The organism is Micromonospora sp. WMMD730, from assembly GCF_049178955.1.
GTDB lineage: Bacteria > Actinomycetota > Actinomycetes > Mycobacteriales > Micromonosporaceae > Micromonospora > Micromonospora wenchangensis.
Map to the genome: position 1 here is coordinate 5,554,137 of NZ_JBMHML010000002.1, position 57,076 is coordinate 5,611,212.

Below are 57,076 nucleotides of genomic sequence, written 5' to 3' on the forward strand. Positions count from 1 at the left end.
CTGGGCGGCGGACGCCCCGACCGGCCCGGGAGCCGGGTTCGTGGTGCAGCGCGCGGTGGACCCGGCGTTCGGACAGGAGGTGGCCAGCTTCACCGTCACCGGCCGCAGCTTCACCAACACCGGCCTGGCCCGGGGGGTCACCTACCACTACCGGGTCCGCGCGTTCAACGTGGTCGGCAGTTCACCGTGGACCGGCCCGCTGCCGGTCCACACACCCGACTGAGGCCCGGTCCGGCCGTGGGCAGCCCGGCGGCAGGCCGGACCGGCCGGCCGCGCGGGCGCTCAGCGGGTGGGGGTGCGCTGGGGTTCGCCCACGGCACGCAGCTCGGCCAGGGCGGAGGCGACACCGTGCAGCAGGTCCGTGGCCTCCATCAGCCGGGCGGCGGACGGGTCCGCGACGACCTCCGGGTGGGCGTCCTCGGCGACGTAGCCGGCTGCGGCGGCGACCAGGCCCTCGTAGGCGGTCACCCCGGCGACCAGCTGGTCGAGCAGGGCCCGGTGGGCCTCGGCGAGCCGGGGCCGGGCCTCGGGCGGGGCGAGCCGCAGGGCGCGTTCCACCCCGGCCGTACGGTCGGCCAGGTCGCGCAGCGAGCGGTCGGCGGCGGCGGCCTCCAGCACGGCCGGCTCGGCCGGGCCGGTCAGCCGGGGCGCGATCCCGGCCAGGGTGAGCGCGGCCCGGTCCAGCCGGGCCCACGAATCAGCGGCGGAGGTGCCGCGCAGCGCGAACCGGGAGCGGAACCGACGGGCCTCGGCCAGCACGCCGGGGCCCACCGGGAGGCGTTCGACGGCGGCGACCAGCCGGGCCCGGGAACGGGCGGCGGCCTCGGCCGGATCGAGGGCGGGGGGCACCGGGCGGGCCGCGAACGCCCGCAGGTCGATCCAGCGCCAGGCGGCCAGCGCAACGGCGCTGCCCGCGGCGCCGGCCCAGGCCGCGTCGGGCAGCCCCAGCCCGGCGTACGGGGTCAGCACCGCCGCCGCGCCGGTCAGCCCACCGGCCAGGACGCTCCACCGGCGGGCGGAGCGCCGCAGCCGGCCCAGTCGACGGAAGTGTCGCGTTCGCTCGTCGGCCACCCGTACCTCCTCGTGCCGGCGGTCAGCCGGCGGTGGTGTCCCCCACGCCGCGGTCGCGGCTCATGCTGGCCCGGATCTCGTCCAGCCGGGCGGCGGCGGCCGGGTCGGCCGTCGGGGCGGCCGGCTGGGCCTGCTGCTGCGCCGACTGCTGCTCCTGCCGGCTGCCGAGCTGTTCGCCGGCCATGCTGGCCCGGATCTGATCCAGCCGGGACGACCCGGCGCTGTCCAGCGCCGACTTCTGGATCTCCAGCATCCGCCCCTCGACGGAGTTGCCGGCCAGCTCGGCGCGGCCCATCGCGTTGGCGTAGCGGCGCTCGATGCGGTCCCGCACCTCGTCCAGCGAGGGGGTGTTGGCCGGTGCGGTCATCGACGACATCGACTCCAGCGACCGGGCCACGCTCTCCTGCATCTTGGCCTGTTCGAGCTGGCTGAGCAGCTTGGTGCGCTCGGCGAGCTTCTGCTGGAGGATCATCGAATTGTTCTCGACCGCGCGGCGGGCCTGGGCGGCGGCCCCGAGCGCCTGGTCGTGCAGGGTCTTGAGGTCCTCGGTGGCCTGCTCGGCGGAGACGAGCTGGGTGGCGAGCACCTGGGCGGACTGCTCGTAGCGGCCGGCCTCGACCTCGTCGCCCTTGGCGCGGGCCTGGTCGGCGAGGACCAGCGCCTGCCGGGCGTTGCCCTGGAGCCGCTCGACCTCGGTCATCTGCCGGGAGAGCTTCATCTCCAGCTGCCGCTGGTTGCCGATCACCGCCGCCGCCTGCTGGACCAACGCCTGGTGCTGACGCTGCGCGTCCTCGATGGCCTGCTGGATCTGCACCTTCGGATCGGCGTGCTCGTCGATCTTGGCACCGAACAGCGCCATCAGGTACTTCCAGCCCTTGACGAACGGGTTCGCCATCTCCGCGGTATCCCCTCAGTAGCGTCGCTGCGCCTCGGCCACAGCGGGGCCGGACGGGCCGCCCGACGCGCCCCCCATCGTCGCAGCCCGACGCCAGCAGGGCCGTTCGTGCCGTGGGGAGTGCTCCGGCGGCCTGCGATCAAGACTACGCGGCGTCGGCCAGCCCGGCCACGGGACGGACGGCGGGTCAGGCGGCGCAGACCACGTCGCGGTCGCTCGGGCGGACCCGGGCGCTGCGCAGGGTGGCCTTGAGGGGGGAATCCTGGCGGACCGAGACGGCGACCGCACCGTCGGTGGTCACCTGGCGCACGCCCCGACCGGTGGCCTTGCGCACCCCGGCGGCGGGACCGGCGGCGGCCGGCTCGTCCTGCACCGGCATGAGCACGCCCGGCAACTGTTCGGCGAGCGCCACGGTGTCGCTCACCTCGCGCAGCAACTCGGACAGGCGGGCGCCGAGCGCGTCGCAGATGGCGGCGAGCAGCTCGCTGGAGGGTTCCTTCTGGCCGCGCTCGATCTCGGAGAGGTAACCGAGGCTCACGTTGGCGGCGGTGGAGACCTCGCGCAGGGTGCGGTGCTGACCCTGGCGGCGCGCCCGAAGTGCGTCACCGATCACCCGGCGTAGCAGGACCATCGCACCTCCCCCTGACGGGATTTCACGCTCCGGGCGGATGGCCGCCCGCGCCGGACGCGGTGGACCGCGCCGCCGCCGACGCCGTACGCCGGAGCCTTCCCGCAACCGTACCCGTTGGTCGGCCCGGCGACATCCCACCCCGCCTGTCGGATCTGGACAACGCCGGTCACCGCCGGCCCGCGCCGGCCGGCGGCACCCCCGCCGCCGGCCCGGGGCGCGGACCCGGCCCCGGCTCCGGGAAGGCCCGGTGGATACGCGTCGCGAGCAGGCGTAACGCCTCGATCACCGCCGCCGCGCGGATGTGGTCCCGGCCCCCGTCGAGGTCGAGCCGGCGGACCACCGGGCCGCCCGGCCCGGCCACCGCGACATAGACCAGACCGACCGGCCTGCCGTCCTGCGGCTCGGGACCGGCCACCCCGGTGGTGGCCAGCCCCCAGTCGGCGGCGCAGCGCCGCCGGCCCCCCTCGGCCAGGGCGATGGCCACGTCCGGATCGACCGGCCCGCGTTCGGCCAGCAGCTCCTCGGGTACGTCGGCCAGCCGCGCCTTGAGTTCCGTGGCGTAGGTCACCAACCCGCCCCGGTAGACGGCGCTCACCCCGGCGATCTCCACGATCGCGGCGGCCAGCAGCCCGCCGGTCAGGGACTCGACGGTGGCCAGGGTCTGCTGCCGCTCGTGCAGGCTGTGCACCACGCCCGCCGCCGGGCTGCCTGCGGGTCGCTCGTGCTGCGTATCGGTCCCCATGCCGTCCTCCTTCCCCGAGGTCACCCTGCTACTCATCCCGGTCCGACCGATCGTCGGGTCCGCTGTCGCCCCGCCGGTGCGGCGGGCGCCCCGGGCCGGACAGCTCCCGCCCCGCCGGTGCCGGCGGGTGCCCCGGGCCGGTACCGGTGGGTCCGCTCCCGCCCCGCCGGGGTCAGCCGGTGAGGCCGGCGTCCCGGGCGAGCAGGGCGGCCTGGACCCGGTCGGCGACCCCGAGCTTGGCGAAGACGGCCGAGAGCTGGTTGCGGACCGTCTTCTCACTGAGCCCGAAGTGGCGGGCGATCCGGGCGTTGGTGTCGCCGCCGGCCAACCTGCGCAGGATGTCCCGCTCGCGCGGGGTGAGCCGGTCGAACGGGGGCGGCAGCTCGACCGGCTGGCGGCGCAGGCTGGTCAGCACCTGCGGGCCGACCCGGGGACCGAGGACCAGTCCGCCGCCCGCCACCGTCCGTAGCGCGTCGACGATCACGTCCGGGTCGGTGTCCTTGAGCACGTAGCCCCGGGCACCGGCCCGCAGCGCCCGGCCGACCACGTCCTCGTCGTCGGTCATGGTCACCATCAGCACCCGGGTCTCCGGTCGGCCCTGGACGATCCGCCGGGTCGCCTCCACGCCGTCGCCGTCCGGCAGCGCCACGTCCATCGCGACCACCCCGACGGGTTCGGTCGACGCGATGCCGACCGCCTCGGCACAGGTGGCGGCCTCCAGCACGCCGTCGACCCAGGGCTCGCCCTCCAGCATCGTCCGCAGGCCCCGGCGGACCACCGGGTGGTCGTCCACGATCAGCACCCGCACCGCCCCGCCACGGGCCCCCTCTGCCGTCACTGCCCTCCCCCTCCCGCAGCACCGTCCGCCACCCAGGAGCCCTCGGTGATCAAGAGGTTCGCGTCATCCTCCGGGCGGATTCTGACGCAAACCTCTTGATCACCGGAAGCGGGCGGGGCGGGGGCGGAGGTGGGCGGGGCGGGAGACGGTGGGGTGGGTGGTAGGGGCAGGCGGACCCGGATCAAGGTGCCGTGCGGGTCCCGGTCGACGATGTCGCTGCCGCCGCCCAGCTCGGCGGCCCGTTCCCGGATCGAGTCCAGGCCGACACCGCCGGGTCGGCGGGCGACGATGCCCGTACCGTCGTCGGACACCTCCACGACCAGCGCCCGGCCCCGGCGCACCACCACGTCGCAGCAGGTCGCCCCGGCGTGCCGGGCCGTGTTGGCGAGCGCCTCGCCGACGATCCGGTACGCCGCCACCTCCACCGCCGCCGGCAGCCCGTGCAGCGGGTCCGCCACGCTCAGCCGCACGGTGAGAGTCGGACCGTCGAAGCGCTGGCACTCGGCGCGCAGCGCCGACTCCAACCCCCGGTCCAGGGCCGCCGGGCGGAGCTGGTCGACCAGTTGGCGTACCTCGCCGGTGCAGGTGAGCAGGTCGTCGGCGAGCCCGTCGAGGATGCGGGCCAGCCGGGCCTGGTCGACGGCGGCGAGCTTACGGGCCGCGCGTACCTGCATCGACATGCCGGCCAGGGTCGGGCCGAGCCCGTCGTGCAGGTCCCGGCGCAGCCGGCGGCGCTCCTCCTCCCGGGCGGTGACCAGGCGTTCCCGGGAGTCGCGCAGGTCGCGGATCAGCCGGGCGGTAGCGGCGGCCACCGAGGCGTGCAGCGCGACGTCACTGAGCAGCCGCCGCTCCACCGGGGTGAACCGGGTGCCGGGTGCCCGGCGGGCCACCACCAGCCGCCCCACCCGCTCCCCGTGGGTCACCATGTCGAAGCGTTCCAGCTCGGTGGTGGCCCGGCCGTGCGCGGCGTGCACCCGGGCGGGCCGCCCGTCGTCGGGCTCCCCGCCGAGTTCCACCGCCACGTACGGCACCTGGAGCGAGCGGGCGATGGTGCCGGTCAGCAGCGGCAGCACCGCCTCCGGCTGGACCGTCCGCTCCAGCAGGTCACCGAGGCGGGCCAGCACCGCGTACGGCTCGTCGCGGTCGCCGTAGAGCAGCCGGTTCACCCCGCGCTGCACCCGCCGCCGCAGCGGTTCGAAGGTCACCGCGATCAGGCCGGTGGCCACCAGCGAGGCGTTCGAGGTGTCCCCGCGCAGCACCAGATCCCGCAGCAGGGCGACCACCCCGACGAACGCGGCGATCACCAGCAGGCTCATCACCAGCCAGACCAGGGTCCGGTTGATCACCTGTTCCAGGCCGTAGAGCCGGTAGCGGAGCACCGCCACCGTCATCGCGGCCGGGATCGCGATCACCATCAGCACCCACGCGCCGGAGAGGTTGAGCCAGTCCAGCAGGAAGCCGAGCAGGAACAGCACGCCGGCGGCCAGCAGGCAGGCGAGCTGCTGGCGGGCCTCGCCGACGGCCCGCCGAAAGCGTCGGACGAGCCCCACCAGCACGGCGGCCACCAGCAGCAACTGCACCCCGACGGTCACCAGGGCGACCCGGACCAGCAGCCGCGCGGTCGGGTCGGCGGCCGTCGTCGCGGACAGCAGCAGGCCCCGGGGGTCGCTGGTCGCGGCCACCGCCAGCGCCGCGGCCGCCACCGCCGTGGTGACCACCAGCCCGACCGCGACCGGCCGGAATCCCCGGCCCGGCAGCCGGCCGTCCGGGAAGACCAGCAGGGCCAGGAAGATCAGCCCGTACGGCGGCCACCAGAGCCACTGCCCCAGCCAGGCCAGCGGGGTGACCGCGGGCCAGCTCAACGCCAGCACCGCCGTCCCGGCGACGAGTCCGGCGGCCAGCATCAGCCGGCCCACCGGGTGACCGGGCAGCCCGGCGAGCACCAGCGCGCCGAGGGCGGTGAACGCGACCGCGATCGTGCCGGTCAGCGCCGCCGACCCGAGCGCCGCCGGTTGCGGGTACCACCACTGCCCGGCCAGGACGAGCCCGGCGACGACCAGGCCCGCCCCGGCCAGGACCCGGCGGGACGGGGACAGTGCGGCGATCGGCGACGGCACGGCAGGCCCTCCCGGGGTTGGTCGTCGGTGGTGGGATCGGGTGGGTCAGTCGGCCCAGCCGGCGGCGTGCATCGCGTTGTGCAGCCAGTTGCCGGTGTCGTGTTCGAGGTGTTCCGGCAGGGCGCCGATGATCTCGGACAGGTCCGGGTCGTCGAGGCGGGGCAGCTCGGACAGCGCCCGCTCCAGCGAGATGCGGGACCGGGCGAGCACGTCGGGATGGTCGTGGATGTACTGCGTCACGTGCGCGATCACCGCGGTCAGCCGCTGCCGGACGACGTCGGGCACCGCCGGGCCGGTGCCGGCCTGCAACGCCTCCAGCCGCCAGTCGGCGGAGAAGACCGGGTGCAGCCGTCGGCCGGTGACGTCGAAGAACTCGACCGCCCCGGCGAGCTTCTCGCCGTGGTCGGCGGTCGACAGCAGGTCGGCCAGGTTCTGGTACACGTGGCAGAACGTGTCGTTGGTGGCGATCAACAGGATCCGTCGGTCGTCGCCGGCGTTCGGCATCATGCTCACTCCTCGGGTGCCGTGCGCGGACGGGCGGGGCCGTCCCCCGGCACCCGTCCGCCGCAGCGTAGGTGGTCGACCGTCCACAGTGGCACCGCTGGGCGGACCGGCGGGGTGGACGGTCGCGCCATCGTCACCCGCCGGCTGTCCCGCCGACCCGGGTCGGATGTCCCGGCCCGGCGGGACCGATCGGACGGCGACCCCGGCCGGCGACCCGGGGGAAGCGCGGCCCGCAGGCGGGGGAAGGGCCCCGGACCCGCGACGCGGGGGAAGGGCCCCGGCCGGCCCGGCGGGCGGGGGAAGGGTCCCACCCGCTCGGGCCGACGGGGCCCTCCCGGTCGACGCGCGGTCAGCCCGCCGGGTGCACGCTCACCGTGGTCGCGCGGGTCATGTCGGTCGCTGCGGTCACCTCCGGCAGCCCCTCGGTGTGCCCGCCGGAACGCACCCGGGACGACCAGTGGTCGTAGCGCTGGCCGAGCTGCCCGACCCGGACGAACGCCGCGCTGGCCAGGCAGGCGCTCAGCGGGTCACGCGGCTTGTCCGGCACGCTGGCCTGGACGCAGCCGGCACCGTACTGGCCCTGGTCCCGCAGCGGGTCGAAGCCCGACCGCTCCCCGTCGCACGGGTTCCAGTCGAACGTCTGGACGCAGTCGGCGTAGTTCTCCACCGCCTGCGTCATCGCGTTGCGCAGGTGCTGGTGTGCCGACTGGTCGCCGTCGCTGCGCGGACGGGTGTAGTCGGCGGGCAACCCCTGGCCGCCGAAGAGCAGGCCGGCGAGGCTGTCGTCGAGTTCCAGCGCGGTCCCCCAGCCCAGTTCGGTGTACGCCTGCAACAGCCGCAGCGCGTCGGAGACCGCCTTGCCCTTCTGCCAGAGCACCCGGGACACCTCCCAGGTGTCGCTGCTCGGCGGGTTCGGCCCGGTGCCGGCCCGCATCACCCGGTAGAAGTACTTCTGCCGGCCGGACAGCATCGCGGCGGCCTTGCTGCGGGCGGACGTCGCCTGGGTGGCGACGACCGGGATCGCCGCCGACTCGAACGCCGGCTTGTACGTCCCCGCCCACCGGTCGGTGAGGTACTTGTTCTCGTCGTAGCAGTAGCCCTGCGGGATGGGGGAACGGACGTCCCACGAGCAGAACGTGCCGATGGGGAACACGCGGGTGGCGGTCTGCACCTCCTGCCAGTCCCCGCCGGCCCACTTCACCCGCGACCGCAGGGTGATCTGGAGGTCGCCGGTGGTGGTCTGGAACCGGGGTCCCTCGTGCTCCTCGACGTTGACGAAGTTCGCGTCGTAGCAGGTGGAGAACTCCGGGGCGTGTCCCGGCGGCATGGCGTGGCGGGCCAGGTGGAACGCGTTGGGCAGGTTGCTCCGGCGTACCGTCGACGGGATCGGCCGGCCGACCCGGGTCGGGCCGCACCCGCCGATCGACTCGGTCTCGGAAATCCGGTTCGCCGCCGGGAGTTCCTGGTCCGGGCTGCCCCACATGTCGTGCACCGGCAGGGTGTCGCTGCCGTTCCAGACCACCGCCTTGCGGACGTTCTCCACCTGGGCGTTCCAGCCGGCGACCGCGGTGCGGTAGTCGGCCATCAGCGCGGTGAACAACGGGTTGGTGCCGCCGTCGGCGGTCGGCTGGCTGAACTGCCGGACCCGTTCGTTGATGGTCCGCCCGGTCTCGGCGACGGCGTCGCCCCGCCCGGCGGCCACCTGGGCGGCGAACTGCGGGTTCTCCAGTTGCAGGATGTTGTAGACCCGGGCGGCGGTGGACCAGGCGGCGGCGTTGGCGACCGGGCCGACCGTCCAGGTGCCGCCGACCCGGTTACGCGCCCACTGGCCGAGGTAGTTGATCGAGCCGGCGGGCAGGTGGGTGTCGAGCACGCTGACCGGGTCGGCGAGGCTGGTGCCGGCCGGCGCGGTGAAGGTGCCCTCGTCGGAGGCGTTGACGGTGGCGAAGGTGAAGGTCGGCGACTCGGCCTTCGGGAAGTAGGTGCCCAGGTAGTCCGGGATCGGCTGCCCGGTGATCTCCTTGTGGTGCACGTACGTGGTGATCACCGAGTTGAGCTGGCTCTTGGCGATGTTCTCCAGGGCCACGTGGGTGGCGAGCGCCATCGAGTCGACCTTGCGTTCGATGGTCTGCAACTGGGTGGCGATCCGGCCCAGGTTGGCGCGTACCTCGTCGAGTCCCTTGGTGAGGGCGTCGAGCTGGGCGACCAGCCCGGCGTACATCTCCTTGAGCGCCGACTCGATCCGGTCGAACCGCTTGTCGATCCCCTTGGCCAGCCGGTCGATCTGCTGGCGCAGCTTGCCGATCTCCGCCTGGATCGCGGCGTTCGGGTCGCCGCCCCCGGCGAACAGGCCGATCAGGCTCACCGCCGCGCCGAGCAGGTTGCCGGTCAGCACGGCCGTGCCCATCGCCGTGGCGGCCATGGTCAGCCCCTGCCCGAGCACCGTCGTCACGTACGTGTTGATCGCGGTCACCGAGGTCACCACGGCCTTGCCGATGGTCTCCAGCTGCTTGCCGAACTTCTTGTCGACGAAGCCGACCAGGGTGGACAGCACCGTGACGGTGGACCCGAGACCCTCGAAGATCTTGCGGTTGGACTCGGTCTTCGCCTTCTCCGCGTCGATGACCGCCTGGCTCGGCTTCGGGTCCTGGTTGAGCGGGTACGTGTTGGCGTAGCTGACCACCTCGGTGATCCGGTTGTTGCCGTCGGTGTCGAGCACCTTCAGCGTCGCGTACGCCCGCTCCTGCACCAGCGCCTTGAAGGCGGTCGCGTCACCGCGGACGTCGCGGATCGCGGACAGCGGCACGTAGTAGCCGAGGGTGCCGGTGTTGCCGTCGGCGCGCGGCTCGTGGATCCGCGCGGCCAGCAACCCGTCGACCGGGGTACGCACCCCGGTGCCGGTGCGCCCGGCGAACGCGCTGTCCCAGCCGGTGGCCAGCGCGTCGTCGGTGGCGGCCCGGCGGTGCAGCTCCCGCCAGGTGTCCTGGGTCAGGTCCCGGGAGCGGGCGTTCCACGCCGCGTCCTGGTAGCCGCCCCGGACCAGGTTCAGCGCGTCCGGCACCACGTTCGCGCCCTCCGCGCCGACCGTGCTGGTCAGGAACGCCCGCACCGCCGGGCCGGTGGTCACCGCGCCGCTGGACCCGGCGAGCCGGGCCAGCACCGCCATCGCCACGGCGAACCGGGACCGGTCCTCGGCCCGCGCGTCGCTGACCGCCGCGTCGGCGACCGCCCGGGTGGTGGCCACGTGCCCGGCCACCTGCGTCGCGTCGGCACCCGGCTGGGCGCTACGCCAGTCCAGCAGCTCGGCGGTGAGCAGGGCGTCCTTCAACCCGGCCGCCCCGGCGTCGCGGAGCTGCACCACCGCCCCGAACAGCGCCCCGTGCACCGCCTGCTCGTCGAACGGCACCGGGTCGGCGGCCCGGGCCGGACTCTGGTGCATGGTGACCGCCAGCACCGCTGTCAGGCCGGCCGCCCACAGCCGGCGGCTGCGCCACCCGCCGCCCGGGGACCGCCCCCGGGTGTGTCTCGTCGCTGTCCCCACCGCTGCTCCTCCCGCCACCGGGCGCAACCCCGCCCGCCGTCACCGGGCGTCGACCCGGCCGGGCCGACGCCGCACCGGCCGCAGGGGTCGGTGCGGTGACGACTCTGCGGGGCGGGACGTCCCGACCGGCAGGGACAGCCGTCCCGCCGCACCGGGATTCCGGTGCGGCGGTTCAGCGGAGGCGGTGCGGGCCGGTCAGGGCCGGGGGCGGCGCAGGCGCAGGGCCTGGGCGACGTAGTCGAAGCCGGTGACCACGGTGACCAGCACGGCGGCGGCCATGATCCACGGCCCGACGGCGGCGAGGGCCGCCGGCATCGGCCACAGGTACCAGGCGATGGCCAGGATCTGCAACGCCGTCTTGAGCTTGCCGCCCCGGCTGGCGGCGATCACGCCGTGCCGGATCACCCAGAACCGCAGGCCGGTGATGCCCAGCTCACGGACGAGGATCAGCACCGTCACCCACCAGGGCAGCCGGTCGTAGACGGACAGCAGCACCAGGGCGGCGCCGGTGAGCGCCTTGTCGGCGATCGGGTCGGCCACCTTGCCCACCGAGGTGACCAGGCCGAAGCGGCGGGCGATCCAGCCGTCCACCAGGTCGGTCATCGAGGCGAACGCGAAGATCAGGCAGGCGGCGATCCGCCACCCGGTGTGGGTCATGCCGGAGGCGACCACCGACGCGGCGAAGACCGGCACCAGCACCAGCCGCAGCAGGGTCAGGCCGTTGGCCGCGTTGAGCACCGGCACCCGGGCCACCGGCGGCGCGGACTCCGCCGCCCCGGTCACCGCAGCGCCCCGCTCCGGCCGTCGTGGCGTTCCTGGCACCGCCCCACCTGGCTCCCCCGCTCCGTCCGGGCCCACCGTCACCGTTCCGCGCCGGGCGCCGCCGAGATCATCTCATCCGGCACGGCCACCAGGTCGACGCCCTCGGTCGCGGTGACCGTGGCCCGGACGAGGTCGCCGGGGCGCAACGCGGCCAGGTCGACCCCGCCACCGACCGGGGCGACCAGGGTGGTCGAGCCGTCGACCTCGGGGGCCTGGTGCGCCGCCCGGCCCTCCACCACGCCGTCGTCGACCGTGTCGACAAGCACCTCGACCGTGCTGCCGAGCCGTTCCTCGGCCCGCTGCGAGCACAACTCGTCGGCGAGGGCTGCGAGCCGGTCGTAGCGGCGCTTGACGGTGGCGGCGGAGAGCTTGCCGGGCAGCCCGGCGGCCTCGGTGCCGTCCTCGTCGCTGTAGTCGAACACGCCGATCGCGTCGAGCCGCGCGTCGGTCAGGAAGCGGGTCAGCTCGGCCACGTCCTGCTTGGTCTCGCCGGGGAAACCGACGATGAAGTTGCTCCGCGCGCCCGCCTCGGGGGCGAGGGCACGGGCGCTGGCCAGCAGCTCCAGGAACCGGTCGGTGGAGCCGAACCGGCGCATCCGGCGCAGCACCGGCTCGCTGGAGTGCTGGAACGACAGGTCGAAGTAGGCGGCCACGCCGGGGGTGGTGGCGATCGCCTCGACCAGGCCGGGCCGGGTCTCGGCGGGCTGGAGGTAGCTGGCCCGCACCCGGACGATGCCGTCGATCGCGGCGAGTTGCGGCAGCAGCGTCTCCAACGCGCGCGGGTCGCCCAGGTCCTTGCCGTACGACGTCGAGTTCTCGCTGACCAGCACCAGCTCACGGACGCCGGTCTTGGCCAGCCACTCCGCCTCGGCCAGCAGCTCGTCGGGGGTACGCGAGACGAACGCGCCCCGGAACGCGGGGATCGCGCAGAACGCGCACCGCCTGTCGCAGCCGCTGGCCAGCTTCAGCGAGGCCACCGGGCCGGTGTCGAGCCGGCGGCGCAGCACCTGCCGCAGGTGCGCCGGGGTGTGCGCGTCGGTCTCCGGCGCGACCCGGGTGGGGGTGCCGTGGCCGGGCAGGGAGACCGCCGACTCCCGCCGGGCGACCGGGGTCAGCGGCAGCAGCTCGCGGCGGTCGCGGGGGGTGTGCGCGCCGATCGCCTCGCCGGCCAGCACCGAGTCGAGCCGGGCGGCGATGTCGGGGTAGTCGTCGAAGCTGAGCACCGCCTGCGCCTCGGGGAGGCTGTCGGCCAGCTCCCGGCCGTACCGCTCGGCCATGCAGCCGGCGGCGACCACCTTCGCCCCGGTGTCGGCGGCGGCGAGCAGGGTCTGGATCGAGTCCTGCTTGGCCTTCTCCACGAACCCGCAGGTGTTGACGACCACCACGTCGGCACCCTCGCCGTCGGTGGTGACCTGCCAGCCGTCGGCGTGCAGCCGGGCGGCCAGCTCCTCCGAGTCGACCTCGTTGCGGGCGCAGCCCAGGGTCAGCAGGGCGACCCGGCGGCCGTCGGCGGGCGACGGCTGCGGGGCGGGCCGCGACGGGCCGGCGTTGTCAGGCGTGGGGGTGGCGGACACCATCCGAGGGTACCGGGCGCGGGAGCGGGCCCGACCGACGGCGGCGTGCGGTGTCGGCCGGTTCACCCCGCCGCCCGGCCGATCGTTGATCAAATGACGAGAATGCACACGACACGCCGGGAACACTCGCCGGAATTGCAATCCGATCATGGTGCAGCCGCCCGCCGCAGCCGACGTACCGGCGGTCAGACCGTCGTCGCGCCCACCCGGACCAGCCGGTCCAGCAGGGCGACCTCGGTGCCGGCCAGGCCGGTGGAGCAGAACACCGACACCTGGTCCGCGCCGGTGCGGCCGGGGACCGCACCGGCCAGCACCGCCCCCAGGTCCCGCAGCCGTCCCGGGTACGGCCCGACGGCGGTCAGCATCGGCGGGTCGTACGCCGCCGCCTGGGCCGGCGAGTCGGTGACCAGCACGTCGGCGGCGTCGAGCAGGTCGGTGCCGAACTCGTGCCGGTGCACCTGCTTGAAGCCGACGGTGTTGACGTGGGTGCCCGGGGCGAGGTCGGTGGCGGCCAGCACCGGGGTGACGCTGGTGGTGGCGAGCACCACCACGTCCCGGTCGCGGACCGCCTCGGCGGCCGAGCCGACGGCGCGGGCGGGGATCCCCAGCTCGGCGCGGACCCGGGCGGCGAACGCCTCGCGGCGGGCCGCCGAGCGGCTGTGCACGGTCACCTCGCGCAGGGGCCGGACGGCGGCGGTCGCCCACACCTGCGTCCACGCCTGCCCGCCCGAGCCGATCACGCCCAGGGTGGCGGCGTCCGGGCGGGCCAGGGCGTCGACGGCCACCGCGCCGAGCCCGCCGGTACGCCGGGAGCCCAGCTCCGCGCCGACGGCGATGGCCCGTACCGCCCCCGTCCGGGCGTCGTGCAGCACCACGAGCTGCTCGCCGGCCGGGTGGCCGAGGGTGTCGTAGGAGCGGAAGCCGTACCACTCGTCGGTGAGCTGCCCGGCGGTGAGCACCATCCGCCCGCCGGCCAGCGGTGCGGACGCCCGGGGTGGGGCGACGAGCCGGCCGGCGTGGGCGGCCAGCAGGGCGTCCCGCATCGCCGCGACGGTGGTCGGCGCGTCCAGGGTGGCGGCGACCTGCCGGTCGTCGAAGAGCAGCGTCATGCTCCCCATGCTGCAACCTCAAGCTGACTTCAACTCAAGGTGTGGTGGGGAGGATCACCCCACCCCGCCGGCCGGCGGTGCTAGCGTCGGTCGTGGTGGCCCGCACGGCCACCCCGGACGAGTCGCGGGCGTACCCGGTCAGGCCAAGACGCCCCGTACCGAATCGACTCGTCCCCGGCCGACGGCCCGGGACCCGCACCCCGAGGTGATACCCGATGGCCTGGATCGTGCTGGTGCTCTCCGGACTCCTGGAGACCGCGTGGGCGGTCTCCCTCGACCGCAGCGCCGGGTTCACCCGGCCGCTGCCCTCGGCCGTCTTCGCGGTCACCCTGATCGCCAGCATGGCCGGCCTGGCGTACGCGCTGCGTGACATCCCCGTCGGCACCGGCTACGCGGTCTGGGTCGGCATCGGGGCGGTCGGCACCGCCGTGGTCGGCATGGTCGCCCTCGGCGAGTCGACGAGCCTGCCCCGGCTGCTCAGCCTGCTGCTGGTGGTGGCCGGCGTGGTCGGCCTCAAGCTCTTCCACTGAGTGGCCCGGCCCTCGCCGGGGCCGATGCGTAGTTTCCGTCCGGTGTGGGTAGTGATCGACCACCACAGCAACCAGCCCCCGACCACGGAGGACGTCATGGCCGACACCCACGCCCCCGCCCGCCCGCGTACCAACGCCGCCCGCATCTGCACCATCCTGGCGTTCGTCTTCGCCGTCGTCGCGCTGCTGATCGCGCCGGTCATCTTCGGCATCATCGGCCTGGCGCTCGGCATCGTCGGCGCGGTGCTCGGCGACAAGCCGCTGGGCTGGTACGCCGCCGCCGCGAACGTGGTGGCCATCGTCCTGAGCCTCGTGCTGATCAGCGCCATGATGAACAGCTGACCAGACGCACCCGTGCGAACGGGCCCGCCGGATTCCCGGCGGGCCCGTCGCACGTCCCGGCCCGGTCGGGGGTACGCCCCCGGCTCAGTCCACGTCGCCGCGCAAGCCGTCGAGCACCTCGTCCAGCTCGTCCGGCTTGACCAGCACGTCGCGGGCCTTGGAACCCTCGGACGGGCCGACCACCCCCCGGGTCTCCATCAGGTCCATCAACCGGCCCGCCTTGGCGAAGCCGACCCGCAGCTTGCGCTGGAGCATCGAGGTCGAACCGAACTGCGAGGTCACCACCAGCTCCACCGCCTGCACCAGCAGGTCCAGGTCGTCGCCGATGTCCTCGTCGATCTTCTTCTTGCTGTCCTGCGCCGGAGCCAGCACGTCGGAGCGGAACTCCGGCTCACGCTGGTCCTTGCAGAACTTCACCACGTCGGCGATCTCGCGCTCGGTCACCCAGGCGCCCTGGATACGGACCGGCTTCGACGCGCCCATCGGCAGGAACAGCCCGTCGCCCCGGCCGAGCAGCTTCTCCGCGCCCGGCTGGTCGAGGATGACCCGGGAGTCGGCGAGCGACGAGGTGGCGAACGCCAGCCGGGACGGCACGTTCGCCTTGATCAGGCCGGTCACCACGTCGACGCTCGGCCGCTGGGTGGCCAGCACCAGGTGGATGCCGGCGGCGCGGGCCAACTGGGTGATCCGGACGACCGAGTCCTCCACGTCGCGCGGGGCGACCATCATCAGGTCGGCCAGCTCGTCCACGATCACCAGCAGGTACGGGTACGGCCGCATCTCCCGCTCGCTGCCCGGCGGGGCCTTGATCTCGCCGTTGCGCACCTTGCGGTTGAAGTCGTCGATGTGCCGGACCCCGTTGGCGGCGAGGTCGTCGTAGCGCATGTCCATCTCGCGGACGACCCACTCCAGCGAGTCGGCCGCCTTCTTGGCATTGGTCACGATCGGGGTGACCAGGTGCGGGATGCCCTCGTACCCGGTCATCTCGACCCGCTTCGGGTCGATCAGCAGCAGCCGCACCTCGTCCGGGGTGGCCCGGGTCAGGATGGACACCAGCAGGGTGTTGAGGCAGCTCGACTTGCCCGCGCCGGTGGCCCCGGCGATCAGGATGTGCGGCATCTTCGCGAGGTTGGCCACCACGAAGCCGCCCTCGATGTCCTTACCGAGGGCCACCACCATCGGATGGTGGTCGCTGGTCGCGGCCCGGGACCGCAGCACGTCGCCGAGGGCGACGTTCTCCGGGTCGGTGTTGGGGATCTCCACCCCGACCGCGCTCTTGCCCGGGATGGGGCTGAGGATGCGCACGTCGGGCGACTTCACCGCGTACGCGATGTTGCGGGAGAGCTGGGTGATCCGCTCGACCTTGACCCCGTGCCCCAGCTCGACCTCGTAGCGGGTGACGGTGGGTCCCCGGGTGAAGCCGGTGACCTCGGCGTCCACCCCGAACTGGTCGAAGACGCCGGTCAGGGCGGCGATCACCTCGTCGTTGGCCTTGCTGCGGGTCTTCGGGGCCGCGCCGCCGGTGAGCATGTTGGCCGGCGGCAGCACGTAGTCGCCGGCCAGCCCGGTCAGCGCGAGCTGCTCGGCGCGGGTGGGCGGGGCGGAGTGCTCCGGCGGCTCCGCCGGCTTACGGCTGGCCGGCACCCGGCTCGCCGGCCGGCGGGGCAGCACGATCGTCTCCTGGAGGTCGACCTCCGGGCCGACGTCGTCGAAGTCGTCCGGGTCGGGCGGCGGGGGCGCGGCCTTGCGGGCCGGCCGTTTGCGGGCCGGCTTCGCGACGACCTCCGCCGGCTCCGCGTCCTCCTGCTCCGGGGCCTCGGGCGGGGCGACCAGCGTGCCGGCGAGCAGACCGAGCCGCTCCGGGATCTTGTTGATCGGGGTGGCGGTCACCACCAGCAGCCCGAAGACGAGCAGCAGGATCAGCAGCGGCATCGCCACCCAGGCCGTCACCGCCCGCTCCAGCAGGTCGCCGATCCCGGCACCGACCAGACCACCGGCGTAGTCGCGTTGCACCGGGTCCACCGGATTCTGTCCGATATGCAGCATCGCCGCCGTGGCCACCAGCATGGACCCCCAGCCGACCAGGCCCCTCCCCCGGTGCTCCGGAGCCACCGGGGTCCGCATCAACCGCCACGCGCCGATCATCAGCAGCACCGGCACCACCACCGCGATCGCACCCAGGAACAGGCGTACGGTGTCGGCCAGCCGCGCGCCGAACGGGCCGGCGCCGGAGAACCAGATCGCCACCGCGCTGAGGATGGCCAGCCCGAACAGCAACAGGCCGGCGCCGTCGCGGCGGTGCTCCGGGTCCAGCTCCCGGGCCGAGGCGGCCTGCCGGCCGGCGGCCCGGAAGCCCCAGCCGACCCCGTGCGCCAGACCCATCCACAGTGCCCCGACCGCCCGGCCCACGTACGCCGCCGGAGCGGGTCGGGGGGCCGGTCGCCGCCGGGCCGTCGCCCGGGTGGTCTTCTTCGCCGGCTGACGGGCACGACTGTTCGTGGTGCCGCGCGGCGACGCGCCGCGTCGCCGGCTCGCCTGAGAGGTACGGCCCGCCATAGAGTCACCGTAACGGCGTGACCCGGCAGATCGCCGCTTTTCCGGGTCGTGTCCGCGCGTCGCAGCACGGACCACGCCCGCAGACGTGTTATTCGCCTCAGAAGGGATGCCCGATGGCGTCGCCTGCTTTCGCGGACCGTCCCGACCCCCTCGCGGGTGACCCGCAGGCCCTGCGCCCGCTGACCGCCGACCTGGTCGCCGCCGTGCTGGGCACCCGGGGGTACGTCGTGGTCGCCGACGGGGACGGGGACCTCGTGGGCCGCTGGGACGACAGCCTGATCTGGTTCCTGCGTCAGGGCGGCCACGGCGAGCTGCTCCAGGTCCGCACCCTGGCGGCGGCGACCTTCGGCATCGAGCACGTGCCGGCGCTCTACGCCTTCTGCAACTCGTGGAACCACGAGCGGTTCTGGCCGAAGGCGTTCGTGCACGTCGACGACGACGGTCGGGCCCAGGTCTGCGGCGAGGTGATCACCGACCTGGAACGCGGGGTCACCCCGCACCAGCTCGACCGGCTGCTCGACCGCGGCATCACCGAAGGCTGCCGGCTCGCCGCCGCCGTCGGCCAACTGCCCGGCCGGACGCCCGGATGACCGGCGGGTTCGCTCCCGGGGCGGACGGGCCGGCCGCGCCGCGCGACCCGGTCCTTTCCGCCGCGTTCGCCGACGCCGGGGACCTGCCCGACGGGGAGGCCCGGCTGGCCGAACTCGACCGGATCGCCGCCCGTGCCGACGCGCTCGGCGACCCGCACTCCGCCCTGGACGCCCGGTTCGCGCTGGTGGCGGCGTACCTGCGGCACGGGGGCCGGTGGCGGATCATCGAGCCGGTACGCCGTCTGCTGGCCACCGTGGACCGGTCCCCCGACCTGCTCGACGCCCGCCCCGGCGACGCGGAACTGCTGCGGCGGCACCTGCGTCAGGCGGTGGAGGCCGCGATCGGCACCCCCCGGATCGGGCTGGACCAGGCCAACGCCCTGCTCGACGCGCTGGCCCGACGGGTCGGCGCGGAGGCCGGCGTGGTCGCCCAGTTACGCTGCCGGCTCGCCGACCACGCCGGCGACGAGCCCACCGCCCGCCGGTGGTACGACAGGTGGACGGCCGCCGCGCCGGACCCGGAGGGCGGCTGCCCCGCCTGCCTTGCGGTACGCCGCGCCGAACTGCTCGCCGGCTGGGGCGACGACCGGGCCGCGTTGGCGGCGCTGCGCCCCGCGCTCGACGCCGGGGTCGACTGCACCGACCAGCCGGAACGGGCCCTCGCGGTGGGGCTGCTGTCGTGGCTGCGCACCGGGGCGGCCGGTCGGGCCGCGACGGCGCACCTGCGGGCGTACCGGCGGCACCGGCGGGAACGGGCCGCGTTGCCGTACCTGGCCGCGCAGTTGCGGTTCTGCGCGCTGGCCGGGCACCCCGACCGGGCGCTGGACCTCCTCGCCGAGCAGTTGCCCCGGCTGGACCACCCCCACGACGACCTGTCGGCGATGGAGTTCGCCGCCGCCGGGGCGCTGGTCTGCGCGCTCGCCGCCGAGTCCGGCCGGGCCGCCCGCCGGGTCCGCCGTCCCGCCCACGCCGACCGGCCCGCCGCCGACCTGGACGTGGCGACCCTCGGCACCGACCTGCTGGCCGAGGCGACCCGGCTGGCGGGCAGCTTCGACGCGCGCAACGGCACCGGGCACCACGCCGGGCGGATTGCCGCCTGGCTGGCCGAACGGCCGACCGGCGACCCGGTGCCCCTGCCGGATCCGGAGAGCGTCGACGACCCGGCCGACGAACCGTTCCTGCCCTCGGCCGAGGAGCCGGCCCCGCTGAGTCTTTCGCAGCTCACCGCCGTGCTGGACACCCGGGGCGACGTGTACGCCGTCGACGCCGCAGGCGTCGTGGTCGGCCGCTGGGACGAGGCGGTCGTGCAGTTCCGCCTGCTGGGCCGGGACGGGGAGATCCTGCACGCCCGGGTGGTGGCGGCCCGGCGGCTGGCGGCGGGGCGGCTCGCCGAGGCGTACGAGTTCTGCAACGCGTGGAACCACGACCGGCTGCTGCCGAAGGCGTACGTCCACGAGCTGCCCGGCGGTGAGCTGGTGCTGGCCGGCGACGTCACCACCGACCTGGCGCACGGGGTGGCCCCGACGCAGCTCGGCATCCTGGTCGACGCGGCGGTGAGCACCGGCGTCGCGTACGCCGCCGCGGTCGCCGCCCTGCCCTGACCGCCACCGGCCGACGGGCGCGGACGCGCGAGCGGCCCCCGACCTCCGGGCGGTGGAGGTCGGGGGCCGCGGTACCGGGGCCCGGGGTGGTTACCGGCCGCGTCGCGTCGCCTGCTGGCCGCCGTTCGCGGTGACCAGGGTCAGGTTGTTGCGCTGGAGGATCTCGTTGACCGGCTGGAAGAAGGTGACACCGCCGACGGTGCAGTCACCGGAGCCGCCGGAGGTGACGCCCTGCGCCTGGTCGCCGGCGATCCACGAGCCACCGGAGTCGCCCGGTTCGGCGCAGACGTCGGTCCGGGTCAGGCCGGTCACCGTCCCCTCCGGATAGTTGACGGTGGCGTTGCGGGCCTGGACGACGCCGCACCGGGCGCCGGTGGTGGAGCCGGAACGGCAGATCGACGCGCCGGGCGGCACCTCGACGGAGCCGTTGACCGGCACCGTGCCGCCGTTGAAGTCGCTGACCACCCCCTGCGGGGTCCACTGGCCGTTGGTCCGCACGAACGCCCAGTCGTCACGCGGGAACGACGACGCCGCGAACACCCCCTGCCGGGCCTGGTTGAACCCGGTGGTGCGGTCCCCGACCCGGCCGCAGTGCCCGGCGGTGACGAACCCGCCGACCACCGCGAAGCCGATCGAGCAGCGCCCGACGTCGTTGATGAAGAACGGGTCGCCGCCGATCAGGTCGAACAGCGGGCGCGGCTGCTCCCGGGAGGTGGTGACCCGGACCGCGTCCGCCGGGGCCCCGCTGCCCGCCGCCCACCGGCGGGCCCGCGCCTCGGTGCCCGGCTGGGCGAGCACCACCACCGAGTTGGTGGCGACGTCGACGTACCAGCCGGTGATGGCCGGGGACGCCTGCCCGCCGACCGCGTCGAGCCGGGTCTTCGCCGCGTCCAGCTCGCCGACGGCCCGGTCGACCGGCTTGGGCACCGCACCGGCGGCCCGGACCCGGTCGGCCTTCGCGGGGTCGGCGACCGCCACGTTCAGGGTGGACCCGTCGCCGCTGAGCCAGGCCCCGCCGTAGTCGTTGCCGAGCGCGGCCCGCAACCCGGTCAACCGGGCGGTCGCCTGCTGCTCGGCGGTCAACCGCCGGACCGCCTGGTCCCGGCTGATTCGCAGGTCGCGGCTGAGCGCGTCCACCACCTCGGGAGCCGGCCCACCGGCCGCGCGGGCGTCGGTCCCCCCGGCGCGGGGCGCGCCCTGGTCACCGGCGAACGACGGCAGGGTCACCGCCGCCGTCAGTCCCGCTGCCGCCAGCACGACGCCGATCGCTGTCATCCGTCTGCGGTCCATCCGCCATGCTCCTCCCGGCCGACGCGGGGTACGCCCGCCGGACGGAGGTACGCAGACGGCCGCCGAACGGTTGAGCCGATCCGCAGTTATCGACGGACGGTGACCGTCAGGTGACGCATTCCCGCTGTGCCTGTCCCCCGCAGGGTGTGGTTGGCCTGTCGACCGCCGCCGATACTGGGAGTCATGCAGGCGCAACGACAACTCGGCGAGTTCCTCCGCTCGCGACGCTCCCGGCTCAGCCCCCAGGAGGCCGGGGTGGCCACCTACGGCGGCCGGCGGCGGGTGCCGGGGCTGCGCCGGGAGGAACTGGCCCTGCTGGCCGGGGTGAGCGCCTCGTACTACGCCCGGCTGGAGCAGGGGCAGGCCACGAACGCCTCACCCGAGGTGCTGGACGCGCTCAGCCGGGCGCTGCGGCTCGATGCCGCGGAACGCCGCCACCTGTCCGGGCTGGCCGCCGGCCCCCGCCGCCCGGCCGTCCGCCGGCCCCCGCCGGAACGGGTCGACCCGGCCGTACACCAGCTCGTCGCCGCCCTCGGGGACGTGCCCGCGCTGGTGCTCGGCCGGCGGCTCGACGTGCTGGCCTGGAACACCGCCGGCCAGGCCCTGTTCGCCGGTCACCTGGAACCCGACGCGGTGCACCGGCCGGACCGGCGGCCCAACATGGCCCGGCTGGTCTTCCTCGACGCGCACACCCGCGACCTGTACGTCGACTGGCCGGCCAAGGCACGGGCCGTGGTGGCGACCCTGCGGATGACCTCCGGGCAGCACCCGACGGACCCGCTGCTGGCCGCGCTGGTGGGCGAACTCGCGGTGGGCAGTCCCGAGTTCGCCGCCCGGTGGGCCGACCACCGGGTCAAGGCCGGCGGCACCGCCGCGTACGCGATGCGGCACCCGCTGGTCGGCACGCTGACCGTCACCCAGCAGAGCCTGCGCACCGAGGACGACCAGACGGTCGTCGTCGCCACCACCGCACCGGCTTCCCCGTCGCAGGCGGCGATGACCCTGCTGGTGCACGCCACGGTCACCGGCCGCGCCGCCGCCCGGCAACCGCTGCCCGGCTGACCCTCCACTTCCGATCCCGGCGGCGCCGACAGGGTGCCGCCGTCCCACCCGGCCGCGCCGGGCCCGCCACCGGACCGTGTGGTCCGGCGGGGGGTCGGCGCTGCCCGACACCACGCGACGACGGCGCTCCGCACGGGGCGTCCGGTCGTCCGTGCCCGAAACCGGACCCACTTCCGGGTCCGCACACCCACGAAGGACGAACCATGCGCAGAAGAATCCGTACCCTCGCGGTGGCCGTCGCGGCAGTCGGCGTCCTGGCCGCACCGGCGACGCAGGCGGTGGCCGGCCCCACGGCGGGCGTCCCGGCTGCCCCCGTCGCCCCGTCGGCCCTGCCGGCCCGGATCTCGGTCCACTTCGACCCGGCGACGGGTCAGCTGCCGGAGAACATCACCTGGGCCCCGGACGGCACCGCCTACCTCACCTTCGCGGCGGCCCGGCAGGTCGTCGCCGTCGACCCGGCGGGCCGGACCCGGGTGCTGGCCACCCTGCCCGCCCCCGCCGACGGCGGCGTGCACACCCCGGTGCTCGGCTTCGCCCTGACCACCGGGATCGTCCGGACCGGCGACGGCACCCTGTACTTCCTGTACGCCAGCGGCGACGCCGCCAGCACCGGCCTCTACCGGCTGACGCCCGGTCAGCCGCCCCGACGGATCGCCGCGCTGCCCGCCACCGGGCTGCCCAACGGGCTGGCGCTCGACCCGACGGGCCGGACGTTCTACCTGACCGACTCGGTGCTCGGCACCATCTCCACGGTGCCGCTGGCCGGCGGCCCGGCCCGGGTCTGGTCGTCGGCGTCCGCCCTCGCCGCGACGGGGTTCCTCGGCGTCAACGGCGTCAAGGTGCGCGGCGACGCGGTCTGGGTGACCAACCTGGACCAGGGCACCCTGCTGCGGATTCCGCTGCGGCAGGGCCGTCCGGGAGCCGTCGAGGTCAGGGCGACCGGGCTGGCCGGCATCGACGACTTCGCCTTCACCGCCGACGGCCGGGTCGTCGCCGCCCTCAACGGGCCGAACACGGTGGTCGGCATCGACCACGACGGGCGGACCAGGACCCTGCTGACCGGTGCCGACGGGCTGCAGAACCCGACCTCGGTGGCCGTACGCGGGCACACGATCCTGGTGGCCAGCGCCGCCTATGTCACCGCGACCGACCCCAACCTGATCGTGGCCACCCTGCGCCACCGCTGAGGCGACCGGCAAACGGGCCGGCCACCGTCGTGACGACGGTGGCCGGCCCGCGGCGTCCGGGTGGGGAACCCGCTCAGACCTCGACGACGGTCGGGACGATCATCGGGCGGCGGCGGTACGCGTCGTTGACCCAGCGTCCCACGGTGCGGCGGACGATCTGCTGGAGCTGGTGCGGGTCGGTGATGCCGTCCGCGGCGGCCCGGTTCAGCGCCTCGGTGACCAGCGGGATCACCGGGTTGAACGCGGCCGGGTCCTCGGAGAAGCCCTTCGCCGACAGGGTCGGGCCGGCGACCACCTTGCCGGTGACCGAGTCGACGACCACGGTGGTGGCGATGAAACCGCCGTCGCCGAGGATCCGCCGCTCGGTGAGCAGCGACTCGCTGACGTCGCCCACGGCCAGGCCGTCGACGTAGACGTAGCGGCTCTTCACGTGCCCGACCACACTGGCCCGGCCCTCGACCAGGTCGACGACGTCGCCGTCCTCGCAGATCACCACCCGGTCCGGGGCGACGCCGGACTCGATGCCCAGCCGGGCGTGCGCCCGCAGGTGCCGCCACTCGCCGTGCACCGGCATCAGGTTGCTCGGGCGTACCACGTTGAGCAGGTAGAGCAGTTCACCGGCCGGGGCGTGCCCGGAGACGTGCACCTTGGCGACGTCCTTGTGCACCACCACCGCGCCGGCCCGGGCCAGCCGGTTGATCACCCGGTAGACCGAGGTCTCGTTGCCGGGGACCAGCGACGAGGCGAGCACGACCGTGTCGCCGGGGGCGATGGTGATGTGCCGGTGGTCGCCGCTGGCCATCCGGCCCAGGGCGCTCATCGGCTCGCCCTGCGAACCGGTGGACATCAGCACGATCTGGTCGGGCGGCAGCGTGGTGGCCTCCTCGATGCCGATCACCAGACCGGCCGGGATGTTGAGCAGGCCGAGGTCGCGGGCGATGCCCATGTTGCGGACCATCGAGCGGCCGATCAGCGCCACCTTGCGGCCGTGCTCCAACGCCGAGTCGAAGACCTGCTGCACCCGGTGCACGTGCGAGGCGAACGAGGCGACGATGATCCGCCCCTTCGCCTTCGCGAAGATCGAGTCGAGCACCGGCCCGATCTCCCGCTCCGGGGTGACGAAACCGGGGATCTCGGCGTTGGTGGAGTCCGACAGGAGCAGGTCGACGCCCTCCGCGCCGAGCCGGGCGAAGCCGGCCAGGTCGGTGATCCGGCCGTCCAGCGGGAGCTGGTCCATCTTGAAGTCACCGGTGTGCAGCACCAGGCCGGCCGGGGTACGCACGGCCACCGCCAGGGCGTCCGGGATCGAGTGGTTCACCGCGAAGAACTCGCACTCGAACGGACCCAGCCGCTCCCGGCCGCCCTCGCGGACGGTCAGGGTGTAGGGCTGGATGCGCCGCTCGGCCAGCTTCGCCTCGACCAGGGCGAGGGTGAACTGGGAGCCGACCAGGGGGATGTCCGGCTTGTGGGCGAGCAGGTACGGCACCGCGCCGATGTGGTCCTCGTGACCGTGGGTCAGCACGATCGCCTGAACGTCGGCCAGCCGGTCCAGGATCGGTCCGAAGTCGGGCAGGATCAGGTCCACGCCGGGCTGCTCGACGTCGGGGAAGAGCACCCCGCAGTCGACGATGAGCAGCTTGCCGTCGTACTCGAAGACGGTCATGTTCCGACCGATGGCACCGAGTCCGCCGAGTGGGATGATCCGCAGCCCGCCCTCGGGCAGCGGCGGGGGCAGTTCACCCTCGAATTGCGCCTCGGTCACGCGTCCACCTCATTCTGCGACGCCGTAACCCGGCGTCCGTCGTGTCGTTCGATCATTCGGGCAGGTCCAGGCCCGCCGCCGCGCAGTCCGCGCGCAGCAGGGCCAGTTCGTCGTCGGTGGCGTCCGCCAGCGGCGGACGCACCGGGCCGGCGGGCAGGCCCAGCACGTTCAGGCCCGCCTTCACCAGGATGGTGCCCGGGCTACGGAAGATCCCGGTGAACAGCGGCAGCAGCCGCCGGTGCAGGGCCAGCGCCGTGCCGGTGTCACCCGCGTCGTACGCCTCGATCATCTGCTTGGCGAGCGCGCCGGTGAAGTGGGTCGACGTGCCGACCAGCCCGACCCCGCCGACCGCCAGGGTGGGCAGGGTGAGCGAGTCCTCGCCGCTGTAGAAGGCGAGGTCGGTGCGGCTGGTCACCCAGCTGGTGGCGGTCAGGTCGCCCTTGGCGTCCTTGACCGCGACGATCCGCTCGTGCGCGGCGAGCCGCACCAGCGTCTCGGTCTCGATCGGCACCCCGGCGCGGTGCGGGATGTCGTACATCATGATCGGCAGGCCGGTGCCGTCGGCGACGGCGGTGAAGTGCGCCACCAGCCCCCGCTGCGGCGGCTTGCTGTAGTACGGGGTCACCACCAGCAGGCCGTGCGCGCCGGCCTTCTCGGCCGTGGCGGCCAGCTCGATGGTGTGCCGGGTGTCGTTGGTGCCGACGCCGGCCACGATCCGCGCCCGGTCACCTATCGCCTCGACCACCGCGCGGATCAGGGTCTCCTTCTCCGCGTCCGAGGTGGTCGGCGACTCGCCGGTGGTGCCGTTGAGCACCAGCGCGTCGTTGCCCTGCTCGTCGACGAGGTAGGTCGCCAGCCGGACCGCCCCGTCCAGATCGAGGGAGCCGTCGGCGGTGAACGGGGTCGCCATCGCGGTGAGAAGCCGCCCGAACGGGCGCGACACGCCCCGGTCGGGGGCGGCAGGGTGGTCGTGCGTCATGCTCACAACCTAGCGGACGAGCACCGGACAGCCGGTGGGGAAGGGCTCAGGACAGCTGTGCGTGCGGACTGGTCGCCACCTCGGTGCCATCGGGCAGCGTCGAGACGACGAAGTCGGCGAAGACGTTCGGGGCGACCCGCTGGAGCTGCCGCAGGCACTCCACGGCCAGCTCACGGATCTCCACGTCGGCGTGCTCGGTGGCCCGCATCCCGATGAAGTGCCGCCAGGCGCGGTAGTTGCCGGTGACCACGATCCGGGTCTCGGTGGCGTTGGGCAGCACCGCCCGCGCCGCCTGCCGGGCCTGCTTGCGGCGCAGCGTCGGGTTGGGCTCGTCGGCGAACCGCTGCTCCAACCCCTCCAGCAGCTCGGTGTACGCCCGCACGCTCGCCTCGGCCGCCTCGACGAACCGCTTGTGCAGCTCCGGGTCGTCGGCGATCACCGCCGGCTCGACCATCGCCGCGTCCCGCTCCGGCACGTAGCGCTGGGAGAGCTGGGAGTAGGAGAAGTGCCGGTGCCGGATCAGCTCGTGGGTGAACGAGCGGGACACCCCGGTGAAGTAGAACGTCACGCTGCCGTGCTCCAGCACCGACAGGTGCCCGACCTCCAGGATGTGCGCCAGGTAGCCGGCGTTGGTGGCGGTCGCCGGGTTCGGCTTCTTCCAGCTCTGGTAGCAGGCCCGGCCGGCGAACTCGGCGAGCGCCTGGCCGCCCTCGGCGTCGGTCGACCACGGCACGCCGTCGGGGGCCTGGAACTGGGTCCACGCGATCAACTGCACCTGGGGCTGCACCATCTCCGGCATTCCTGCGACTGTAGTGGCCCGGTGGGCTGCGGGGAAACTCGGGCCACCGCGCTGACCAGCGAGATCATGGACAGTTCCGGCCGGGGGCGGCGGCGGGTGGCCAACGTCTCCCACCCGGCCCGCCGTGCGCCCCGGCCGGTCAGACGTAGAGCGCGGTGAACGGTGCCCAGGGCAGGTTGCGCAGCACCGAGAAGGCCATCCAGACGGCGAGGAACCCGCCGATCACCGGGGAGCTGAGCCGCAGCTCGGGCAGCCGCCACCCGAACGCCTGCCGGCCCGCCCAGGCGACGAAGAGGTATGCCAGGAAGGGCACCGCGAAGACGAACACGGCGTGGTGGCGGGCGGCTGCCGGCAGGTCGGCGTGCAGGAGGTACCACAGCGCGCGGGTGCCCCCGCAGCCCGGACAGTCCAGCCCGGTGGTCAGCTTGAGCAGGCAGCTCGGCGCGGCGTCCGGGTCGCTGGTGGTCGGGTCACTGACCAGCGCGTACGCCATGCCGGCGGCGACGCAGCCGAGCGCGGCCAGCGGGGCGGCCCAACGCGGCGACCGGGCGTGCAGGCGGAGCACGAACCGGGTGAGCCGGTCCGGCTCGGCCGGCTGCCACACCACCGGCGGCCCCGCCGACCACGACCCGGGCGGCAACCCGTCGACGCCCGCGCCCGCCACCGGGTGGGGGTACGGGTCGGTCGGCGGGCCGGCGGGGGGCGGGTCGCTCAGCGTGTGGGTGGTGCCGGCCGGTGCGGCACCGGTCGACGTCGGATCGGTGCCCTGCCCCGACCGGGAAGGACCGGTCGGCCCGTCAACGCTCGTCACGGCCTCACGGTACACCGGTGAGGCTGCGCAACGCGGCGGTCAGCGGGGCGGCCAGGTCACCGGCCGCCGGTGGGGCGACCGCGTCCAGGCCGAGCCAGCCGGCGAGCCGGTGCAGCTCGGCGGCGAGCGCGACGGCGGTCTCCCCCGGGTCGACGCCGGGTTCCTGCCAGGCCGCCGGCACCAGCAGCACCCCGGCCTTCCGGTCGGCCTTGAGGTCGACCCGGGCGGTGAACCGCTCCCCCTGCAGGAACGGCAGCACGTAGTAGCCGTGCACCCGCTGCGCGGCCGGCACGTAGATCTCGATCCGGTAGCCGAAGCCGAACAGCCGCTCGGTGCGGGCCCGTTCCCAGACCAGCGGGTCGAACGGGCTGACCAGGGTGTTGCCCCGCACCCACCGGGGCAGCCGGGCGTCGACGTGCCGCCAGGCCGGCTGCCGCCACCCCTGCACCGTCACCGGCACCAGCTCACCGGCCTCGACCAGCTCGGCGACGGCCTGCCGGGCACCGGCCAGCGGGAGCCGGAAGTAGTCCCGCAGCTCCGGCTCGGCGGCCACCCCCAGCGACCGGGCGGCCACCGCGACCAGGGTGCGGTACGCGTCGGCGTCGGTCGGCGTGGGCGCGTCGAGCGCGGCCGCCGGCAGCACCCGTTCGGGCAGGTCGTAGCGGCGGGCGAAGGAGGGCGTCCGGTCGGCGGCGGTGACCTCGCCGGCCCAGAACAGGAACTCCAGCGCCCGCTTCACCGCCGACCAGTTCCAGCCCCAGTTGCCGGTCTCCCGGGGCGCGTCGTACTCGATCTCGGCGGCGGTCAGCGGCCCGGCGGCAGCCACCTCGTCGCGCACCCAGGCGACCAGTTCGGGCTGCTCGGCGGCGATCCGGCGCATCCCGCCCCAGGCGTCGTCGCGGGCCTTGGCCATCCGCCAGCGCAGCGCGGCGTGCAGCCCCACCGGCACCAGGGACGCCTCGTGCCCCCAGTATTCGAACAGCTCACGGGGGCGGCGGTAGGCAGCGGTGTCGAGCAGGCTGGTCGGGTAGGGCCCGAGCCGGCTGTAGAGCGGCAGGTAGTGCGCCCGTTGCAGCACGTTGACCGAATCCATCTGGATCAGCCCGACCCGGTCGAGCACCCGGCGCAGGTGCCGGCGGGTGGGCGCCCCGGCGGGCGCGGGGTCGGCGAAACCCTGGGCGGCGAGCGTCATCCGCCGGGCCTGGGCGAGCGAGAGCGATTCCGGTGCGACCATCGCCGACGACCCTAGACCAGCGGTACGACACCGGAGCGGACACTGGACCGACCGCCCGTCGGGGCATAGAACGGACGCATGCTCACCATCCGCCGCGAGGAGCCCGACGACGCCGAAGCGATCGCCCGGGTGCACATCCACGGCTGGCAGGCCGGGTACGCCGGCATCATGCCCGCCGAGGTGCTGGCCCGGCTCAACCCGGTGGCCTGGGCGCAACGCCGGCGGGACGTGGGCACGGCCCACCCGGAGCACCCGTTCACCACCCTGCTCGCCGAGGTCGACGGGCTGCCGGCCGGATTCACCACCTTCGGGCCGTACCGCAACAACCAGGACCGGGACGACCTGGACCCGGCGTACGGCGAGGTGCTGGCGATCTACGTGGAGCCGGCGCGCTGGGGTGACGGCACCGCGCAGGCCCTGTTCGCCGCCGCCCGGGACGGGCTGGCGGCGAACAGCTGGCGGGAGTACCGGGTGTGGGTGCTGGCCGACAACGTCCGCGCCCGCCGGTTCTACGAGCGGGCCGGCCTGTCAGCCGACGGTGAGCGGTCCCGGTACCGGGTGCCGCTGGCCGGCGGCGGTCCCCCGGTCCACCTCGACGAACTGCGCTACACCGGCCGGCTCCCCGGCTGAGCCCGCCGGCCGCCGACCGGCCCCGGGGTCGACCGGTCCGGCCGGGTCGCCCGGCCGGCCGCCGACCGGGGCGGCCCAGGTGCGGATCGGCAGCAGCACCAGCAACGCGAGGCTGATCCAGACGTAGGTGTTGCTGCCCAGGAAGCCGCCGACCCCGGTGAAGTCCTTCTCCCAGGCCCAGACGATCCGGCTGCACAGCAGCACGTAGGAGATCACCGCGAGGGCCAGCAGCGCGCGCCGCCGCAGGCTGCCGGCGGGCGCGGCGACCACGTTGTCGACCAGCAGGATCAGCGCCGGGATCAACCAGACCAGGTGGTGCACCCAGGTGACCGGGCTGACCAGGCACATCAGCGCGCCGGTCAGGGCCAGCCCGGTGGCCTCGTCGCCGAGCGCCACGGCGGCCCGGCAGCGCCACGTCCAGACGGCCAGGGTGACCAGCACCAGCGCCAGCCAGGCCAGGGTGCTCGGGTGTTCCGGGTCGAGCCGGGCCACCACGCCGCGCAGCGACTGGTTGGACACGAACGCCAACTCGCCCACCCGGTCGGTGTTCCACAGCGCCGACGTCCAGAACTCGCGGGCGGCGTCGGGGAAGAGGGCCGCGGCGAGCAGGGTGGCCGCGGCCGCGGCGGCGACGGCGGTGCCGGCGGCCCGGAACCGCCTGGTGATCAGCAGGTAGACGATGAAGACGCCCGGGGTCAGCTTGATCGCGGTGGCCAGCCCGATGCCGACCCCGGCCCACCGGTTGCCGGCCGGCAGCAGCCGCAGCAGGTCCACCGCGACCAGGAACAGCAGCAGCATGTTGACCTGGCCGAAGTTGACCGTCTCCCGCATCGGCTCGAACGCGGCGGCCAGGCAGAGCGCCACCGCCAGGACGAACCACCGGGTCCAGCCGGCCCGCCGGGCGACCGGGTCGAGCAGCCACCAGACCAGCACCGCGCTGACCAGCACCGTGGCGGCCACGCTGACGGTGATCGCGACCGGCCACGGCAGGTACGCCATCGGCAGCATCACCAGCGCGGCGAACGGCGGGTAGGTGAAGCCGTACTGGGTGCCGGGCTTGAGGTAGTCGTAGATCTCGCCGTGGTCGTGCACCCAGAAGGTCAGTGCGCCGTAGTAGACCTTCAGGTCGAAGAAGCCGTGCCGGACGGCCGCCACGGAGAGGAAGGCGGCCACCGCGACGGCGAGCACCACCACCGTGACGACCTGCCCGGCCGTCCGCCTGGCCCCCTGCGCCACCGTCGTCTCCCTCGCTGTGGCCTAGGCTTTCGTGCCATGGCTCTGGGGTTCGTCCGCCCGGCGCGTCCCGAGGACGCCGCCGAGATCGCCCGTGTGCAGCTCGCGACCTGGCGGGTCGCGTACCGTCGACTGCTGCCCCGGCACGTGCTCGACAACCTGGACGAGGCGTGGCTCGCCCGGCGGTGGAGCGCGGCGGTGCAGGAGCCGCCCTCGGCTGCGCACCGGGTGCTCGTCGCCGTGGAACAGGCCGAGCAATCCTATCTGGTGGGTTTCGCGGCTTCCGGGCCGGCGGACGCCGAAGCGCTCGCCCCGGGCGAGCCGGCCACGGCGCTGGGCGCCGGGGTGGTCGCGGTGACCGACCTGCTGGTCGAGCCGCGCTGGGGTCGGCGCGGGCACGGCAGCCGGCTGCTCGCCGCCGCCGTGGACGCCTGGCGCGGCGACGGGTTCACCCACGCGGTCGCCTGGACGTTCGACGGCGACGAGGCGACCCGTAAGTTCCTCACCAGCACCGGCTGGGAGCCGGACGGCGCGGCCCGCGCGCTGGACGTCGACGACATGCTCGTCCCCCAGGTACGGCTGCACGTCGCGGTCCCCACCGAACCGGACGACACGCCCTGAACCGGTCGGTTCTGTCGGTCCGCCCTGGTAGACCGGAGGCGGCGGTGCGCCACCGACGGTGAGGGAGACGGGCATGTTCCGGGAGACGAAGGCGTTCAGCGGGTTCTCGGCCGACGACACCGACCGGGCCCGGGAGTTCTACGCCGGCACCCTCGACCTGCGGGTGTCGCAGCTCGGCGGCCCCGGCGGACTGCTGATGCTGCACCTGGCCGGCGACCGGGACGTGGTGGTCTACCCCAAGGCCGACCACGTGCCGGCGACGTTCACGGTGCTCAACTTCCCGGTGGCCGACGTCGACCGGGCGGTCGACGAGCTGACCGCACGCGGGGTGCGGTTCGCGCGCTACCCGGGGCTGCCGCAGGACGACCGGGGGATCATGCGCGACAACGGGCCGACCATCGCCTGGTTCACCGACCCGGCCGGCAACATCCTGTCCGTCATCGAGCAGGAGTGACCCCGCGCCGGGTCAACGGCGCAGCTCGACGACCAGCTCGTCGTCCTCCACCGCCCCCGTCGGGGTGAAGCCCAGCGAGGTGTAGAGCCGGGCGGCGGCCGTGTTGTCCGGGTGGTACGACAACCGGACGGGGTGCGTGCCGTCCGGCCCGGCCAGCCAGGCGGCGAGGGTGCGTACGGCGGCCCGGCCCACCCCCCGGCCCTGCTCGGCGGCGTCGATCAGCATGCCGCCGATCCACCGCGACCCGTCGTCGTCCACGCCCCACATGACGTGGCCGGCCACGGTCTCGTCGGCGTGGACCGCCAGCGACGTCCAGACCTCGGAACGCGAGGTCAGCACCAGGTAGCGGGCCGCCAGCGCCGGCACCCACCCCCGCTGGTCGTCGCGGGGGGCCAGGTCGGCCACCGCCCGCCAGTTGTCGTCGTCCACCGGGCGCAGGGTGACCCGCCGCCCGGCCCGATCGGTATGTCCGGAATCCAGCACCGGGGCAGCCTAGGGGCGCACCCCGGCGCACCGCCAACGAATTCGCCGCCACCGCCGCACCCGGCGTCGGCGCGACACCGACCGGCCGCCCCGGCCGGGCGGGGCTAGTCGAGCAGGGCGTCCAGGCCGACGGTCAGCCCCGGCCGCTGCCGGACCGCCCGCACCGCCAGCAGCACCCCGGGCATGAACGACACCCGGTCGTACGAGTCGTGCCGGATGGTCAGCGTCTCACCGAGGGTGCCGAACAGCACCTCCTGGTGGGCGAGCAGGCCGGTGGCGCGGACCGCGTGCACGCGTACCCCGTCGATGTCGGCGCCCCGCGCGCCGGGCACCTCGTCCTTGGTCGCGTCGGGGCCCGCGCCGAGGCCGGCCTCGGCGCGGGCCTGCGCGACCAGCCGGGCGGTGTGGGTGGCGGTGCCGCTCGGCGCGTCGAGCTTGCGCGGATGGTGCTGCTCGATGATCTCCACGGACTCGAAGTGCCGGGCCGCGCGGGCGGCGAACTGCATCATCAGCACCGCGCCGATGCCGAAGTTGGGGGCGATCACCACCCCGACGTCGGGCCGGTCGGCCAGCCAGCCGCGCACCTGCTCCAGCCGCTGCCCGGTGAAGCCGGTGGTGCCGACCACCGCGTGCACGCCCTGGTCGATGCACCAGCGCAGGTTGTCCATGACCACGTCCGGGGTGGTGAAGTCGACGACCACCTCGGCGGAGGCGGCGGCGGACAGCTCGTCACCCTGGTCGACGGCGGCCACCAGCGTCAGGTCGTCGGCCCCGTCGACCGCCCGGCACACCTCGGCGCCCATCCGGCCCCGGGCACCCAGTACACCGACCCGCACCGCCCCGCCCGGGCCCTTCTCCTGCTCGTCAGTCACGCGGCACAACCTATCCCAATCGGGACGCGGACCACCGCCGGACCACCGCCGTCCCACCGGCCGGTCCCGGTACGGACCCGGACCCGACCGCGCACGCCGACCACCGGGACACCGGCCGGACGGACCACCGCCGGGACGGCCCGCGTCGCCGGGAACGGGTCGGCGGGCGACGGGCTCAGCCGGCGAAGTCGTGCTCGCCGAACGGGCCGACCACCGCCAGCGACATCGGCCGGCCCAGCAGCTCGGCGGCGAGGGTGTTCACGTCGGCCACGGTCACCGCGTCGACCCGGGCCAGCAGCTCGTCCACCGGCATCAGGTCGCCGTAGAGCAGCTCACCCTTGGCCAGCCGGCTCATCCGGGACCCGGTGTCCTCCAGGCCCAGCACGAACGAGCCCTTGCTCATCCCCTTGCCCCGGGCCACCTCCGCCTCGGTGAGCCCCTCGGCGGCCACCCGGGCCAGCTCGGCGCGGGTCAACCGGAGCACCTCGTCCACCTTGCCCGGCGCGCAGCCGGCGTAGACGGCGAACAGGCCGCTGTCGGCGTACTGGCTGGCGTAGGAGTAGACCGAGTAGGCCAGGCCACGCCGTTCGCGGATCTCCTGGAACAGCCGGCTGGACATGCCGCCGCCGAGGACGTTGTTGAGCACCCCGAGGGCGAACCGCCGCTCGTCGACCCGGTCGATGCCGGGGCAGCCGAGGATGACGTGCGCCTGCTCGGTCTCCTTCGGCTCGACCAGGACGGCGGCCGGCTTCGTGCGTACCGCCGGGGTGTTGCGCCGGGGCGTGCCCGGCGCGGCCGGGTCGGTGTCCAGCGGGGTGCCGCGCAGCGCCTGGCGGACCAGCCGGACCACGGTGGCGTGGTCGAGGTTGCCGGCGGCGGCGATCACGATCTGCGGCGCGGTGTAGCGGCGGCGGTAGAAGCTCTGGATCTGCCTGCGGGTCATCGGGGTGACCGTCTCCTCGGTGCCGGAGATCAATCGGCCGAGGGGGTGGTCGCCGTAGACGGCGCGGGCGAACAGGTCGTGCACCTCGTCGCCGGGCTCGTCGTCGTGCATGGCGATCTCTTCGAGGATGACCCCACGTTCGGTCTCCACGTCGGCCGGTTCCAGCAGCGAGTCGGCGACCGCGTCGCACATCACGTCGATGGCCAGCGGCAGGTCCTCGTCGAGCACCCGCGCGTAGTAGCAGGTGTATTCCTTGGTGGTGAAGGCGTTGGTCTCGCCGCCCACCGCCTCGATCTCGGCGGAGATCTCCAGCGCGGTGCGCTTGTGGGTGCCCTTGAACAGCAGGTGTTCCAGGAAGTGCGCGGCACCGGCCTGCGGGCCCGTCTCGTCCCGCGAGCCGACCGTGACCCAGATGCCGAACGAGACGCTGCGCATCGTCGGGATCGCCTCGGTGAGCACCCGCAGCCCGCTCGGCAGCACGGTCCGCCGCACGGTGCCGCCCAGCGGGTCGTCACTGATCGTGCGGGTGACCGCCCGGGACGCGGCCCCGGCGCGGCCGGGCTGCCCGGCGACGGCGTGCCGGACGGGCGACGCCGCCGGCCGCCGGCCCGGGGGAAACGACGAACGCTGGGCGCGGCTCACGCAGACCTGCTTCCCGTGCGACGAGGGGTGGAGGGAACACACCGGCCGGGTGACGACGTCGTCGTCACCCGGCCGGTCACTGCTCAGCTGTGCCGGGTACGCCGACGCGGACGCTCGCCGCCGTCGCCACCCTCGCCGCCACCCGGGCCACGCTCGCCGCGCTCCGGAGCGCGACCACCGCGGTCGCCGCCCCGGTCACCGCGGTCACGCGGACCCCGGTCGCCGCCCCGGCCGGCCGGCCGGTCGCCACCGGCGGCCTCACCGGCGGCCGGCGCCTCGGCGCCCTCCGGCCGGACCTTGTCCAGGTAGATCTTGCCGCGGGCGTCGATGTCCGCGATCTCCACCTCGACCTTGTCGCCGACGTTGAGGAAGTCCTCGACCCGCTCGACCCGCTTGCCGTCGCCCACCTTGGAGATGTGCAGCAGGCCGTCGCGGCCGGGCAGCAGCGAGATGAACGCGCCGAACGCGGCGGTCTTGACCACCGTGCCGAGGAACCGCTCGCCGGCCTTGGGCAGGGTCGGGTTGGCGATCCCGTTGATCCGGTCCACGGCGGCCTGCGCCGACGGGCCGTTGGTCGCGCCGACGTAGATCGTGCCGTCGTCCTCGATGGAGATCTCGGCGCCGGTCTCGTCCTGGATGGCGTTGATGGTCTGCCCCTTCGGGCCGATCACCATGCCGATCTTGTCCACCGGGATCTTGACGGTGGTGACCCGGGGCGCGTAGTCCGACATCTCGGCCGGGGCCTCGATCGCCGCCTGCATCACCCCGAGGATGGTCTGCCGGGCCTCGTTCGCCTGCTGGAGCGCGGCGGCGAGCACGTCCGACGGGATGCCGTTGAGCTTGGTGTCGAGCTGGAGCGCGGTGACGAACTCCGGCGTGCCGGCGACCTTGAAGTCCATGTCACCGAACGCGTCCTCGGCACCGAGGATGTCGGTCAGCGTCACGTACTGGGTCTTGCCGTCGACCTCGTCGGAGATCAGGCCCATCGCGATGCCGGCCACCGGCGCCTTGAGCGGCACACCGGCCGACAGCAGCGCCAGCGTCGAGGCGCAGACCGACCCCATCGAGGTCGAGCCGTTGGAGCCGAGCGCCTCGGAGACCTGCCGGATGGCGTACGGGAACTCCTCGCGCGACGGCAGCACCGGCAGCAGCGCCCGCTCGGCCAGCGCGCCGTGGCCGATCTCCCGCCGCTTCGGCGAGCCGACCCGGCCGGTCTCCCCGGTCGAGTACGGCGGGAAGTTGTAGTTGTGCATGTAACGCTTGCGGTTCTCCGGGGAGAGGGTGTCCACCATCTGCTCCATGCGCAGCATGTTCAGCGTGGTGACACCGAGGATCTGGGTCTCGCCCCGCTCGAACAGCGCGGAACCGTGCACCCGGGGCAGCACGCCGACCTCGGCGGTGAGCGGCCGGATGTCGCGCGGCCCCCGGCCGTCGATGCGGACCTGCTCACGCAGCACCCGGTTGCGGACCTCGGACTTGGTCAGCGAACGGAAGGCGGCGGAGAGTTCCTTCTCCCGGCCCTCGAACCGGCCGGTCAGCTCCTCGGCGACCTTGGCCTTGACCCGGTCCAGGGCCTCCTCGCGGTCGGCCTTGCCGGCGATCTGCAGCGCCTCGGCCACCTCGGCGCGGACCAGCTCGGCCACCGCCTGGTAGACGTCGTCCTGGTAGTCCAGGAAGACCGGGAACTCGGTGACCGGCTTCGCGGCCACCTCGGCCAGCTCGCTCTGCGCCCGGCACAGCTCGCGGATGGCCGGCTTCGCGGCCTCCAGGCCGCTGGCGACGATCTCCTCGGTCGGGGCGGTCGCACCGCCCGCGATCAGGGTCACCGCGTGCGGGGTCGCCTCGGCCTCGACCATCATGATCGCGACGTCGCCGTCGTCGAGGGCCCGGCCGGCCACCACCATGTCGAAGGTGGCGCGGGCCAACTCCTCCAGGGTCGGGAACGCCACCCACTGGCCCTCGACGTGGGCCACCCGGGTCGCCCCGATCGGACCGGAGAACGGCAGGCCGGACAGCTTCGTCGACATCGAGGCCGCGTTGATGGCGACCACGTCGTACGGGTGCTGCGGGTCGAGCGCGAGGACGGTCTCGACGACCTGGACCTCGTTGCGCAGGCCCTTGACGAACGACGGGCGCAGCGGCCGGTCGATCAGCCGGCAGGTGAGGATCGCGTCCTCGCTGGGCCGGCCCTCACGGCGGAAGAACGAGCCGGGGATGCGGCCCGCGGCGTACATCCGCTCCTCGACGTCGACGGTCAGCGGGAAGAAGTCGAACTGCTCCTTCGGGTGCTTACCGGCGGTGGTGGCGGAGAGGACGACCGTCTCGCCAAGCTGGGCGATGACGGAGCCGGCGGCCTGGCGGGCCAGCCGGCCGGTGGAGAAGGTGATCTCACGGGTGCCGAAGGACCCGTTGTCGATCACGGCGGTGCGGGATTCGGTGCCGAGGTTGGTCTCGGTCATGTGCTGCGGTACTCCTTCGCGTCGTGGGCCCCACGACACCGGAGCTGCTCAGACGGCCGGTCTTCGATCGAAGCGCCCGGGTGGCCGGCATGATGCCGGGATGCCCGGGGGCCACTACCGGAGACCGGTACGCTGACCGGCTCCCTCTCGGGTGGTCGCGCGGCCCTCTTCTTCTGGTGGTGCCGAGCGGGGGAGCGACCCGGTGGCCGCTCCCCCGTCACGTCATCGGCGCAGGCCGAGCCGCTCGATCAGCGACCGGTAGCGGTTGATGTCCTTCTTCTGGACGTAGTTGAGCAGCCGACGGCGCCGACCGACCAGCAGCAGCAGCCCACGGCGGCTGTGGTGGTCGTGCTTGTGCACCTTCAGGTGCTCGGTCAGCTCCGCGATCCGCTTGGTGAGGACCGCGACCTGGACCTCCGGCGAACCGGTGTCGCCCTCGGCGGTCGCGTACTCCGTGCGGATCTTGGCCTTGGCTTCCTGGTCGAGCGCCATGTTCTCCCTGTTTCGGTGGGTTGACAACTGGTGTCCGTCGTTCGGGTCCGCGTGGACCGGAGACGGACGAACCTCGCACCCGCGGCGTCGTGCAGGCACGCGAGGCCCCGCGTCGGTCATCCGACGTCACCGCCACACTACCAGCCCGTCGCGGAACCGCCCGGTCAAGCCCCACGCGGCGGGCGTCGGGGGCCCGTCCACCCCGCCCGCCGGGCCGGTCAGGCGACCGCCAGCCGGGTCCGCGCGACGTCCTCGGCCATCTGCGCCAGCAGCGGCTCGATCGCGTCGTACCGGATCTGGCCGCGCAGGTGGGCGGCGAAGTCGAGGGCGACCTGCTCGCCGTACAGGTCGCCGGCGAAGTCCAGCACGTGCGCCTCGACCCGGCGCTCCCGGCCGGCGAACGTCGGGTTGGTGCCGATCGAGATGGCCGCCGGCAGCCGCTCGATGCCCCCGCGTACCAGCCAGCCGGCGTACACCCCGTCGGCGGGCACCGCCGCGTGCGGCGGGCAGCGCAGGTTGGCGGTGGGGAAACCCAGCTCCCGGCCGCGCTGGTCGCCCAGCACCACCACCCCCTCGAGGCGGTGCGGCCGGCCGAGCACGACGGTCGCCGCCGCCACGTCCCCGGCCTCGATCCGGGCCCGGACGTACGTCGAGGAGAAGACCGTGCCGTCGGCGGCGACCAGCGGGGCGTTCTCCACCGCGAAGCCGTAGGTGCGGCCGAGCTGTTCGAGCAGTGCCACGTTCCCGGCGGCCCGGTGCCCGAACCGGAAGTTGTCCCCCACCACGACCAGCGCCGCGTGCAGGTGTTCGACCAGGATGTCGTGCACGAACGCCTCGGCCGGCAGCCGGGACAGCTCGGCGGTGAACGGCACCACGCACAACACGTCGACCCCGAGCGCCTCGATCAGCTCCGCCTTGCGGATGGGCTCGGTGAGCACGGCCGGGTGCGCGCCCGGGCGGACCACCTCGGCCGGGTGCGGGTCGAAGGTCACCACCACCGACCGTACGCCCAGCTCACGGGCCCGCGCCACGGCGTGTCCGATGGTCGCCTGGTGCCCCCGGTGCACGCCGTCGAAGACGCCGATGGTGACGACCGACCGCCCCCAGTCACCGGGTGCCGCCTCGTACCCCCGCCACCGCTGCATGCCGCTCCTTCCCTGCTCCGCCGCTGACCGGCTCACACCCGTACCCACCGCCGCCGGTCGTGCCGGCCGTCGTCCCCGCACCCGTCCCCGCTGTGCCGTCCGGCCGTGCCGGCCGACGGCCCGGTCAGGCCGGGGCGAGCACGATCTCCGCGCGGGCCCGGCCGTCCCGCTCGCTGACGATAGCGATCAGGCCGCCGTCCGGTCCGAAGACGGCGTACGGTCCGGCGATGCCCACCGGGTACAGCGGGCCGCCGTGGGAGAGCACCTTCGCCTCGTCGGCGCTGGCCTGCCGACGGGAGAAGTACCTGTCGGCGGCGGTGTCGAGGGGCAGGGTGACCACCTCGGGCGCGCGCTGCTCCAGCGTCGCGAGGGTCGCCGACTCGGCCAGGGTGAAACTGCCCACAGCGGTACGCCGCAGCGCGGTGAGGTGTCCGCCGACGCCGAGCGCCAGGCCCGCGTCCCGGGCCAGCGCCCGGATGTACGTCCCCGACGAGCAGTCGACGTCGATGTCCACGTCGACCACGTCCGGGGTGTCCCGGCGGATCGCCGACACGTCGAGCCGGGAGACGGTGACCCGGCGGGCGGGCAGCTCGACCTGCTCACCGTCCCGGACCCGCTTGTACGCCCGCTCCCCGTTGATTTTGATGGCGCTCACCGCGCTGGGCACCTGGTCGATCTCACCGGTCAACGGCACGAACGCGGCCCGGATCGCGGCGTCGGTCAGCGCACCGGCGGGCGTGGTCCCGATCACGTCGCCCTCGGCGTCGTCGGTGACCGTGGACTGGCCGAGCCGGACCGTCGCGGTGTAGCTCTTGCCCGCCCCGATCACGTACGTCAGCAACCGGGTGGCCCGGCCGACCCCGATCACCAGCACCCCGGTCGCCATCGGGTCGAGGGTGCCGCCGTGCCCGACCCGGCGGGTGCGGGCCAACCGGCGGATGCGCGCCACCACGTCGTGCGACGTCATGCCGCCGGGCTTGTCGACCACGATCAGACCGTCACCGTTCACGACCGCCAAGCCTGCCAGACGGGTCCACCCCGCCCGCCACCGCACGGCACATCACGCGCCGTCGGACCCGGCGCCCCCACGCGGGTCCCGGCCCGCCGACCACCGTACGGCCGGACGGGTCGCCCCCGGTGGCTGCTCAGCGCACCGCGCCGACCACCGCCCACCTGCCGGACCGCAGCCGCAGCAGCACGCCGACGAGGCGGATCACCACGAGCAGGGTGAGGCCGGCCCAGATGCCGCCCAGACCGAGGTCGAACGCGTAGGAGAGCCAGATCGCCGGCAGGAAGCCGCCGACCGCCGCGACCACTGTCAGGTTGCGCAGGTAGCGGATGTCGCCGGCACCGATGAGCACGCCGTCGAGGGCGAACACCACCCCGGCGAACGGCTGCATCGCCACGAACCAGGGCCACGCCACCATCGCCTGCCCGCGTACCTCGGGATCGGAGCTGAACAGGGACGGCACGACGCCGGACCCGGCGGCGATCAGCACCGCGAAGGCCACTCCGCACACGCCGCCGAGCAGCGCGAACCGGCGGGCCAGGGCGCGTGCACCGGCGGCGTCGCCCGCGCCCAGTGTCGCCCCGATCAACGCCTGCGCGGCGATCGCCAACGCGTCGAGCAGCAGCGCGGTGAAGAACCACAGTTGCAGCGCGATCTGGTGGGCCCCCACGGCGGCGGCACCGAACCGGGCGGCGACGGCGGTGGCGGACAGGAAGCTGGCCTGGAAGGCGAGCCCCCGGATGAGCAGGTCCCGGCTGAGCACCAACTGCTGGCGGATCAGCGCCGGTCGGGGCCGCACGCCCACCCGCTCCCGCAGCAACGCCCCCACGAACAGGGCACCCGAGACGGTCTGGGCGATCGCGTTGGCCACCGCCGAACCGGCCACGCCGAGTCCGGCGGGGTAGACCAGCAGGGGGCAGAGCAGCGCGGAGAGCAGGTTCGGCCCGAGCACGAACAGCAGCGGGCGGCGGGTGTCCTGGATGCCGCGCAGCCAGCCGTTGCCGGCGGCGGCCAGCAGCAGCCCGGGCGCGCCGAGGGCCGCGATCCGCAGCCACTGCCCGGCGGTGTCGGCCACCTCGCCACCGCCACCGGCGAGGGTACGCGCCAGCGCGTCACCGCCGAACTGCATGCCGACGGCCACCAGCACGCCCACCCCGAACGCCAGCCAGGACGCCTGGACACCCTCGGCCAGCGCCGCAGCCCGGTCACCGGCACCGAACCGGCGGGCCGCCCGCCCCGTGATGCCGTACGCCAGCACGGTGCCGAGCCAGGCGGTGAGCGTCAGCACCGTGCCGCCGACGGCGAGGGCGGCCAGCGGGACCCGGCCCAGGTGCCCCACGACGGCGGTGTCGACCAGCACGTAGAGCGGTTCGGCCGCGAGCACCACCAGGGCGGGCAGGGCGAGCGCGGCGATCCGGCGCGGCGAGGCGAGCGCGGTGGCGGTGGCGGTGGACTGGCTCATCGCCGCCGATCCTGGCACGCCTGCGGTAAGGAACGCAAGCCTAGGCATCGCTTACCGAGCGAGGGTCGGCGGAAGCCGTCCGGCGAGGGACACGATCGCGGGGACGAGATCCGCGCGGGTGGCGGAGAGTGGGTGAGGTGGGGTGCTTCGGCCGAGCCGGCCGGACTCAGCGGGCGTGGGGTGTGTCCGACCCTGCCTGGACGGCCGATCCCACCGGCACACCGAGGCAGGCCGAACCGACCGGGCTGAGGTCGGCCGCCGACCGGGTTGAGGTCGGCCGCCGCGCCGAGCCGACCGGGCCGGGGCAGGCTGGGGCGCGCCCGACTGAGGAAGGCCGAGCCGATCGGGCCGGGGCGGGCCCGGCTGACGGGTATCGGCCCATCACCGCAGGTCGCACACGACCCGGTCGAACGACCTCTGGAAGCGCTCTCACCCGTCCCTGTCGAACACGGCTCGGGCCGGGCGACCTCCGGGCACGGCTTGGCGGAGCCGGTCGAACCCGGCTCGGAGCGAGCCGCCCTCGTACACCGCCGGACCGGATGAACACGGCTCGGCTCGGCTCGGTCCGGCTCGGTCCGGCCGCGCCGAACGCGTCCGGAGCCGGGAACGGTAGGACTGAGCACAACCGGGTGCCGGGGGCGGACCGGACGGGCGGCAGGCCCGGCCCGGCCACGCAACCGGGCGGCCACGGCCTGTGGCCGGGGGCGGGATCCCGGCCAGGGGGCGGGATCGTGGCCAGGGGCAGGAACGCGGCCGGGGGCAGGATCGCGGCCAGGCGGGGTCAAGCTGAAAAGCAGTCGGTGCCGGACCGGGCCGACGCCAGGGTGGGACGGCCCGGAGCATGCGTTGCGGCCGGGCCTGGCCGCGCCTGGGGGTACCGAGTCCGACCAGCGGCGGGACGACGGGTCGGTGCCGAGTCCGGTGGGGTGGGTGAAAACGAGCCGGGCGGGGCCGGACCGCGCACGACCACCGGAGCCAGGCTGAGTCGGAACTCAGCCGGGCAGCGGTGTCATCGCCGGTGCGGCAGGGTCACTGGCGGGTGTCCATCGAGGTCTGCAACGCGCGGCGCATCTGCTCGCGGGCCTCGTCGGTGGTCTCGGTCTTGGGCTTGGTCGCCATGGCGGTGTCCTTCCAGGGTGCGGACCACCGAACAGGTGGCCCGGACGGGCGGTCCTGCTGAGCGCCGGGAAGGCGGCCCGGGATCACCGGAGCGGCTCGCCTGGCAGCGTGAGCCCGGGTCGGTCAGACCCTGGAGGGAGGCGGCACCGGGTGTGGCACCACCGCCCGCGACCTGCGTCGCGGCGCGACGTCGGCCTCTCCCAAGTTAACGTTTACTTTCCACATGCTGCCCACTCTTCCCGTCATCTGGACGGGCCTGGCAAGCATCCCGAGAGCAGCCCAGACCGACCTGCACGCATCGACACGGGTCGCGCATCACCCGGACCCCGCCGGGGTTCCCCGTGACCCGTGGGATCGAGCAGGCCCATACCGGCCACGAGACGGCACCGCTGAACCGGCCGGCCCAGGCACGGGACACCCAGGCAGGCTGTGGGCGCGGAACCCAGCCGGGCCGGCACGGAAACCGGGCGAGCCGGGGCAGAACCCAGCCGGGCCGGCACGGAAACGGGCGAGCCGGCGCAGAACCCGGGCAAGCCGGGGCAGAACCCGGGCGAGCCGGCGCGGGAACCGGGCGAGCGGAGCCGGGCGGGCCAGACAAGGCAAGGCAGGGCCCGTGCCACCCGGTGGCGCGGGCCAGGTCGGGCGGGCAGGGCGGAAACGGGCCGGGTGACCTACCGGAGCGGGATCGCCGGGCAGGTCCGCGTCGCCGCTCCTGCCGGGCCCGCAGCGGCCGTCACCCGACGGTGGAAGCGGTCAGCGGGCCAGGAAGTGCCAGCCGAGCCACCACCAGAACCCGAACACGCCGATCCGGCCTACCGGCACCGGACCGACCTCGTACCGCATGACGTAGGCGCAGACGTCGCCCAGTGACGGAATCCGGGAACCTTCCCGGCGGGCGGCCCACTCCACGGCCGCGAAGAGCACCAGCGAGGCGAGGAAGCCGCTGATGGCGAGCGTGCGCATCATCGCCGTACCAGCCCCCAGAACGCGGCCAGCCAGGCGAACCAGGCCGCCGAGCGGACCAGTTCGTCCTCCAGCAGGGGATCGGCCAGGCGGGAGAAGGTGGGGAACTCGTCGCCGACCGCCATGACGAAGGTGGCCCCTTCGAGCACCCCGAACAGCGCGGCCGGGAGCAGCCACCAGACGGTGCCCCGGCCCAGCCGGCGCGGCGCCGGCCGACGTTGCACCCGGTTGCCGAGGCCGAGCCAGATCAGCGCGCCGCCGGTGCCCAGCGTCCAGATGTTGGCCTGTGCCGAGAACGACGGGAACTGCCCACCGACCAGGGAGAGGCAGGCCAGCACCGGCACGGTGACCACCGGCCTGTCCCAGGCGCGGGAGACGTCCACGGCGATCTCGTGCGGCTGCTCCATCGTCCGATTCTCCCCGGGGTCACCGTGTGCGGGAAGACCGACACCCGTCGGCGTCGGCGGGGTCACCGGTGAGCGCACCGGCCAACTCCGCCCTGATGAGGGCGATGACCTGCTCGGCGTCGCCCGATCCGGTGAAACCGGCGGCGAAGCGGTGACCTCCGCCACCCAGCGCCACCGCCACCGCGCTGACGTCGACGGCACCCTTGCTGCGCATCGACACCGCCCACTCGGCCGGCCCGACCTGCTTGAGCACGCACGCGACGTCCGCCTCGGCGGTGCAGCGGACCGAGTCGATAAGCGACTCCAGCACGTACGGCTGCTGGTCGTGCCGGGCCAGGTCGTCGAGGGTGGCGTCGGTCCAGACCAGGCCGTGGCCGGCGGCGGCCTCCGGTTCGAGCCGGGCCCGACCCAGCACCTCGCCGAAGAGCCGGACCGCGCCGAACGGCCGGGTGTCGAAGACCTGGCGGGAGATGTCCCCGGGGTGCAGACCGGTGGCGATCAGCCGGGCGGCGAGCCGGTGCACCTCGGGGGTGGTGGCCGCGAACCGGAACGAGCCGGTGTCCGTGGTCAACGCGACGTAGAGGCCCGTCGCGATCTCGGCGTCCAGCGGCACGTCGAGCCGGGAGAGCAACTGCTCGGCGACGACCGAGGTCGCCGCCGCTGTCGGATCGACCAGATGTACCGCGCCGAAGCCGGTGTTCGAGGCGTGGTGGTCGAGAACGATCGAGGTGCCGGCGGTGTCGAGCCGGTCGACCAGGGCACCGAGCCGCGACTCGCTCGCGGCGTCGAAACAGACCACCAGATCCGGATCCGGGTACGCCTCGGCCGCCGGCACCAGCAGATCGAGCCCCGGCAGCCATCGGAACGGCTCCGGCACCCCGGGCGGCCCCGGGAAGGTGGCCTGCAACCGGCGTACGCCGAGCCGGCGCAGCCCCAGCCCGAAGCCGAGCATGCTGCCCAGCGCGTCGCCGTCCGGGTTGACGTGACAGATCAGCAGCACCCGGGCATCGGCCGGCAGACCGCGTACCGCTGCGACGGCGGCGGCCCAGTCGTCCTCGCCGGGGCCGGCGGACGGCGACCCGGTACGGAGCTGGTCGGCCGTGCCCGGGGCGGCCGTCACCGCCGGTCCGTCGCGGACGTGTCGGTGGTGGCGTCGTCGTCCGCCTCGTCGTCCTCGTCGTCGACCCGGTACGGCTGGGCGTCGCCCGCGTACTTGGCCTGGGCGGCCAGCCGCTGCACCTCGGCGTCGGCGTGCCGGGCCTGGGCGAGCAGGTCGTCGATCTGCTTGACCTGGTCCTGCACGTCGTCGAGGACGAAGGTCAGGGAGGGCGAGTGGCGCAGCCCGAGGGCCTTGCCGACGGTGCTGCGCAGCATGCCCTTGGCGCTCTCCAGCGCGGCGGCGGTGCTGGCCTGTGCCGTCGCGTCACCGAGGACGGTGTAGAAGACGGTGGCGTCGCGCAGGTCGGCGGTGATCCGGGCGTCGGTGATGGTGATCATCCCGAGCCGGGGGTCCTTGATCTGGCTCCGCACCACCGAGGCGACCAGTTCGCGAATCCGCTCGGCGTGCCGGCGAACCTTGGCCGGATCAGTCATGTCCCCCACCTCCAGGGCGTTCCTTCCGCGGCTGGAGCGGCGACGCGGGCGTCACCGGGACCAACCACCCAACACCTCGAACACTACCCGCGCGCCACCCCCACCCGCCCGCCCCCACCCCGCCCCACCACCCCGCACTCCCGCCTCGCCCACGTCCCGCCCAGCCCCGCCCCTGCCTCACCCCGCCCCGCCCCGGTGATCAAGAAATTTGCGTCAATTGATCAAGAGGTTCGCGTCAACCTGAAGATCGAAGCTGACGCAAACCTCTTGATCAACGCGAACAGGCGGGGCGGGGAGGGGCGCGGGGCGGGGGCGGGAGCTGGTTGGTGGGTGGGGAGGGGGGTCAGTCTTCGGGGGTGTGGAGGTGGCGGCGGACGGAGAGGAGATCGATCTCGGGACGGGCGGCGACCAGGCGTTCGCAGGAGTCGAGCACGTCGCGGACGTGGGTCGCCTCGGCGGCCACCACGGCCACCCCGATCTCGGCCCGCCCGTGCAGGTCGAGCGCGCCCACCTCGGCGGCCGACACCTCGAACCGGCGCAGCGCCGCCACGATGGGCCGGACGTAGGAGCGCTTCGCCTTGAGGGATCGGGAGTCACCCGGCAGGAGCAGGTCGAAGAGTGCGGTTCCGGTATACATCGCCACGGACGTTACGGAAGCGGCCCGGACATGCTCAAGGGGTTTACGCCGGGTGGCGTAAACCCCTTGAGCACTGTTGTCAGCCTCGGATCAGGCGCGCGGCTTCTCCCGCATCTCGAAGGTCTCGATGGTGTCGCCGACCTGGACGTTGTTGAAACCGCCCAGAGTCAGACCACACTCGAAGCCTTCGCGGACCTCCGTCGCGTCGTCCTTGAACCGCTTGAGCGAGCTGATCGTGAGGTTGTCCGCCACGACCGCCCCGTCCCGCAGCAGCCGCGCCTTGGCGTTGCGGCGGATGATGCCAGACCGGACGATGCAACCGGAGATGTTGCCGATCTTGGACGAGCGGAAGACGTCGCGGATCTCCGCGGTGCCCAGCTCGACCTCCTCGTACTCCGGCTTGAGCAGCCCCTTGAGCGCGGCGTCGATCTCCTCGATGGCCTGGTAGATGACGGTGTAGTACCGGATCTCCACGCCCTCGCGGTCGGCGATCTCGCGGACCTTGTTGGCGGCCCGCACGTTGAAGCCGATGATCGTGACCGCCTCGGACGAGGCGCTCGCGAGCATGACGTCGCTCTCGGTGATCGCACCCACGCCCCGGTGGATGATCCTGAGCTGGACCTCCTCGGGGATGTCGAGGTTGAACAGCGCGTCCTCGAGGGCCTCCACGGAACCGGAGACGTCGCCCTTGAGCACCAGGTTGAGCGAGGTCTTCTCGCCCTCCTTGAGCTGCTCCATGAGCGTTTCGAGGGTGGCCCGGCCGCGGGAGTTGGCGAAGGACGCCGCCCGCCGTCGTGCCTGCCGCTGCTCGGCGATCTGCCGCACCGTGCGGTCGTCCTCGGCGGCCAGGAAGGTGTCACCCGCACCCGGCACCGCGGTCAGACCGAGCACCAGGACCGGACGGGCCGGACCGGCCTCGGCGACCTGGTTGCCGTTCTCGTCGAGCATGGCGCGGACCCGGCCGTGGGCCCCACCGGCGACGATCGAGTCGCCCGCCCGCAGGGTGCCCTTCTGCACCAGCACCGTCGCCACCGCACCGCGACCCTTGTCCAGGTGCGCCTCGATGGCCACACCCTGCGCCGGCCCGTCGATCGGAGCGGTCAGCTCCAGCGACGCGTCGGCGGTCAGCAGGACCGCCTCCAGCAGCTCGTCGATGCCGATGCCCGGCTTGGCCGCCACGTTGACGAACATGGTGTCGCCGCCGTACTCCTCGGCGACCAGGCCGTACTCGGTCAGCTGCTGGCGGACCTTGTCGGGGTTCGCCTCCGGCTTGTCGACCTTGTTGACCGCGACCACGATCGGCACGTCGGCCGCCTTGGCGTGGTTGAGCGCCTCGATCGTCTGCGGCATGACGCCGTCGTCGGCCGCCACCACCAGCACCACGATGTCGGTGACCTGCGCACCACGGGCACGCATGGCGGTGAACGCCTCGTGACCCGGGGTGTCGATGAAGGTCACCGCGCGGTCCTCGCCCTCGTGCGGGACGTGGACCTGGTACGCGCCGATGTGCTGGGTGATGCCACCCGCCTCGCCGGCCACCACGTTCGCCTTACGGATCGCGTCGAGCAGCTTGGTCTTACCGTGGTCGACGTGACCCATGACGGTCACCACCGGCGCACGGCTGACCAGGCGGTCCTCCGCGACCTCGGCGTCGAGGTCGATGTTGAACTGCGCGAGCAGCTCGCGGTCCTCGTCCTCCGGGCTGACGATCTGCACGTCGAAGCCGAGGTGCTCACCCAGCAGCAGCAGGGTCTCGTCGGAGCAGGACTGGGTCGCGGTGACCATCTCGCCCAGGTTGAACATCTCCTGGACCAGCGAACCCGGGTTGGCGTTGATCTTGTCGGCGAAGTCCGACAACGAGGCGCCACGGGAGAGCCGGACGACCTGACCCTGACCCCGGGGGGCACCCGAGCTCATGGTCGGGGCCGACAGGTTGTCGAACTCCTGTCTGCGCTGCTTCTTGGACTTGCGACCACGGGTCGGCCGGCCACCCGGACGCCCGAAGGCACCCGCGGCGCCGCCGCCACGGCCACGACCGCCACCACCGGGACGACCACCGCCACCGGCCGGGGCACCCGGACGGAAACCACCGCCGGGAGCGCCACCGCCGCCACCGGGGCCACCACGGTAGCCACCGCCGCCGGCGCCACCGCCGCCACCGGGACCGCCACGGAAGCCACCGCCACCGCCGCCACCGGGACGGAAGCCACCGCCACCGCCACCGGGACGACCGGCACCGCCACCGGGGCCGCCACGACCGCCACCGGGGCCGCCGGGGCGACCGGTGGTGGGCCGCTGGCTCGGCATCGAGGCCGGGCTGGGCCGCGGCGGCATCGACGCCGGGCTCGGCCGCGGGGGCATGCCGGCCGGGCTCGGCCGGGGACCGCCGCCGCCGGCCGCCGGGGGCCGCTGCTGGCCACCCTGGATGCCGAACGGGTTGTTACCGGCGCCGCGCGCCGGGGGACGACCACCGGGCCGGGCACCCGGGCCCGCCGGGGGACCACCGGGCCGGCCGGCGGCCGGGGTACCCGGACGCGGCGGTACGGCGTTCGGGCCGGGACGCGGACCCGGACGCGGGCCACCCTCGGTGGGCGGCTCCCGCCGGACGTTGTCCCGCTGCTGCTGCCGAGCGGCCTGGGCGGCCTTGACCGCCGCCTCCTGCTCGGCCTTCAACGCGGCGGCGCGCGCCTCGGCGGCGGCCACCTCGATGTCGTGTGCGCTCGCCGGCTTGGCGACCGGGGTCACCGGCTGCGGCGGGCCGGGGACCGGGCCCTTGGGCTTCGGTCCAGGGGTCGGCGCGGCCGGCCGCCGGGGCGGCATCGGTCGGGCCGAGACCCGGGGGGCACCCGGGGTCGGGGTCGGCGTCGGGGTCGGTGCCGGGCTCGGGGCCGCCGCCGGAGCGGACGGTGCCGACGAACCACCGGCGGACGCGACGAATGCGCCACGCAGTCGTCGGGCGACGGGCGCCTCGACGGTGCTGGACGCGGACTTCACGAACTCGCCCATTTCCTTCAGCTTGGCGAGCACTGTCTTGCTTTCGACCCCGAGCTCCTTAGCAAGCTCGTGTACGCGGGCCTTACCTGCCACTGCACTCCTCACTCCGAGGTCGTGCGGGCAGCACCCGCAGCGACCTCACTCCTGCACTTGAAGCCTGGTCATTTCAGGGACTTCATCGTGTGCTCATGTCGGTCGTCCTACCTTGCTAGCGACCCTCGCCCGATCGGGTTGACCGGACGTAGTGGTTGGCGCATCGACGTGCTCCGCGACGGCACCGTGATCGGGGACCCCGGTGAGTCGCAGCGCCCGCCCGAAGGCGCGACGCCGCACCGCCAGCGCGAAGCAGGCCGGATCCGGGTGCATGTTCGCTCCCCGACCCGGCAGACTGCGGCTCGGATCAGGCCGGAGACTGTGACCATCCTCGTCACCGACCGCGACGATCCGCAGCAGTTCGCTGGCCGGCGCACGTTTCCGGCAGCCCACACAGGTGCGCTCCGGATGCGCGCGTCGTACCACTGGAAGAAGTCTACCCCTAGCCGGCCGAGATCGCTCCGCCCGGCTCCGGGACGTGCTCGCCTCCACCCCGACCGCCGGCGCCCGGCTGCTCCGCGTCGGACCGGATGTCGATCCGCCAACCGGTCAACCGGGCCGCAAGCCGGGCATTCTGCCCCTCCCGGCCGATCGCCAGGGAGAGCTGGAAGTCCGGGACGGTCACCCGGGCCGTACGGGTGGCCAGGTCGACCACCTCGACCCGCAGCGCCTTGGCCGGCGAGAGCGCGTTACCGACGAACGTCGCCGGGTCGTCCGACCAGTCGATAATGTCGATCTTCTCGCCGTGCAGCTCGCTCATCACCGCGCGGACCCGCTGGCCCATCGGCCCGATGCAGGCACCCTTGGCGTTCACGCCCTGCACGGTGGACCGGACGGCGATCTTGGTGCGGTGACCTGCCTCACGGGCGATCGCCCCGATCTCCACGGTGCCGTCGGCGATCTCCGGCACCTCCAGCGCGAAGAGCTTCTTCACCAGCGCCGGGTGCGACCGGGACAGGGTGATCTGCGGCCCGCGCATCCCCTTGGTCACGTGCACCACCACGCAGCGGATCCGCTCACCGTGGGTGTACCGCTCGCCGGGCACCTGCTCGGACTGCGGCAGCACGCCCTCCAGCTTGCCCAGGTCGACGCTGACGATGCCCTTCTCGCTGCGCGCCTCGTGCGCCTGCACCACGCCGGTGACCAGGTCACCGTCGCGGCCGACGTACTCGCCGAAGTGCACCTCGTCGGTGGCCTCCCGCAGCCGCTGGAGGATCACCTGCTTGGCGGTCATCGCCGCGATCCGGCCGAAGTCGTGCGGGGTGTCGTCCCACTCCCGCACCACGCTGCCGTCGTCGTCCAACTCCTGGGCGTAGACCAGGGCGGCGCCGTTCTTACGGTCGATCTCCACCCGGGCGTGCGACTCGGCGCCGTCGGTGTGCCGGTAGGCGGTCAGCAACGCGGTCTCGATCGCCGCGAGGATCGTGTCGAACGGGATCTCCCGCTCGCGCTCCAGTGCGCGCAGCGCCGCGAGGTCGATGTTCACCTCTCCTCGTCCTCCACATCATCGTCGTCATCTTCGTCGGTGTCGTCGCCGACCTCGTCGATCTCGTCCGCCTCGTCGATCTCGTCGAGGCGGTGGAACTCGACCTGGACCCGGCCGGGGCCCAGCTCGGCGTAGCGGTGCTCCACCGGACCGGACTCGGTCTCCAGCACCACACGCTCGTCGTCGGCCGCCGTCACCCGCCCGGTGACCTGCCGGTCCACGGCGGGCTCGCCGGCCCGTACGGTCACCTTCACCAGCCGGCCGGCGTTGCGCCGCCAGTGCCGGGGCAGGGTCAGCGGGCGGTCCACCCCCGGGGAGCTGACCTCCAACTGGTACTCCCCCGCCACGATGTCCCCGCCGGACTCCTCGGCCGCGTCCAGCGCCGCCGAGACCGCCCGCGAGACGACCGCGACCGCGTCCAGGTTGATCCCGCCGTCGGCGTCCACGATCACCCGGACCACGTGCCGGCGGCCGGCCCGGGAGACCGAGACGTCCTCCAGGTCGTAGCCCGCCCCGGCGACCACCGGCTCGATCACCGCGCGCAGCCGGTCACGACGGGCGGCCAGGTCACCCCGGGATGCGCCGGCACGGTCGCCGCCCCGGGGACCGTCGGTGCGGCGGGAGCGTCCCGCCGGTGCCGTCGGCCTGGTGGCACGGCCACGCTGCGTCATCTGGGCACCCTTCTCCTGGTCGGCGGCGGTCGTCGGACCGGCACGCCGGGACGCCACCGGGGCGGCAGCGCCGGTGGCTGCGCAGAGCGTAACGCGCCGTCGGTACGGCGGCCCCGGCGGCGCACCGACGGCGGTCGCCCGGCGGACGCCGGGCATGGTGTTGACTTGTCCGGTGGCCACGGGCAGAACAACGACGCACCACGACGCAACGGGGCAGTCCCGGCGTACCGTGCTGCGGGCCGGCGCGCTCCTGGCGGCCGGCGTCGCCGCCGTACCGCTGACCGGGTGTGGTCTTCTCGACCGCGACGACCCGACCCCGCCGCCCGACCCGCTGGAACCCCTCGCGACGGAGGCCCGGTCGCTGGCCGACCGGCACCGGGCCGCGATCGCCGCCGATCCGGGGCTGGCCGACCGGCTCACCCCGATCGCCGACGCGCACGCCGCGCACGCCGACGAGCTGCGCCGGGTGATCGGCCGCCCCGAACCCTCCGCCGCGGCGTCGCCGGACCCGTCCGCCGCCGGAGGTGACCGCGCCGCCGTACTGGCCGCGCTACGGACGGCCGAGCAGCGCGGCCGGGACAACGCGGCGAAGGCGTGCGCCGACGCGCCGGGCGACCGGGCCGCGCTGCTCGGCGCGATCACCGCCGCCCGTGCCACCCACCTGGAGGCGCTGAAGTGAGCCGCTCCACCGCCCCCGCCACCCCCGGCGACGCGCTCGCCGGGGCGTTGGCCGCCGAATACGCCGCGATCTACGCCTACGGCCCGATCGGGGTGCACCTCACCGACGCCGACCGGCGGGCGGCCCGCGCCGCCGAGGCGGCCCACCGGTCCCGACGCGACGCGCTCGTGCTCCAGCTCAGCGCGGCCGGCGCAACGGTGCCACCCGACCAGGCCGGCTACGCCCTGCCGTTCCCGGTCACCGACCGGGCCACCGCGCTGCGACTGGCGGTGCAGGTGGAGGAGCGCACCGCGGCGTTCTGGCGGGTGGCGCTGCCGGTCACCACCGGCGCGGACCGCACCCGGGCGCTCAACGCGCTGACCGACTGCGCGGTACGGGCCACCCGGTGGCGGCGCAGCGCGGGCGTCACCCCGCTGACCGTCCCGTTCCCCGGCAGTCCCACCTGACCCACCGTCCGTACCCTGCGGTTGCGGTCCGCATACGGGGTATGCATACTCCGTCGCATGTCCATCCGTCACGGCCTGCTCGCCCTGCTCGAGCGCGGCCAGATGTACGGCTACCAGCTGCGGGCCGCGTTCGAGGAGTCGACCGGCTCGACCTGGCCGCTGAACATCGGTCAGGTCTACACCACCCTCAACCGGCTGGAACGCGACGGCCTGGTCCGTTCGCTGCCCGAGCACGAGGGCGGGCAGCGGCCGTACGAGATCACCGATGCCGGACGGGCGGACCTGGCGCTGTGGTTCGTCACCCCGATCAGCCGCAACGACCGCCCCCGCGACGAGCTGTCCATCAAGCTGGCCCTGGCGCTGACCACACCCGGGGTGGACGTGCGGGCGGTGGTGCAGACCCAGCGTGGCGCGACCATGCGTACATTGCAGGAGCTGACCCGGCTCAAGTACACCAGTGACCGGCCGGAGGACCTGCCCTGGCGGCTGGTGCTGGACGCGATGATGTTCCAGGCCGAGGCGGAGATCCGCTGGCTCGACCACTGCGAGACCAGCCTGGTCCGGCACCGGCCGGCGGCCCCCACCGCACGCAGCGGGTCACCGCCGGAGGTGGTGGAGCGGGCCGACCAGGAGGCACACCGGTGACCGGTCCCGACGGCGCGGTGCTCGAACTGCGCAACGTCCACCGCACCCACGGGGGCGGGGAGGCCGCCGTGCACGCGCTGCGCGGGGTGAGCCTCACCGTACGACCGGGCGAGCTGGTGGCCGTGATGGGTCCCTCCGGATCGGGCAAGTCGACCCTGCTCACCCTCGCCGGTGGGCTGGACCGGCCGACCGGCGGGGAGGTGCTGGTCGAGGGGGAGTCGCTCGGCACGCTCGACGGGCGGCGGCTGGCCCGGCTGCGCCGTCGCCGGATCGGCTACGTCTTCCAGGATCTGAACCTGCTCGGCAGCCTCACCGCCGCGGAGAACGTGGCCCTCCCGCTGGAACTCGACGGGGTCGGCGTACGTCAGGCCCGGCGGGCGGCCCTGACGGCGCTGCAGGAGGTCGGCCTGGACGGGCTCGGCGGTCGCTTCCCCGACCAGATGTCCGGGGGCCAGCAGCAACGGGTGGCGATCGCCCGGGCGCTGGTCGGTGACCGGCGGCTGGTGCTCGCCGACGAGCCGACCGGGGCGCTGGACTCGCAGACCGGGGAGGCCGTGCTGCACCTGCTGCGCCGCCGGGTCGACGCGGGCGCGGCCGGGGTGCTGGTGACCCACGAGGCCCGGCACGCCGGCTGGGCCGACCGGGTGGTGTTCCTCCGCGACGGCGTCATGGTCGACTCCACCGCGCCGCTGGCCGGGGTCGAGCACCTGCTCTCCGGAATCGGCCGGTGAGCGCCCCGCCCCCTCCGGACGGACCGTCCCACGCCGACGGCCGGTCCACCCGTCCCCGGCCGGCACCGCCCGACAGCACAGCCCGTCCCGCCCGGCCCGACCGCTGGGCCGGGAACGGCGGCGCAGCCCGGCCCGACGCGGTGGACCGGGCGGGGCTGCCCGGTCGGCTCGCCGGCACGGTCGGGTCCTGGCGGGCGGCGCTGCGGATCGCCCGCCGGGAGGCACGGCGGGCGCGGGGGCGTACCGCGCTGGTGCTGACGATGATCGCGCTGCCGGTGCTGGTGCTGAGCTTCGTGGCGGTCACCTACGACATGGCCGACCTCACCCGGGAGGAGCGTTTCGTCCAGCGGGCCGGCGCCGCCGACGTCGAGCTGAGTTGGGTGGCGGAGAACCCCATCCACCAGGACTCCTGGGGGGACACGAACTGGGCCCGTACGGGTGAGCAGGTGACCCGGGACCGGCCGGTGGGCCAGGCGGAGATCGAGGCGCTGCTGCCGGCCGGCAGCAGCGCCAGCCGGGTCAGCTGGTGGGTGCCGTTCGAGGTGCGGATCGGCGACCGGACCAGGATCCTCGACGGGCGGGCGCTGGACCTGACCGACGCGGTGGCCCGCTCGACGGTGCGGCTGCGCTCCGGGCGGGTCCCCACCGCACCCGACGAGGTCGCGGTGAGCGCGCAGGCCGCCGCCCGGATGGGCGTCCGGGTGGGCGGGTCGGTCGACGCGGCCGACGGCACCCGCCGGTGGCGGGTGGTCGGCGTGGTCGAGTTCCCCGACCAGCTCGGGGAGATCGTCGCCCTGACCCCGGCCGGGCTGCCCCGGGACGGGCGGAGCTACGACGAGAGCTGGCTGGTCGACCTCCCCGGCCCGGTGGATGCCGCGCTGGTGGACCGGCTCAACGCGCACGGCGTGCTGGTCAGCGCCCGGAATCCGGTGCCGGGTGCCCGTTCCCCCGACGGGTCGACGCTCTACCTGCCCGATCCGGTGCTGGCGAGCAACACGGTGCTGGTCGGCGGCCTCGGTCTGCTGGAGGTCGTCCTGCTGGTCGGCCCGGCCTTCGCCGTGGGGGTCCGGCGGCGGCGGCGGGACCTGGCGCTGGTCGCGGTGGCCGGCGGCGACCCGGTGCACCTGCGGCGGATCGTGCTCGCCGACGGGGTGGTCCTCGGTGGGCTCGGGGCGGCGTGCGGGCTGCTGCTCGGGGTCACCGCCGCGCTCGTCGGCCGGTCGCTGGTCGAGGAGCACGTGCTGGGGGCGCGCAGCGGGGGCTACCGGGTCTTCCCGGCGGCGCTCGCCGCGATCGCGGCGGTCGCGGTGCTCGCCGGGGTGCTGGCCGCGCTCGCCCCGGCGCTGGCCGCCGCCCGGCAGGACGTGGTGGCCGGGTTGGCCGGTCGCCGGACCGCACCCCCGCACCGCCGCCGCTGGCTTCTCCTCGGGGTGGCGCTGACCGTGCTGGGCAGCGGGGCCGCCGCCCTGGGCGCCGCGAGGGGCGACACCCCGTTGATCCTCGCCGGATTGGTCCTGGGCGAGCTGGGCCTGGTCTTCTGCACGCCCACGCTGATCGGTCTGCTGGCCCGGTTCGGTCCGCTGCTGCCGCCCGCGCCCCGGATCGCGCTGCGCGACGCCAGCCGCAACCGCTCGTCGGCCGCCCCGGCCATCTCCGCGGTGATGGCCGCCGTCGCCGGCAGCGTCGCTCTGGGCGTCTACGTGGCCAGCAACGACGCCCGTGAACGAGCCGACTGGCAACCGGGGATGCCGCCGGGCCGGGTGCTGCTGCTGCGCGCCGACCGCGACGGCACCGGACCGCTGCCCCCGTTGCCGCTGATCACCGAGCGGGTGCGCGCCGAGCTGGGCACCGACGCGGTGCTGCCGGTGGCGACGCCCGGCTGCACCGAGGTGCGCGACCCGGGCGCCTACTGCACGGTCGCGCCGGTGCTGCCCGCCGGCCGGGCATGCCCGTACGACCCGGAGTCGTACCAGACGGCCGAGGCCCGTCGCGCGGCGCTGGACGACCCGCGCTGCGTCCCGCCGGTCCGCATCGTCAGCGGCTTCTACCTGCCCGCCATGGTCGACGACGGCACCGCCCTGGGGGTGCTCAGCGGCGCGCCGGCGGCCGAGGTGGCGGCGGCGGCCGCCGTGCTGCGTGCCGGTGGCGTGGTGGTGAGCGACCCCCGCTACGTGGTCGACGGCCGGGTGACGGTCCGGGTCGACCGGTCGACCGGCGGTTCCCGGCCGCCGGTGGTGAACACCGTCACCCTCCCCGGTCACCTGCTGCGCGACGGGCTGCCGGTGGACCGGCTGGTGCTCTCCCCCGCCGCCGCCGCCCGGGCCGGTCTGCGCACGGAGCCTGTCGGTTTCGCCGTCGACACCCGGTCCGCGCCCACCGCCGCGCAGCTCGACCGGGTGGTCACCGCACTGCGGCCGTTGCTGCCGGTGTCGGCGCAGATCGAGCGGGGTCCGCCCCGCTCGGAGCAGCGGCCGTTGCTGCTCCTGCTGGCGGCCGGCGCCGGGGTGATCACCCTGGGCGCGGCCGGGGTGGCCACCGGGCTCGCCGCGGCGGAGGGCCGCCGGGACCTCTCCACGCTCGCGGCGGTGGGGGCCAGTCCCCGGGTACGCCGGGTGCTCTCGCTCTGCCAGGCGGGGGTGATCGCCGTGGTGGGCTCGGCGCTCGGCATCGCGGCCGGGCTCGGCTCCGCCCTGATCATCCTGACCTCGACGAACCGCCAGTACGCGCAGAGCTGGCCGACCCAGACGCCGTACCCGATGGTGGTGCCCTGGCAGACCCTCGGCGTGCTGGTGGTGGTGCCGCTGGTGGCGATGCTCGGTGCCGGCCTGTTCACCCGGTCCCGCCTCACGGTCGAACGTCGGCTGGACTGAGCGGCCCGCCGGCAGCCGGTGGGTGCGGACACCGCGTCGACCAGGCAGACTGGCCGGGTGCCCGTACTCGGAACCCTCACCCGGCGGCTCGGTCACCACACGTGGTTCGGTGCCACCATGCGCCTGCTCGTCCCCGTCGACCGGGCGGTCGGACGGCTCACCCGGGGTCGGGTGGTCGCGCTGGGGCTGGTCCCCTCGCTGATCATCACGACCACCGGGCACCGTTCCGGCCTGCCGCGCAGCAACCCCCTGCTGTACGTGCCGGACGGCGACGGGTTCGTGGTGATCGGCTCCAACTGGGGTCAGCGGCACCAGCCCGGTTGGGTGCTCAACCTGCTCGCCCGGCCGCAGGCGGAGGTGGCCGTCAAGGGACGTCGGCTCGCCGTCCGCGCCGACCTGGCGACCGGGGCCGAGCGGGAACGGCTCTGGCAGTTGCTGGTCACCGAGTGGCCGGCGTACCGGACGTACGTGCAGCGGGCCGGCGGCCGGGAGATCCACATCTTCCGGCTGGCCCCGACCGGTGCCGACCTGCCGTGACCGTGCCGGAGCCGGCGGCCGGGGTGGACCTGGACGATCCGCGTTGGCAGGTCGCCGGGCGGGTGGCCGACGCGGCGCGGCGACGCTTCCCGGCGGACATCCTCGCGGTGGCCGTGCACGGTCCGCTGGCGCACGGCGACGACGACGGTGGCGGGGACGCCGAGGTCGACCTG

Annotated in this window: 53 protein-coding genes and 1 riboswitch (2 of these 54 only partly in view); of the genes, 17 read left to right on the forward strand and 36 right to left on the reverse strand. The window is 74.4% G+C overall.

What is annotated here, in order from left to right:
• Window positions 1-223, forward strand: the 3' portion of a protein-coding gene (locus ACN265_RS23490) for a fibronectin type III domain-containing protein (RefSeq protein WP_421409545.1). 3,383 nt of this gene lie to the left of the window's left edge; the window shows 223 of its 3,606 coding nt (coding positions 3,384-3,606); the start codon falls outside the window, past its left edge; the stop codon is at window positions 221-223.
• A 59-nt stretch (window positions 224-282) separates the two neighbouring features.
• Here ACN265_RS23490 and pspM read toward each other — a convergent pair whose 3' ends face one another.
• From pspM to ACN265_RS23545, 11 genes are all read right to left on the reverse strand, one after another.
• Complete coding sequence (pspM, locus tag ACN265_RS23495) at window positions 283-1,071, reverse strand: phage shock envelope stress response protein PspM (protein ID WP_204923914.1); 789 nt, start codon at window positions 1,069-1,071, stop codon at window positions 283-285.
• A 22-nt stretch (window positions 1,072-1,093) separates the two neighbouring features.
• The gene (locus ACN265_RS23500) at window positions 1,094-1,966 is read right to left on the reverse strand and encodes a PspA/IM30 family protein (protein WP_421409547.1); all 873 of its coding nucleotides are present in this window, start codon (window positions 1,964-1,966) and stop codon (window positions 1,094-1,096) included.
• 187 nt (window positions 1,967-2,153) lie between these two features.
• Window positions 2,154-2,597 (reverse strand): helix-turn-helix domain-containing protein, encoded by a 444-nt coding sequence (locus ACN265_RS23505; protein WP_145918449.1) that lies wholly within the window; start codon window positions 2,595-2,597, stop codon window positions 2,154-2,156.
• 166 nt (window positions 2,598-2,763) lie between these two features.
• Window positions 2,764-3,339, reverse strand: coding sequence for a CinA family protein (locus ACN265_RS23510; RefSeq protein WP_421409548.1), 576 nt, complete (start codon window positions 3,337-3,339; stop codon window positions 2,764-2,766).
• 172 nt (window positions 3,340-3,511) lie between these two features.
• Complete coding sequence (locus ACN265_RS23515) at window positions 3,512-4,177, reverse strand: response regulator transcription factor (protein WP_307826080.1); 666 nt, start codon at window positions 4,175-4,177, stop codon at window positions 3,512-3,514.
• On the reverse strand, window positions 4,174-6,294 hold the full coding sequence (locus tag ACN265_RS23520) for a sensor histidine kinase (protein ID WP_421409552.1): 2,121 nt from the start codon (window positions 6,292-6,294) through the stop codon (window positions 4,174-4,176). Before ACN265_RS23520 ends, ACN265_RS23515 begins: the two co-directional genes overlap by 4 nt.
• Before the next feature lie 45 nt (window positions 6,295-6,339).
• Entirely contained in the window at window positions 6,340-6,801 is a 462-nt protein-coding gene (locus ACN265_RS23525; RefSeq protein WP_204923910.1) for a hypothetical protein, read from the reverse strand.
• Window positions 6,802-7,147: 346 nt separating this feature from the next.
• Window positions 7,148-10,339, reverse strand: a complete 3,192-nt coding sequence (locus tag ACN265_RS23530; RefSeq protein WP_421409554.1) for a hypothetical protein — start codon at window positions 10,337-10,339, stop codon at window positions 7,148-7,150.
• A gap of 195 nt (window positions 10,340-10,534) precedes the next feature.
• A complete protein-coding gene (pgsA, locus tag ACN265_RS23535; protein WP_088645596.1) occupies window positions 10,535-11,122 on the reverse strand; it encodes a CDP-diacylglycerol--glycerol-3-phosphate 3-phosphatidyltransferase in 588 nt (195 codons plus the stop codon).
• A gap of 77 nt (window positions 11,123-11,199) precedes the next feature.
• On the reverse strand, window positions 11,200-12,738 hold the full coding sequence (gene rimO / locus ACN265_RS23540) for a 30S ribosomal protein S12 methylthiotransferase RimO (protein ID WP_421409556.1): 1,539 nt from the start codon (window positions 12,736-12,738) through the stop codon (window positions 11,200-11,202).
• Between the two features lie 182 nt (window positions 12,739-12,920).
• Window positions 12,921-13,844, reverse strand: a complete 924-nt coding sequence (locus ACN265_RS23545) for an ornithine cyclodeaminase family protein (RefSeq protein WP_420117840.1) — start codon at window positions 13,842-13,844, stop codon at window positions 12,921-12,923.
• Window positions 13,845-13,935: 91 nt separating this feature from the next.
• Window positions 13,936-14,002, forward strand: a riboswitch (guanidine-III (ykkC-III) riboswitch).
• A 57-nt stretch (window positions 14,003-14,059) separates the two neighbouring features.
• On the opposite strand from ACN265_RS23545, the gene ACN265_RS23550 reads away from it, so the two are divergent.
• Both ACN265_RS23550 and ACN265_RS23555 read left to right on the forward strand, forming a co-directional pair.
• The gene (locus tag ACN265_RS23550) at window positions 14,060-14,374 is read left to right on the forward strand and encodes a DMT family transporter (protein ID WP_421409558.1); all 315 of its coding nucleotides are present in this window, start codon (window positions 14,060-14,062) and stop codon (window positions 14,372-14,374) included.
• Window positions 14,375-14,416: 42 nt separating this feature from the next.
• Window positions 14,417-14,716: a hypothetical protein gene (locus tag ACN265_RS23555; RefSeq protein ID WP_307826077.1), complete on the forward strand. Its 300-nt coding sequence runs from the start codon at window positions 14,417-14,419 to the stop codon at window positions 14,714-14,716.
• Window positions 14,717-14,800: 84 nt separating this feature from the next.
• Here ACN265_RS23555 and ACN265_RS23560 read toward each other — a convergent pair whose 3' ends face one another.
• Window positions 14,801-17,272: a DNA translocase FtsK 4TM domain-containing protein gene (locus ACN265_RS23560; RefSeq protein ID WP_420119629.1), complete on the reverse strand. Its 2,472-nt coding sequence runs from the start codon at window positions 17,270-17,272 to the stop codon at window positions 14,801-14,803.
• 113 nt (window positions 17,273-17,385) lie between these two features.
• On the opposite strand from ACN265_RS23560, the gene ACN265_RS23565 reads away from it, so the two are divergent.
• A complete protein-coding gene (locus ACN265_RS23565; protein WP_204923905.1) occupies window positions 17,386-17,862 on the forward strand; it encodes a YbjN domain-containing protein in 477 nt (158 codons plus the stop codon).
• A complete protein-coding gene (locus ACN265_RS23570; protein WP_421409560.1) occupies window positions 17,859-19,463 on the forward strand; it encodes a YbjN domain-containing protein in 1,605 nt (534 codons plus the stop codon). The genes ACN265_RS23565 and ACN265_RS23570 overlap by 4 nt, the downstream gene beginning before the upstream one ends.
• Window positions 19,464-19,553: 90 nt before the next feature.
• On the opposite strand, the gene ACN265_RS23575 is transcribed toward ACN265_RS23570, so the two are convergent.
• Window positions 19,554-20,753 carry a S1 family peptidase gene (locus tag ACN265_RS23575; RefSeq protein ID WP_421409562.1) on the reverse strand — a complete coding sequence of 400 codons (1,200 nt, stop codon included), beginning with the start codon at window positions 20,751-20,753 and terminating at the stop codon, window positions 19,554-19,556.
• A 183-nt stretch (window positions 20,754-20,936) separates the two neighbouring features.
• Here ACN265_RS23575 and ACN265_RS23580 point away from each other — a divergent pair, with 183 nt between their 5' ends.
• Together ACN265_RS23580 and ACN265_RS23585 are read left to right on the forward strand one after the other, a co-directional pair.
• Window positions 20,937-21,815, forward strand: a complete 879-nt coding sequence (locus ACN265_RS23580) for a helix-turn-helix domain-containing protein (protein WP_421409563.1) — start codon at window positions 20,937-20,939, stop codon at window positions 21,813-21,815.
• 203 nt (window positions 21,816-22,018) lie between these two features.
• A complete protein-coding gene (locus tag ACN265_RS23585; protein WP_421409565.1) occupies window positions 22,019-23,002 on the forward strand; it encodes an SMP-30/gluconolactonase/LRE family protein in 984 nt (327 codons plus the stop codon).
• A gap of 73 nt (window positions 23,003-23,075) precedes the next feature.
• On the opposite strand, the gene ACN265_RS23590 is transcribed toward ACN265_RS23585, so the two are convergent.
• From ACN265_RS23590 to ACN265_RS23610, 5 genes are all read right to left on the reverse strand, one after another.
• Window positions 23,076-24,764, reverse strand: a complete 1,689-nt coding sequence (locus tag ACN265_RS23590; RefSeq protein WP_145918435.1) for a ribonuclease J — start codon at window positions 24,762-24,764, stop codon at window positions 23,076-23,078.
• A 52-nt stretch (window positions 24,765-24,816) separates the two neighbouring features.
• Window positions 24,817-25,743 carry a 4-hydroxy-tetrahydrodipicolinate synthase gene (dapA, locus tag ACN265_RS23595; protein WP_204923900.1) on the reverse strand — a complete coding sequence of 309 codons (927 nt, stop codon included), beginning with the start codon at window positions 25,741-25,743 and terminating at the stop codon, window positions 24,817-24,819.
• A 46-nt stretch (window positions 25,744-25,789) separates the two neighbouring features.
• On the reverse strand, window positions 25,790-26,533 hold the full coding sequence (gene thyX / locus ACN265_RS23600; RefSeq protein ID WP_088645583.1) for an FAD-dependent thymidylate synthase: 744 nt from the start codon (window positions 26,531-26,533) through the stop codon (window positions 25,790-25,792).
• Window positions 26,534-26,681: 148 nt separating this feature from the next.
• Complete coding sequence (locus ACN265_RS23605) at window positions 26,682-27,353, reverse strand: DUF2752 domain-containing protein (protein WP_420116914.1); 672 nt, start codon at window positions 27,351-27,353, stop codon at window positions 26,682-26,684.
• 4 nt (window positions 27,354-27,357) lie between these two features.
• Entirely contained in the window at window positions 27,358-28,587 is a 1,230-nt protein-coding gene (locus ACN265_RS23610) for a winged helix-turn-helix domain-containing protein (RefSeq protein ID WP_421409568.1), read from the reverse strand.
• Window positions 28,588-28,665: 78 nt separating this feature from the next.
• Between ACN265_RS23610 and ACN265_RS23615 the strand changes: the two genes are divergently transcribed.
• Window positions 28,666-29,217: a GNAT family N-acetyltransferase gene (locus ACN265_RS23615; protein ID WP_357928396.1), complete on the forward strand. Its 552-nt coding sequence runs from the start codon at window positions 28,666-28,668 to the stop codon at window positions 29,215-29,217.
• On the opposite strand, the gene ACN265_RS23620 is transcribed toward ACN265_RS23615, so the two are convergent.
• Window positions 29,116-30,453, reverse strand: a complete 1,338-nt coding sequence (locus ACN265_RS23620; protein ID WP_421409571.1) for a glycosyltransferase 87 family protein — start codon at window positions 30,451-30,453, stop codon at window positions 29,116-29,118. The genes ACN265_RS23615 and ACN265_RS23620 overlap by 102 nt on opposite strands.
• A gap of 36 nt (window positions 30,454-30,489) precedes the next feature.
• On the opposite strand from ACN265_RS23620, the gene ACN265_RS23625 reads away from it, so the two are divergent.
• Window positions 30,490-31,071, forward strand: a complete 582-nt coding sequence (locus ACN265_RS23625; protein WP_357928402.1) for a GNAT family N-acetyltransferase — start codon at window positions 30,490-30,492, stop codon at window positions 31,069-31,071.
• A 73-nt stretch (window positions 31,072-31,144) separates the two neighbouring features.
• Complete coding sequence (locus tag ACN265_RS23630; protein WP_145918428.1) at window positions 31,145-31,525, forward strand: VOC family protein; 381 nt, start codon at window positions 31,145-31,147, stop codon at window positions 31,523-31,525.
• Window positions 31,526-31,537: 12 nt separating this feature from the next.
• Here the strand turns inward: ACN265_RS23630 and ACN265_RS23635 are convergent, their stop codons facing one another.
• The 17 genes from ACN265_RS23635 to rimP form a co-directional block, all read right to left on the reverse strand.
• Window positions 31,538-32,008, reverse strand: a complete 471-nt coding sequence (locus tag ACN265_RS23635) for a GNAT family N-acetyltransferase (RefSeq protein WP_421409574.1) — start codon at window positions 32,006-32,008, stop codon at window positions 31,538-31,540.
• A gap of 104 nt (window positions 32,009-32,112) precedes the next feature.
• Window positions 32,113-32,880 carry a 4-hydroxy-tetrahydrodipicolinate reductase gene (gene dapB / locus ACN265_RS23640; RefSeq protein WP_421409576.1) on the reverse strand — a complete coding sequence of 256 codons (768 nt, stop codon included), beginning with the start codon at window positions 32,878-32,880 and terminating at the stop codon, window positions 32,113-32,115.
• A 175-nt stretch (window positions 32,881-33,055) separates the two neighbouring features.
• A complete protein-coding gene (locus ACN265_RS23645; protein ID WP_421411601.1) occupies window positions 33,056-34,342 on the reverse strand; it encodes a M16 family metallopeptidase in 1,287 nt (428 codons plus the stop codon).
• Window positions 34,343-34,548: 206 nt separating this feature from the next.
• Window positions 34,549-36,924 carry a polyribonucleotide nucleotidyltransferase gene (locus ACN265_RS23650; RefSeq protein ID WP_421409578.1) on the reverse strand — a complete coding sequence of 792 codons (2,376 nt, stop codon included), beginning with the start codon at window positions 36,922-36,924 and terminating at the stop codon, window positions 34,549-34,551.
• Between the two features lie 222 nt (window positions 36,925-37,146).
• On the reverse strand, window positions 37,147-37,416 hold the full coding sequence (gene rpsO, locus ACN265_RS23655) for a 30S ribosomal protein S15 (RefSeq protein ID WP_109804764.1): 270 nt from the start codon (window positions 37,414-37,416) through the stop codon (window positions 37,147-37,149).
• Window positions 37,417-37,634: 218 nt separating this feature from the next.
• A complete protein-coding gene (locus ACN265_RS23660; RefSeq protein WP_204923892.1) occupies window positions 37,635-38,561 on the reverse strand; it encodes a bifunctional riboflavin kinase/FAD synthetase in 927 nt (308 codons plus the stop codon).
• Window positions 38,562-38,685: 124 nt separating this feature from the next.
• Entirely contained in the window at window positions 38,686-39,570 is an 885-nt protein-coding gene (gene truB / locus ACN265_RS23665) for a tRNA pseudouridine(55) synthase TruB (RefSeq protein ID WP_421409579.1), read from the reverse strand.
• A gap of 136 nt (window positions 39,571-39,706) precedes the next feature.
• A complete protein-coding gene (locus tag ACN265_RS23670) occupies window positions 39,707-41,032 on the reverse strand; it encodes an MATE family efflux transporter (RefSeq protein WP_204923890.1) in 1,326 nt (441 codons plus the stop codon).
• 1,872 nt (window positions 41,033-42,904) lie between these two features.
• A complete protein-coding gene (locus ACN265_RS23675; RefSeq protein ID WP_194822111.1) occupies window positions 42,905-43,114 on the reverse strand; it encodes a DUF6186 family protein in 210 nt (69 codons plus the stop codon).
• Window positions 43,114-43,521 carry a hypothetical protein gene (locus ACN265_RS23680; RefSeq protein WP_145918420.1) on the reverse strand — a complete coding sequence of 136 codons (408 nt, stop codon included), beginning with the start codon at window positions 43,519-43,521 and terminating at the stop codon, window positions 43,114-43,116. The genes ACN265_RS23675 and ACN265_RS23680 overlap by 1 nt, the downstream gene beginning before the upstream one ends.
• Before the next feature lie 19 nt (window positions 43,522-43,540).
• Window positions 43,541-44,641 (reverse strand): DHH family phosphoesterase, encoded by a 1,101-nt coding sequence (locus ACN265_RS23685; RefSeq protein ID WP_421409582.1) that lies wholly within the window; start codon window positions 44,639-44,641, stop codon window positions 43,541-43,543.
• Window positions 44,638-45,114, reverse strand: coding sequence for a 30S ribosome-binding factor RbfA (gene rbfA / locus ACN265_RS23690; protein WP_204923888.1), 477 nt, complete (start codon window positions 45,112-45,114; stop codon window positions 44,638-44,640). Before rbfA ends, ACN265_RS23685 begins: the two co-directional genes overlap by 4 nt.
• Before the next feature lie 343 nt (window positions 45,115-45,457).
• Window positions 45,458-45,751, reverse strand: coding sequence for a DUF503 domain-containing protein (locus ACN265_RS23695; RefSeq protein ID WP_088647721.1), 294 nt, complete (start codon window positions 45,749-45,751; stop codon window positions 45,458-45,460).
• Between the two features lie 90 nt (window positions 45,752-45,841).
• Window positions 45,842-48,838 carry a translation initiation factor IF-2 gene (gene infB, locus ACN265_RS23700; RefSeq protein ID WP_204923886.1) on the reverse strand — a complete coding sequence of 999 codons (2,997 nt, stop codon included), beginning with the start codon at window positions 48,836-48,838 and terminating at the stop codon, window positions 45,842-45,844.
• 93 nt (window positions 48,839-48,931) lie between these two features.
• On the reverse strand, window positions 48,932-49,264 hold the full coding sequence (locus ACN265_RS23705) for a YlxR family protein (RefSeq protein ID WP_088647723.1): 333 nt from the start codon (window positions 49,262-49,264) through the stop codon (window positions 48,932-48,934).
• 16 nt (window positions 49,265-49,280) lie between these two features.
• Window positions 49,281-50,324 carry a transcription termination factor NusA gene (gene nusA, locus ACN265_RS23710; RefSeq protein ID WP_204923884.1) on the reverse strand — a complete coding sequence of 348 codons (1,044 nt, stop codon included), beginning with the start codon at window positions 50,322-50,324 and terminating at the stop codon, window positions 49,281-49,283.
• Window positions 50,321-50,995 (reverse strand): ribosome maturation factor RimP, encoded by a 675-nt coding sequence (gene rimP / locus ACN265_RS23715; protein WP_357928426.1) that lies wholly within the window; start codon window positions 50,993-50,995, stop codon window positions 50,321-50,323. The genes nusA and rimP overlap by 4 nt, the downstream gene beginning before the upstream one ends.
• 172 nt (window positions 50,996-51,167) lie before the next feature.
• Here rimP and ACN265_RS23720 point away from each other — a divergent pair, with 172 nt between their 5' ends.
• The 7 genes in view from ACN265_RS23720 to ACN265_RS23750 are tightly spaced (at most 57 nt apart) and all read left to right on the forward strand, a layout consistent with a single transcriptional unit that may run on beyond the window.
• Complete coding sequence (locus ACN265_RS23720) at window positions 51,168-51,674, forward strand: hypothetical protein (protein WP_421409584.1); 507 nt, start codon at window positions 51,168-51,170, stop codon at window positions 51,672-51,674.
• Window positions 51,671-52,120 (forward strand): ferritin-like domain-containing protein, encoded by a 450-nt coding sequence (locus tag ACN265_RS23725; protein WP_421409586.1) that lies wholly within the window; start codon window positions 51,671-51,673, stop codon window positions 52,118-52,120. Before ACN265_RS23720 ends, ACN265_RS23725 begins: the two co-directional genes overlap by 4 nt.
• 57 nt (window positions 52,121-52,177) lie before the next feature.
• Window positions 52,178-52,765 carry a PadR family transcriptional regulator gene (locus ACN265_RS23730; protein WP_204923881.1) on the forward strand — a complete coding sequence of 196 codons (588 nt, stop codon included), beginning with the start codon at window positions 52,178-52,180 and terminating at the stop codon, window positions 52,763-52,765.
• Window positions 52,762-53,496, forward strand: a complete 735-nt coding sequence (locus tag ACN265_RS23735) for an ABC transporter ATP-binding protein (protein WP_421409589.1) — start codon at window positions 52,762-52,764, stop codon at window positions 53,494-53,496. Before ACN265_RS23730 ends, ACN265_RS23735 begins: the two co-directional genes overlap by 4 nt.
• Window positions 53,493-56,366 (forward strand): FtsX-like permease family protein, encoded by a 2,874-nt coding sequence (locus ACN265_RS23740; RefSeq protein ID WP_421409592.1) that lies wholly within the window; start codon window positions 53,493-53,495, stop codon window positions 56,364-56,366. Before ACN265_RS23735 ends, ACN265_RS23740 begins: the two co-directional genes overlap by 4 nt.
• A gap of 57 nt (window positions 56,367-56,423) precedes the next feature.
• A complete protein-coding gene (locus ACN265_RS23745; RefSeq protein WP_357928434.1) occupies window positions 56,424-56,903 on the forward strand; it encodes a nitroreductase family deazaflavin-dependent oxidoreductase in 480 nt (159 codons plus the stop codon).
• A protein-coding gene (locus tag ACN265_RS23750; RefSeq protein ID WP_307826073.1) for a nucleotidyltransferase domain-containing protein crosses the window boundary here: on the forward strand, window positions 56,900-57,076 show its beginning. Its footprint extends 555 nt past the window's final position; only the first 177 of its 732 coding nucleotides appear in the window; its start codon is at window positions 56,900-56,902; its stop codon lies off the right edge, out of view. The genes ACN265_RS23745 and ACN265_RS23750 overlap by 4 nt, the downstream gene beginning before the upstream one ends.

Coding starts and splice junctions, on each gene's coding strand:
- ACN265_RS23500 (WP_421409547.1), bottom strand. CDS start 1,966: ATGGCGAACCCGTTCGTCAAGGGCTGGAAGTACCTGATGGCGCTGTTC.
- ACN265_RS23505 (WP_145918449.1), bottom strand. CDS start 2,597: ATGGTCCTGCTACGCCGGGTGATCGGTGACGCACTTCGGGCGCGCCGC.
- ACN265_RS23510 (WP_421409548.1), bottom strand. CDS start 3,339: ATGGGGACCGATACGCAGCACGAGCGACCCGCAGGCAGCCCGGCGGCG.
- ACN265_RS23525 (WP_204923910.1), bottom strand. CDS start 6,801: ATGATGCCGAACGCCGGCGACGACCGACGGATCCTGTTGATCGCCACC.
- rimO (WP_421409556.1), bottom strand. CDS start 12,738: ATGGTGTCCGCCACCCCCACGCCTGACAACGCCGGCCCGTCGCGGCCC.
- ACN265_RS23545 (WP_420117840.1), bottom strand. CDS start 13,844: ATGACGCTGCTCTTCGACGACCGGCAGGTCGCCGCCACCCTGGACGCG.
- ACN265_RS23550 (WP_421409558.1), top strand. CDS start 14,060: ATGGCCTGGATCGTGCTGGTGCTCTCCGGACTCCTGGAGACCGCGTGG.
- ACN265_RS23560 (WP_420119629.1), bottom strand. CDS start 17,272: ATGGCGGGCCGTACCTCTCAGGCGAGCCGGCGACGCGGCGCGTCGCCG.
- ACN265_RS23565 (WP_204923905.1), top strand. CDS start 17,386: ATGGCGTCGCCTGCTTTCGCGGACCGTCCCGACCCCCTCGCGGGTGAC.
- ACN265_RS23570 (WP_421409560.1), top strand. CDS start 17,859: ATGACCGGCGGGTTCGCTCCCGGGGCGGACGGGCCGGCCGCGCCGCGC.
- ACN265_RS23575 (WP_421409562.1), bottom strand. CDS start 20,753: ATGGACCGCAGACGGATGACAGCGATCGGCGTCGTGCTGGCGGCAGCG.
- ACN265_RS23580 (WP_421409563.1), top strand. CDS start 20,937: ATGCAGGCGCAACGACAACTCGGCGAGTTCCTCCGCTCGCGACGCTCC.
- ACN265_RS23585 (WP_421409565.1), top strand. CDS start 22,019: ATGCGCAGAAGAATCCGTACCCTCGCGGTGGCCGTCGCGGCAGTCGGC.
- dapA (WP_204923900.1), bottom strand. CDS start 25,743: ATGACGCACGACCACCCTGCCGCCCCCGACCGGGGCGTGTCGCGCCCG.
- thyX (WP_088645583.1), bottom strand. CDS start 26,533: ATGGTGCAGCCCCAGGTGCAGTTGATCGCGTGGACCCAGTTCCAGGCC.
- ACN265_RS23610 (WP_421409568.1), bottom strand. CDS start 28,587: ATGGTCGCACCGGAATCGCTCTCGCTCGCCCAGGCCCGGCGGATGACG.
- ACN265_RS23615 (WP_357928396.1), top strand. CDS start 28,666: ATGCTCACCATCCGCCGCGAGGAGCCCGACGACGCCGAAGCGATCGCC.
- ACN265_RS23625 (WP_357928402.1), top strand. CDS start 30,490: ATGGCTCTGGGGTTCGTCCGCCCGGCGCGTCCCGAGGACGCCGCCGAG.
- ACN265_RS23630 (WP_145918428.1), top strand. CDS start 31,145: ATGTTCCGGGAGACGAAGGCGTTCAGCGGGTTCTCGGCCGACGACACC.
- ACN265_RS23650 (WP_421409578.1), bottom strand. CDS start 36,924: ATGACCGAGACCAACCTCGGCACCGAATCCCGCACCGCCGTGATCGAC.
- rpsO (WP_109804764.1), bottom strand. CDS start 37,416: ATGGCGCTCGACCAGGAAGCCAAGGCCAAGATCCGCACGGAGTACGCG.
- ACN265_RS23660 (WP_204923892.1), bottom strand. CDS start 38,561: ATGCAGCGGTGGCGGGGGTACGAGGCGGCACCCGGTGACTGGGGGCGG.
- ACN265_RS23670 (WP_204923890.1), bottom strand. CDS start 41,032: ATGAGCCAGTCCACCGCCACCGCCACCGCGCTCGCCTCGCCGCGCCGG.
- ACN265_RS23675 (WP_194822111.1), bottom strand. CDS start 43,114: ATGCGCACGCTCGCCATCAGCGGCTTCCTCGCCTCGCTGGTGCTCTTC.
- ACN265_RS23680 (WP_145918420.1), bottom strand. CDS start 43,521: ATGGAGCAGCCGCACGAGATCGCCGTGGACGTCTCCCGCGCCTGGGAC.
- rbfA (WP_204923888.1), bottom strand. CDS start 45,114: ATGACTGATCCGGCCAAGGTTCGCCGGCACGCCGAGCGGATTCGCGAA.
- ACN265_RS23695 (WP_088647721.1), bottom strand. CDS start 45,751: ATGTATACCGGAACCGCACTCTTCGACCTGCTCCTGCCGGGTGACTCC.
- rimP (WP_357928426.1), bottom strand. CDS start 50,995: ATGACGCAGCGTGGCCGTGCCACCAGGCCGACGGCACCGGCGGGACGC.
- ACN265_RS23730 (WP_204923881.1), top strand. CDS start 52,178: ATGTCCATCCGTCACGGCCTGCTCGCCCTGCTCGAGCGCGGCCAGATG.